At 67.5% G+C, this 55,280-nt stretch carries 53 protein-coding genes and 4 pseudogenes (2 of these 57 running past the window's edge); 28 read left to right on the forward strand and 29 right to left on the reverse strand.

The window, feature by feature from the left end:
* The 9 genes and pseudogenes from ROV95_RS08150 to rnfB all read left to right on the forward strand — a co-directional run.
* Window positions 1-282 carry the final stretch of a DUF502 domain-containing protein gene (locus ROV95_RS08150; protein WP_197651462.1) on the forward strand. The gene continues 426 nt to the left of window position 1, outside the view, so the window shows 282 of its 708 coding nt (coding positions 427-708); its start codon lies off the left edge, out of view; its stop codon occupies window positions 280-282.
* Window positions 279-1,063: pseudogene (locus tag ROV95_RS08155) on the forward strand (queuosine precursor transporter). The gene ROV95_RS08150 and the pseudogene ROV95_RS08155 overlap by 4 nt, the downstream one beginning before the upstream one ends.
* A 94-nt stretch (window positions 1,064-1,157) precedes the next feature.
* Window positions 1,158-3,059 (forward strand): annotated as a pseudogene (locus tag ROV95_RS08160) (DUF885 family protein); the annotation flags it as partial.
* 51 nt (window positions 3,060-3,110) lie between these two features.
* Entirely contained in the window at window positions 3,111-4,181 is a 1,071-nt protein-coding gene (locus ROV95_RS08165; protein ID WP_312544140.1) for a serine hydrolase domain-containing protein, read from the forward strand.
* Window positions 4,178-4,583: pseudogene (locus ROV95_RS08170) on the forward strand (VOC family protein). The gene ROV95_RS08165 and the pseudogene ROV95_RS08170 overlap by 4 nt, the downstream one beginning before the upstream one ends.
* 378 nt (window positions 4,584-4,961) lie before the next feature.
* On the forward strand, window positions 4,962-5,405 hold the full coding sequence (locus ROV95_RS08175) for a DUF2147 domain-containing protein (protein ID WP_262212106.1): 444 nt from the start codon (window positions 4,962-4,964) through the stop codon (window positions 5,403-5,405).
* Between the two features lie 102 nt (window positions 5,406-5,507).
* On the forward strand, window positions 5,508-7,583 hold the full coding sequence (gene metG, locus ROV95_RS08180) for a methionine--tRNA ligase (RefSeq protein ID WP_312543922.1): 2,076 nt from the start codon (window positions 5,508-5,510) through the stop codon (window positions 7,581-7,583).
* Window positions 7,584-7,658: 75 nt separating this feature from the next.
* On the forward strand, window positions 7,659-8,249 hold the full coding sequence (locus ROV95_RS08185; protein WP_005418147.1) for an HAD family hydrolase: 591 nt from the start codon (window positions 7,659-7,661) through the stop codon (window positions 8,247-8,249).
* A gap of 25 nt (window positions 8,250-8,274) precedes the next feature.
* Entirely contained in the window at window positions 8,275-8,688 is a 414-nt protein-coding gene (rnfB, locus tag ROV95_RS08190; RefSeq protein ID WP_134732212.1) for an Rnf electron transport complex subunit RnfB, read from the forward strand.
* Window positions 8,689-8,840: 152 nt separating this feature from the next.
* On the opposite strand, the gene ROV95_RS08195 is transcribed toward rnfB, so the two are convergent.
* A complete protein-coding gene (locus ROV95_RS08195; protein WP_019662128.1) occupies window positions 8,841-9,188 on the reverse strand; it encodes a RidA family protein in 348 nt (115 codons plus the stop codon).
* Between the two features lie 192 nt (window positions 9,189-9,380).
* Between ROV95_RS08195 and mprF the strand changes: the two genes are divergently transcribed.
* The gene (gene mprF, locus ROV95_RS08200) at window positions 9,381-11,945 is read left to right on the forward strand and encodes a bifunctional lysylphosphatidylglycerol flippase/synthetase MprF (RefSeq protein WP_312543925.1); all 2,565 of its coding nucleotides are present in this window, start codon (window positions 9,381-9,383) and stop codon (window positions 11,943-11,945) included.
* 106 nt (window positions 11,946-12,051) lie between these two features.
* On the opposite strand, the gene ROV95_RS08205 is transcribed toward mprF, so the two are convergent.
* The 4 genes from ROV95_RS08205 to ROV95_RS08220 all read right to left on the reverse strand — a co-directional run bounded on the left by ROV95_RS08205 (window position 12,052) and on the right by ROV95_RS08220 (window position 14,916).
* On the reverse strand, window positions 12,052-13,398 hold the full coding sequence (locus ROV95_RS08205) for an AcvB/VirJ family lysyl-phosphatidylglycerol hydrolase (protein ID WP_031270849.1): 1,347 nt from the start codon (window positions 13,396-13,398) through the stop codon (window positions 12,052-12,054).
* 78 nt (window positions 13,399-13,476) lie between these two features.
* On the reverse strand, window positions 13,477-14,094 hold the full coding sequence (locus ROV95_RS08210) for a DUF998 domain-containing protein (RefSeq protein WP_134734783.1): 618 nt from the start codon (window positions 14,092-14,094) through the stop codon (window positions 13,477-13,479).
* On the reverse strand, window positions 14,091-14,264 hold the full coding sequence (locus tag ROV95_RS08215) for an oxidoreductase-like domain-containing protein (RefSeq protein ID WP_080241960.1): 174 nt from the start codon (window positions 14,262-14,264) through the stop codon (window positions 14,091-14,093). Before ROV95_RS08215 ends, ROV95_RS08210 begins: the two co-directional genes overlap by 4 nt.
* A 49-nt stretch (window positions 14,265-14,313) precedes the next feature.
* Window positions 14,314-14,916, reverse strand: coding sequence for a hypothetical protein (locus ROV95_RS08220; protein WP_021204685.1), 603 nt, complete (start codon window positions 14,914-14,916; stop codon window positions 14,314-14,316).
* Between the two features lie 228 nt (window positions 14,917-15,144).
* Here ROV95_RS08220 and ROV95_RS08225 point away from each other — a divergent pair, with 228 nt between their 5' ends.
* On the forward strand, window positions 15,145-16,299 hold the full coding sequence (locus ROV95_RS08225; protein WP_058982130.1) for a transglutaminase-like domain-containing protein: 1,155 nt from the start codon (window positions 15,145-15,147) through the stop codon (window positions 16,297-16,299).
* 6 nt (window positions 16,300-16,305) lie between these two features.
* Here ROV95_RS08225 and ROV95_RS08230 read toward each other — a convergent pair whose 3' ends face one another.
* Window positions 16,306-16,641, reverse strand: coding sequence for a zinc ribbon domain-containing protein YjdM (locus ROV95_RS08230; protein ID WP_021204683.1), 336 nt, complete (start codon window positions 16,639-16,641; stop codon window positions 16,306-16,308).
* A gap of 181 nt (window positions 16,642-16,822) precedes the next feature.
* Here ROV95_RS08230 and ROV95_RS08235 point away from each other — a divergent pair, with 181 nt between their 5' ends.
* The 3 genes from ROV95_RS08235 to ROV95_RS08245 all read left to right on the forward strand — a co-directional run bounded on the left by ROV95_RS08235 (window position 16,823) and on the right by ROV95_RS08245 (window position 18,900).
* Window positions 16,823-18,184: an Hsp70 family protein gene (locus tag ROV95_RS08235; RefSeq protein WP_312543931.1), complete on the forward strand. Its 1,362-nt coding sequence runs from the start codon at window positions 16,823-16,825 to the stop codon at window positions 18,182-18,184.
* Window positions 18,185-18,412: 228 nt separating this feature from the next.
* The gene (locus tag ROV95_RS08240; protein ID WP_080112561.1) at window positions 18,413-18,706 is read left to right on the forward strand and encodes a YkgJ family cysteine cluster protein; all 294 of its coding nucleotides are present in this window, start codon (window positions 18,413-18,415) and stop codon (window positions 18,704-18,706) included.
* Window positions 18,707-18,717: 11 nt separating this feature from the next.
* Entirely contained in the window at window positions 18,718-18,900 is a 183-nt protein-coding gene (locus ROV95_RS08245) for a hypothetical protein (RefSeq protein WP_005410566.1), read from the forward strand.
* A 49-nt stretch (window positions 18,901-18,949) separates the two neighbouring features.
* Here ROV95_RS08245 and ROV95_RS08250 read toward each other — a convergent pair whose 3' ends face one another.
* The 3 genes from ROV95_RS08250 to ROV95_RS08260 are packed head-to-tail and all read right to left on the reverse strand — an operon-like array spanning window position 18,950 to window position 20,950.
* Window positions 18,950-19,831, reverse strand: a complete 882-nt coding sequence (locus tag ROV95_RS08250; protein ID WP_312543933.1) for a DUF4097 family beta strand repeat-containing protein — start codon at window positions 19,829-19,831, stop codon at window positions 18,950-18,952.
* A 10-nt stretch (window positions 19,832-19,841) separates the two neighbouring features.
* Window positions 19,842-20,375, reverse strand: a complete 534-nt coding sequence (locus tag ROV95_RS08255; protein ID WP_312543934.1) for a hypothetical protein — start codon at window positions 20,373-20,375, stop codon at window positions 19,842-19,844.
* Window positions 20,372-20,950, reverse strand: a complete 579-nt coding sequence (locus ROV95_RS08260; RefSeq protein ID WP_019662138.1) for a sigma-70 family RNA polymerase sigma factor — start codon at window positions 20,948-20,950, stop codon at window positions 20,372-20,374. The genes ROV95_RS08255 and ROV95_RS08260 overlap by 4 nt, the downstream gene beginning before the upstream one ends.
* Window positions 20,951-21,074: 124 nt before the next feature.
* Here ROV95_RS08260 and ROV95_RS08265 point away from each other — a divergent pair, with 124 nt between their 5' ends.
* Window positions 21,075-21,254, forward strand: coding sequence for a hypothetical protein (locus tag ROV95_RS08265; protein WP_019662139.1), 180 nt, complete (start codon window positions 21,075-21,077; stop codon window positions 21,252-21,254).
* Between the two features lie 35 nt (window positions 21,255-21,289).
* Window positions 21,290-21,883 (forward strand): mechanosensitive ion channel family protein, encoded by a 594-nt coding sequence (locus ROV95_RS08270; RefSeq protein WP_019662140.1) that lies wholly within the window; start codon window positions 21,290-21,292, stop codon window positions 21,881-21,883.
* Between the two features lie 537 nt (window positions 21,884-22,420).
* On the opposite strand, the gene ROV95_RS08275 is transcribed toward ROV95_RS08270, so the two are convergent.
* Together ROV95_RS08275 and ROV95_RS08280 are read right to left on the reverse strand one after the other, a co-directional pair.
* A complete protein-coding gene (locus ROV95_RS08275) occupies window positions 22,421-22,687 on the reverse strand; it encodes a DksA/TraR family C4-type zinc finger protein (RefSeq protein ID WP_010482865.1) in 267 nt (88 codons plus the stop codon).
* A gap of 168 nt (window positions 22,688-22,855) precedes the next feature.
* On the reverse strand, window positions 22,856-23,413 hold the full coding sequence (locus ROV95_RS08280; RefSeq protein WP_312543935.1) for a DUF2058 domain-containing protein: 558 nt from the start codon (window positions 23,411-23,413) through the stop codon (window positions 22,856-22,858).
* A 63-nt stretch (window positions 23,414-23,476) separates the two neighbouring features.
* Here ROV95_RS08280 and ROV95_RS08285 point away from each other — a divergent pair, with 63 nt between their 5' ends.
* The 3 genes from ROV95_RS08285 to ROV95_RS08295 all read left to right on the forward strand — a co-directional run bounded on the left by ROV95_RS08285 (window position 23,477) and on the right by ROV95_RS08295 (window position 26,385).
* Window positions 23,477-23,977, forward strand: a complete 501-nt coding sequence (locus ROV95_RS08285; RefSeq protein WP_021203991.1) for a M48 family metallopeptidase — start codon at window positions 23,477-23,479, stop codon at window positions 23,975-23,977.
* 47 nt (window positions 23,978-24,024) lie between these two features.
* Window positions 24,025-24,723 carry an RNA pseudouridine synthase gene (locus ROV95_RS08290; RefSeq protein WP_019662144.1) on the forward strand — a complete coding sequence of 233 codons (699 nt, stop codon included), beginning with the start codon at window positions 24,025-24,027 and terminating at the stop codon, window positions 24,721-24,723.
* Window positions 24,724-24,792: 69 nt separating this feature from the next.
* A complete protein-coding gene (locus ROV95_RS08295) occupies window positions 24,793-26,385 on the forward strand; it encodes a phospholipase D family protein (RefSeq protein ID WP_312543937.1) in 1,593 nt (530 codons plus the stop codon).
* A 3-nt stretch (window positions 26,386-26,388) separates the two neighbouring features.
* Here the strand turns inward: ROV95_RS08295 and ROV95_RS08300 are convergent, their stop codons facing one another.
* Window positions 26,389-27,465, reverse strand: a complete 1,077-nt coding sequence (locus ROV95_RS08300) for an HDOD domain-containing protein (RefSeq protein ID WP_019662146.1) — start codon at window positions 27,463-27,465, stop codon at window positions 26,389-26,391.
* 277 nt (window positions 27,466-27,742) lie between these two features.
* On the opposite strand from ROV95_RS08300, the gene ROV95_RS08305 reads away from it, so the two are divergent.
* The gene (locus tag ROV95_RS08305; RefSeq protein ID WP_019662147.1) at window positions 27,743-28,840 is read left to right on the forward strand and encodes a Glu/Leu/Phe/Val dehydrogenase dimerization domain-containing protein; all 1,098 of its coding nucleotides are present in this window, start codon (window positions 27,743-27,745) and stop codon (window positions 28,838-28,840) included.
* A 46-nt stretch (window positions 28,841-28,886) separates the two neighbouring features.
* Here ROV95_RS08305 and ROV95_RS08310 read toward each other — a convergent pair whose 3' ends face one another.
* On the reverse strand, window positions 28,887-31,727 hold the full coding sequence (locus ROV95_RS08310) for an autotransporter serine protease (protein WP_111098036.1): 2,841 nt from the start codon (window positions 31,725-31,727) through the stop codon (window positions 28,887-28,889).
* A 183-nt stretch (window positions 31,728-31,910) separates the two neighbouring features.
* Here ROV95_RS08310 and ROV95_RS08315 point away from each other — a divergent pair, with 183 nt between their 5' ends.
* The 3 genes from ROV95_RS08315 (at window position 31,911) to ROV95_RS08325 (ending at window position 34,119) form a co-directional block, all read left to right on the forward strand.
* A complete protein-coding gene (locus ROV95_RS08315) occupies window positions 31,911-33,086 on the forward strand; it encodes a thiolase family protein (protein ID WP_019662149.1) in 1,176 nt (391 codons plus the stop codon).
* Window positions 33,087-33,210: 124 nt separating this feature from the next.
* Window positions 33,211-33,552 (forward strand): hypothetical protein, encoded by a 342-nt coding sequence (locus ROV95_RS08320; protein ID WP_019662150.1) that lies wholly within the window; start codon window positions 33,211-33,213, stop codon window positions 33,550-33,552.
* A 156-nt stretch (window positions 33,553-33,708) separates the two neighbouring features.
* Window positions 33,709-34,119, forward strand: coding sequence for a hypothetical protein (locus tag ROV95_RS08325; RefSeq protein WP_019662151.1), 411 nt, complete (start codon window positions 33,709-33,711; stop codon window positions 34,117-34,119).
* 448 nt (window positions 34,120-34,567) lie between these two features.
* On the opposite strand, the gene ROV95_RS08330 is transcribed toward ROV95_RS08325, so the two are convergent.
* Window positions 34,568-36,205, reverse strand: a complete 1,638-nt coding sequence (locus tag ROV95_RS08330; protein ID WP_312543941.1) for an acyl-CoA dehydrogenase family protein — start codon at window positions 36,203-36,205, stop codon at window positions 34,568-34,570.
* Window positions 36,206-36,318: 113 nt separating this feature from the next.
* Here ROV95_RS08330 and ROV95_RS08335 point away from each other — a divergent pair, with 113 nt between their 5' ends.
* The 4 genes from ROV95_RS08335 to pdeM are packed head-to-tail and all read left to right on the forward strand — an operon-like array spanning window position 36,319 to window position 42,008.
* On the forward strand, window positions 36,319-37,317 hold the full coding sequence (locus tag ROV95_RS08335) for a ligase-associated DNA damage response exonuclease (RefSeq protein ID WP_019662153.1): 999 nt from the start codon (window positions 36,319-36,321) through the stop codon (window positions 37,315-37,317).
* Window positions 37,314-38,921, forward strand: a complete 1,608-nt coding sequence (locus ROV95_RS08340; RefSeq protein ID WP_312543943.1) for an ATP-dependent DNA ligase — start codon at window positions 37,314-37,316, stop codon at window positions 38,919-38,921. Before ROV95_RS08335 ends, ROV95_RS08340 begins: the two co-directional genes overlap by 4 nt.
* Entirely contained in the window at window positions 38,918-41,377 is a 2,460-nt protein-coding gene (locus ROV95_RS08345; RefSeq protein WP_180877989.1) for a ligase-associated DNA damage response DEXH box helicase, read from the forward strand. The genes ROV95_RS08340 and ROV95_RS08345 overlap by 4 nt, the downstream gene beginning before the upstream one ends.
* Entirely contained in the window at window positions 41,367-42,008 is a 642-nt protein-coding gene (gene pdeM, locus ROV95_RS08350; protein WP_021203999.1) for a ligase-associated DNA damage response endonuclease PdeM, read from the forward strand. Before ROV95_RS08345 ends, pdeM begins: the two co-directional genes overlap by 11 nt.
* A gap of 1 nt (window position 42,009) precedes the next feature.
* On the opposite strand, the gene ROV95_RS08355 is transcribed toward pdeM, so the two are convergent.
* From ROV95_RS08355 to rlmD, 9 genes are all read right to left on the reverse strand, one after another.
* Window positions 42,010-42,279 carry a hypothetical protein gene (locus ROV95_RS08355; protein ID WP_058982096.1) on the reverse strand — a complete coding sequence of 90 codons (270 nt, stop codon included), beginning with the start codon at window positions 42,277-42,279 and terminating at the stop codon, window positions 42,010-42,012.
* A gap of 180 nt (window positions 42,280-42,459) precedes the next feature.
* A complete protein-coding gene (locus ROV95_RS08360; protein WP_312543946.1) occupies window positions 42,460-43,728 on the reverse strand; it encodes an NAD(P)/FAD-dependent oxidoreductase in 1,269 nt (422 codons plus the stop codon).
* A 102-nt stretch (window positions 43,729-43,830) separates the two neighbouring features.
* On the reverse strand, window positions 43,831-44,037 hold the full coding sequence (locus ROV95_RS08365) for a cold-shock protein (RefSeq protein WP_005410590.1): 207 nt from the start codon (window positions 44,035-44,037) through the stop codon (window positions 43,831-43,833).
* Window positions 44,038-44,125: 88 nt separating this feature from the next.
* On the reverse strand, window positions 44,126-44,872 hold the full coding sequence (locus tag ROV95_RS08370) for an S-methyl-5'-thioinosine phosphorylase (protein ID WP_312543948.1): 747 nt from the start codon (window positions 44,870-44,872) through the stop codon (window positions 44,126-44,128).
* 82 nt (window positions 44,873-44,954) lie between these two features.
* Window positions 44,955-45,509 carry a hypoxanthine-guanine phosphoribosyltransferase gene (locus tag ROV95_RS08375; RefSeq protein ID WP_005410592.1) on the reverse strand — a complete coding sequence of 185 codons (555 nt, stop codon included), beginning with the start codon at window positions 45,507-45,509 and terminating at the stop codon, window positions 44,955-44,957.
* Entirely contained in the window at window positions 45,509-46,516 is a 1,008-nt protein-coding gene (gene nagZ / locus ROV95_RS08380) for a beta-N-acetylhexosaminidase (protein ID WP_312543949.1), read from the reverse strand. The genes ROV95_RS08375 and nagZ overlap by 1 nt, the downstream gene beginning before the upstream one ends.
* Before the next feature lie 114 nt (window positions 46,517-46,630).
* On the reverse strand, window positions 46,631-47,326 hold the full coding sequence (locus ROV95_RS08385; RefSeq protein WP_312543950.1) for a DsbA family oxidoreductase: 696 nt from the start codon (window positions 47,324-47,326) through the stop codon (window positions 46,631-46,633).
* A gap of 113 nt (window positions 47,327-47,439) precedes the next feature.
* A complete protein-coding gene (locus tag ROV95_RS08390) occupies window positions 47,440-47,925 on the reverse strand; it encodes a CYTH domain-containing protein (RefSeq protein WP_053500339.1) in 486 nt (161 codons plus the stop codon).
* A 34-nt stretch (window positions 47,926-47,959) separates the two neighbouring features.
* The gene (rlmD, locus tag ROV95_RS08395; protein WP_188239851.1) at window positions 47,960-49,294 is read right to left on the reverse strand and encodes a 23S rRNA (uracil(1939)-C(5))-methyltransferase RlmD; all 1,335 of its coding nucleotides are present in this window, start codon (window positions 49,292-49,294) and stop codon (window positions 47,960-47,962) included.
* 127 nt (window positions 49,295-49,421) lie between these two features.
* Between rlmD and ROV95_RS08400 the strand changes: the two are divergent.
* Window positions 49,422-50,151: pseudogene (locus tag ROV95_RS08400) on the forward strand (response regulator).
* A 517-nt stretch (window positions 50,152-50,668) separates the two neighbouring features.
* Here the strand turns inward: ROV95_RS08400 and recO are convergent.
* The 6 genes in view from recO to lepA are tightly spaced (at most 54 nt apart) and all read right to left on the reverse strand, a layout consistent with a single transcriptional unit that may run on beyond the window.
* Window positions 50,669-51,388 (reverse strand): DNA repair protein RecO, encoded by a 720-nt coding sequence (recO, locus tag ROV95_RS08405; protein WP_019662165.1) that lies wholly within the window; start codon window positions 51,386-51,388, stop codon window positions 50,669-50,671.
* An 18-nt stretch (window positions 51,389-51,406) separates the two neighbouring features.
* Window positions 51,407-52,303: a GTPase Era gene (gene era, locus ROV95_RS08410; RefSeq protein WP_019662166.1), complete on the reverse strand. Its 897-nt coding sequence runs from the start codon at window positions 52,301-52,303 to the stop codon at window positions 51,407-51,409.
* Complete coding sequence (gene rnc / locus ROV95_RS08415; RefSeq protein WP_019662167.1) at window positions 52,300-52,980, reverse strand: ribonuclease III; 681 nt, start codon at window positions 52,978-52,980, stop codon at window positions 52,300-52,302. The genes era and rnc overlap by 4 nt, the downstream gene beginning before the upstream one ends.
* The gene (locus ROV95_RS08420) at window positions 52,970-53,353 is read right to left on the reverse strand and encodes a DUF4845 domain-containing protein (RefSeq protein WP_010482821.1); all 384 of its coding nucleotides are present in this window, start codon (window positions 53,351-53,353) and stop codon (window positions 52,970-52,972) included. Before ROV95_RS08420 ends, rnc begins: the two co-directional genes overlap by 11 nt.
* 37 nt (window positions 53,354-53,390) lie before the next feature.
* Window positions 53,391-54,185 carry a signal peptidase I gene (lepB, locus tag ROV95_RS08425; RefSeq protein WP_019662168.1) on the reverse strand — a complete coding sequence of 265 codons (795 nt, stop codon included), beginning with the start codon at window positions 54,183-54,185 and terminating at the stop codon, window positions 53,391-53,393.
* Between the two features lie 54 nt (window positions 54,186-54,239).
* Window positions 54,240-55,280, reverse strand: partial view of a translation elongation factor 4 gene (gene lepA / locus ROV95_RS08430; RefSeq protein WP_019662169.1) — the 3' portion only. 753 nt of this gene lie beyond the right edge of the window; only the last 1,041 of its 1,794 coding nucleotides appear in the window; the start codon falls outside the window, past its right edge; its stop codon occupies window positions 54,240-54,242.

Consider the following 55,280-nt stretch of genomic DNA (forward strand, 5'->3'; position numbering starts at 1 on the left):
GACTTCCCGCACCGCGACATGAAATCGGTCGGCCTGGTCACCCGCGTGATCAAGGAACACGGCACCGACCGTGAGCTGGCCGCGGTGTACGTGCCCACCACGCCGAACCCGACCTCGGGCTACCTGGAAATCGTGCCGGTGGAACTGCTGACCCCGACCGACTGGACCGTCGACCAGGCCATGAGCTTCATCATTTCCGGCGGAGCCGTGGCGCCGTCCAGCGTGCCGTTCACCCGCGCCGGCGAACGCACCGGCGAACGCACCGGCGAACGCACCGAATGACCCCGGCGCCGATCGAGCGCCCGCTGCAGGACCGCGCGGTCCTGTTGTTCATCGTGCTGGCCGCGTTCTTCTGCGGCAATGCGGTGCTGGCCGAGCTGATCGGGGTGAAGATCTTCGCGCTGGAAGACACCCTCGGCATCGCTCCACTGAACTGGAACCTGTTCGGCCAGACCGGCTCGCTCAGCTTCACCGCCGGCACCCTGCTGTGGCCGGTGGTGTTCATCATGACCGACACCATCAACGAGTTCTTCGGCAAGCGCGGCGTGCGCTTCATCTCGTGGCTGGCGGTGGTGCTGATCGGCTACGGCTTCCTGTTCGCCTTCGCCGCCATTTCACTGGCGCCGGCCAGTTGGTGGGTCACGTCGATGGATGGCCACGGCGTGCCCGATTACCAGGCCGCGTTCGCAGCGGTGTTCGGCCAGGGCATGTGGACCATCGCCGGTTCGCTGGTGGCCTTCCTGCTGGGCCAGCTGATCGACGTGGCCGTGTTCCATCGCATCCGCCAGGCGACCGGTGAGCGCCACGTGTGGCTGCGTGCGACTGGATCGACCGCGATCTCGCAGGTGGTGGACAGCTTCGTGGTGATCTGGATCGCCTTCGTGCTGGGCCCGCAACACTGGCCGACCTCGCTGTTCCTGGCGGTCAGCAGCGTCAACTACATCTACAAGATGGGTTTTGCGATCGCACTGATTCCGTTGCTGTACCTGATGCGGCGTGCCATCACCGCTATCTGGGGGCCGAGCGGGCCGCATCGTTGCGGGCTGCCGCTGCGGCTGACTGAAGCCCCAGCAGCGGAAAGCTGACTGCGCCCTCACGCTGGCCGTACGCGGCCGGATCGTGCAAGCTCCACGGTCTGTGTTCCACGGAAGCTCCTGATGCCGCATCCCACCCGCGTCCTGGCCGTCGCCATCGCCGCGTTGTTCCTGTTCAGCGCCGTGCCGTCGGCCGAAGCAGCGAAGAAGAAGGCCAGCCGCCCTGCCGCCGCGCAGACCCGCCAGGCTGCCAAGCCCAAGGCCAGGCCCGCCCGCGCCACCGCGCCGGCGCGTGGCAGCTCGGCGCGCCGCGCCGCGCCCCGCCCGGTCGCCCCGGCCCGGGCCGTACCCAAGCAGGTGCAGCTGGAGCGCCTGTACGATGAATACTGGGATGCCTCGATGCGGTTGAACCCGCTGCAGGCCACGTTCCAGGGGGAATCGCGCTACAACGACCAGCTGCCCAACATCCTGTCTGTCCGCCGCCTGGCGCCAGCAGTCGCACGACTTCACCACGCAGTGGCTGGGCAAGGTCGAAAAACTCGGCAGTGACGGCCTGCAGGGCCAGGACCTGCTCAGCTACGAGATCTTCGTGCGCGACGCGCGCCTCACTGGTCGCCGAACGCTACCCGAGCTGGATGATGCCGATCAGCCAGTACTACAACATCGGCAGCATCATGGCGATCCTCGGCTCCGGTGCGGGCGCGCAGCCATTCAACACCGTGCAGGACTACGACACCTGGTCACGCCGTTCGCTGGGCATTCCCGAGCTGTTCGACCAGGCCATCGACAACATGCGCCAGGGCATGAAGGCCGGCGTGGTGCAACCACGCGACCTGATGGAAAAAGTGCTGCCGCAGCTGGATGCGGTGATCAAGCCGACCGCCGAGGAGAGCATTTTCTGGTCGCCGATCCGCACCATGCCCAACACCATCGGGGCGGAGGACAAGGCGCGCATCAGCGCCGAGTACAAGCGCATGATCGAGCTGCGCATCATGCCGGCCTACCGCGCCCTGCGCGGCTTCATCGCCACCGAATACCTGCCGGCCACGCGCACCAGCAGCGGCCTGGGCGCGCTGCCCGATGGCCAGGCCTGGTACGCCAGCCTGATCGTGCAGACCACCGCCAGCGACCAGAACGCCGCGCAACTGCACGCGCTGGGCGAGCAACGCGTGCAGGAGCTGCAGGCGCAGATTGCCACCGTGATGAAGGATGCCAAGCTGCGCGGCACGCCGACCAAGCTGCTGCGCAGCATGCGCAACGACCGCCAGTTCCAGTACGGTGACGCCAACGCATTGATCAACCGCTACCGCCAGGTGCAGCAGCAGGTCAACGCACGCCTGCCGCAGGTGCTCGATACGCTGCCGAAGTCCGCACTGGACGTCCGTGCGGTGGAACCGGAGCGTGCGCTCACCGCCGCGGCAGCGGCCTATCAGCCGTCCGCAGCCGGACAACCGGCCGTGTTGTACGTGAACACCCGCGACCTGCCCAGCCGCAAGCGCTGGAACCCGGTGCAGTACCTGCATGAAGCGATTCCCGGCCCACGTGCAGCTGGGCCTGCAGCAGGAACTGGCCAAGCTGCCACGCTTCCGCCGCCTCGGTGGCGATCTCGCCTTCGTCGAAGGCTGGGGCCTGTATGCCGAAACGCTGGGTGAGAACCTGGGCATCTACACCGATCCCTACGACCGCATCGGCTACCTGTATTCGCGCCTGCTGCGCGCCGCCCGCGTAGTGGCCGACACCGGCGTGAACGCACAGGGTTGGAGCAAGCAGCAGGCCGTCACCTACCTGCAGAAGACCGTGGACATGAGCAGCGACGACGCCAACGCCGAAGTCGAGCGGATCATGGCCCAGCCCGGCCAGGCGCTGTCCAACGTGGCGGGCCTGACCACCATCGTCGCTCTGCGCGACAAGGCCAAGGAACGCCAGGGCGCCGCCTTTGACCTGCGCCGTTTCCACGCCGAACTGCTGAAGGACGGCTCCATGCCGCTGGACGTGCTGGGCCGCAAGATGGAACGCTGGATGGCGCAGCCCGCCAGCGCCACACCAGCCCTTCACCCTGACCCCTCCGGAGCCGCCATGCGCCCTGCCGTCGCCCTGTTCGCCGTCGTGCTGGGCCTGCTGCCAGTGGCGGGCTCCGCCGCGCCGGTGCTGACCCCACCGGATGCGGGCATCGACGGCCTGATGCAGGCCTACGATGGCCGGGTGCCCGGCGCCGCCGTGCTGGTGCTGCATGACGGGCAGCCGGTGTTCCGCCGTGGCTACGGCCTGGCAGTGGTGGAGGACGGTACTGCGGTCACTGCCGCCAGCAACTTCCGGCTGGCCTCGGTCAGCAAGCAGTTCACCGCTGCGGCGGTGCTGCTGCTGGTGGAGGATGGACGGCTGCGGTTGAATCAGCCTGCACGACAGTGGCTGCCCGAACTGCCGCCGGCTGCAGCGGCCATCACGATCCGCCAACTGCTCTCGCACACCAGCGGCCTGCTCGATTACGAAGACCTGATGGACCCGGCTGACACGCGGCAGGTGCATGACGCCGACGTGCTGACCCTGCTGTCGCGCGAGGACCGCCTGAATTTCGCACCCGGCACGCAGTACCGCTACAGCAACAGCGGCTACGCGCTGCTGGCCCTGATCGTCGGCCGCGCGTCCGGCCAGGATTTCGCCGCCTTCCTGCAGCAGCGCATCTTCCGCCCACTGGGCATGGCGCATACCGTGGCCCACCAGGACGGCGTGGACACGGTCGCCGCGCGCGCCTATGGCTACAGCCGGATCGACGGCCGCTGGCAGCGCACCGACCAGAGCACCACCAGCGCCGTGCTCGGCGATGGCGGCATCTATTCCTCGCTGGACGATCTCGCCCGCTGGGACGCCGCGCTGCATGACGACCGGCTGCTGTCGAAGGCTTCGCGCCGCGCGATGTTCAGCCCGGCCACGGCCACATCGGAACCGGACGTGCCGCATTACGGTTTCGGCTGGCGCCTGAACGGCCCGGTGCAATGGCACAGCGGCGAGAGCATCGGCTTCCGCAACGTGATCGTGCGCCACCCGGAAAAGCACCTGACCGTGATCGTGCTGACCAACCGCAACGATCCCGAACCGTACCCGCTGGCGCAGAAGATCGCCCAGCGCTGGCTGGACACTCTGCAATGAACACCGGTTCCGACGCCCTGCTGGGCATCCACCACGCCGCACTGATCTGCAGCGACTACGCACGCTCGAAGGACTTCTACGTGCGCATCCTCGGCCTGCGCGTGCTGGCCGAGAACCACCGCCGCGCGCGCGCTCTCCTGGAAGCTGGACCTGGCCCTGCCCGACGGCGGCCAGCTGGAGCTGTTCTCCTTCCCCTCACCACCACCGCGCCCCAGCCGCCCCGAAGCCCAGGGCCTGCGCCACCTCGCGTTCCGGGTGGCTGCACTGGAACCCTTCATCCAGCGCCTGGCCGCGCATGGCGTCGCCTGCGAACCGATCCGCATGGACGAATACACCGGCCGCCGCTTCACCTTCTTCGCCGATCCGGATGGCCTGCCGCTGGAGCTGTACGAAGTCGGTTGAGCGTTTTTCAATCGTGATTCATCCATGCATGGCATGGATCTACGTGTCGACCAAGGTCGACGCCCACCAAGAGCAGGTCGTTCCATTCCGGCAGATCGCAGGAATCTGTCAGAGGTGGGGCGGTGTGGATGGGCAGGACCGTTGGCGCCATGGATGGCGCCATCGAGCCCCCATGGATGGGTTTACGGCGTGTCCTGCCCACCCACACCGCCCCGCCATCCCACGGATAGCTCGCTGTTGCGCTTGCTTCGGCTGTTGCCGTTGCCTCTGCGGGTGCAGGGCGCAGCCCTGCAAAGCCCCCCTTCCCCATACCCCGCCGAATGGGTATACAGTCGACCCATGCCGGCACCGTGCCGGAATGAACCCTGGGAGGGGACCATGCGCAACACCTTCAAGACCCTGCTGCTGGCATTGCCGCTGTGCCTGGCCGCGCTCTCGGCGCAGGCCGCCGATGGCGCCGCCGGCCGCTGGAAGACCATCGACGACAAGACCGGCAAGGTGAAGTCGATCGTCGAGATCACCCAGGCCCCCAACGGCACGCTGACCGGCAAGGTGGTCGACATCCTGCACTCGGACAAGGGCCCGAACCCGGTCTGTGACGGCTGTGAAGGCGCCAACAGGAACAAGCCGGTGAAGGGCATGACCATCCTCTGGAACCTGAAGGCCGACGGCGCCAACAAGTGGTCCGGCGGCACCATCCTCGATCCGGCCAATGGCAAGACCTACAAGTCGAAGATGGAATTGCAGCCCGGCGGCACCCGGCTGGACGTGTCCGGCTGCATCGCCTTCATCTGCCGCGCGCAGACCTGGCAGCGCGAATAAGCGCCTTGGCCCCCGCTTAAACCCCGTGACCCGGCCCCGGCCGGGTCACCTCGTTGCGGGCATGCGATACTCTGCGGTTCCCCTCGGCTTCACCCCGCGACCATGACCCGTACCGCGCTCGTCACCACCGCCCTGCCCTACGCCAACGGCCCGCTGCACCTGGGCCACCTGGTCGGCTACATCCAGGCCGACATCTGGGTGCGTGCGCGGCGAATGAGCGGCGGCAAGGCCTGGTTCGTCTGCGCCGACGACACCCACGGCACGCCGATCATGCTGGCCGCGGAAAAGGCCGGGGTCACCCCGGAAACTTTCATCGCCAACATCCAGGCCAGCCACGAACGTGACTTCGCCGCCTTCGGCGTGGCCTTCGACCACTACGACTCAACCAATTCGGCGGCCAACAAGGCGCTGACCGAGCAGTTCTACCTGAAGCTGGAAGCGGCCGGTCACATCAGCCGCCGTTCGGTGGCGCAGTTCTACGACCCGGCCAAAGGCATGTTCCTGCCCGACCGCTACGTCAAGGGCATCTGCCCGAACTGCGGCAGCCCCGACCAGTACGGCGACAACTGCGAAGTGTGCGGCGCCACCTATGCGCCGACCGACCTGAAGGAACCGCGTTCGGTGATCTCCGGTGCCACGCCGGAAATGCGCGATTCGGAGCACTTCTTCTTCGAGGTGGGCCACTTCGACGCGTTCCTGCGCGAATGGTTGGCCGGCGACGTCGCCCTGCCAGGCGTGAAGGCCAAGCTCGGTGAGTGGCTCAATGCCGAAGGTGGCCTGCGCGCGTGGGACATCTCGCGCGATGCACCGTACTTCGGTTTCCAGATTCCCGGCCAGCCGGGCAAGTACTTCTACGTCTGGCTGGACGCGCCGATCGGCTACCTGTCCAGCTTCCAGACCCTGTGCGGCAGGATCGGCGAGGACTTCGAAGCGCATCTGCGCGCCGGTACCGCCACCGAGCTGCACCACTTCATCGGCAAGGACATCGTCAACTTCCACGGCCTGTTCTGGCCGGCGGTGCTGCACGGTACCGGCCACCGCGCGCCGACCCGCCTGCACGTCAACGGCTACCTGACCGTGGACGGCGCCAAGATGAGCAAGTCGCGCGGCACCTTCGTGATGGCCCGTACCTTCCTCGATGCCGGCCTGGAGCCGGAAGCGCTGCGCTACTACTACGCCGCCAAGTCCGGCGGTGGCGTCGACGATCTCGACCTGAACCTGGGCGACTTCATCGCCCGCGTCAACGCCGACCTGGTCGGCAAGTTCGTCAACCTGGCCAGCCGCTGCGCCGGCTTCATCAGCAAGCGCTTCGACGGCCAGCTGGCCGCGCAGCTGCCCGACGCGGCGCAGTACCAGCGCTTCGTCGATGGGCTGGCGCCGATCCGTGAAGCCTACGAGCGCAACGACCCGGCTGCGGCGATCCGCTTGACCATGACCCTGGCCGACGAAGCCAACCGCTACATCGACGACGTCAAGCCATGGGTCATCGCCAAGCAGGAAGGCGCCGACGCGCAGCTGCAGGCCGTGTGCAGCCAGGGCCTGAACCTGTTCCGCGTGCTCGTCACCGCACTGAAGCCGGTGCTGCCGGCCACCGCCGCGCAGGCCGAGGCCTTCCTGGCCGCGCCGGTGAACGACTGGACCGAGCTGGCGCAGCCGCTGCTGGATCACCGCATCGCCGACTACACCCCGCTGTTCACCCGTATCGACCCGAAGAAGATTGACGCCATGATCGACGCCTCCAAGGACACCCTGCAGCCGGCCGCTGCCGCCGCCCCCGCCGCCAGGACCGAAGCGGTCAAGCCGGCCGCCCCGGCCAAGGACGAAGCAAAGAGCGCCGATGCTCCGGCCTACATCGGCATCGACGATTTCGCCAAGCTCGACCTGCGCATCGGCAAGGTGCTGGTGTGCGAGTTCGTGGAAGGCTCGGACAAGCTGCTGCGCTTCGAACTGGACGCAGGTGAACTGGGCAAGCGCCAGATCTTCTCCGGCATTCGTGGCAGCTACGGCGAGCCGGAGCAGCTGGTGGGCCGCAACGTGGTGTTCATCGCCAACCTGGCCCCGCGCAAGATGCGCTTCGGCCTGAGCGAAGGCATGATCCTGTCGGCCGGTTTCGACGGTGGCGCGCTGGCGCTGCTGGACGCCGACAGCGGCGCGCAGCCGGGCATGCCGGTGCGCTGATGCCTGCAGCGGGCGCGGCCACCGCCGCGCCCGCCGGCAGCACCGGCCACGGGGCACGCGATGGGAGGCAACGGAATGGAACTGGCGCTGTTCGACTTCGACCACACCGTGACCACCTGCGATACCTATGGCCGCTTCCTGCGCCGCGTGGCCACCGCCGAACAGCTGGCGCAGGCGTGGTGGAAGGTCGGCCCGTGGCTGGCCGCGTACAGGCTGAAACTGATCTCGGCCGAACGCATCCGCGCACGCGTCACCCGTTTGACCTTCAGTGACCGCCACAGCGATGACATCGCCACGCTGGCGGCCGGCTTCTCGCGTGAGTTCCTGCCCGACGTGGTACGCCCGGAAATGCTGGAGCAGATCCGCTGGCACAAGGAACAGCAGCACACCGTGGTGATCGTGTCCGGTTCGCTGGACCTGTACCTGCGGCCATGGTGCGAGCAGCTGGGCCTGCAGTTGATCTGCAACCGGCTGGAGAGCCAGGACGGCCGCCTCACAGGCCGTTATGCCGGTGGCGACTGTGGCCCGCGCAAGGTTGAGCACATCCGTCGCCAGTTCGACCTGTCGCGCTACGTGCGCATCCATGCCTACGGTGACAGTTCCGAAGACAAGCCGATGCTGGCCCTGGCCCACGAGCGCTGGTTCCGTGGCAAACCCCTGAAATGACCCCAACGCGCAGCCTTCGCCACGCATGAGCCTGATCCCGCCCCTGACCGAACGCCTCGACCGCCTGCTGCCGCAGACCCAATGCGGGCAATGCGGCTACGACGGTTGCCGCCCGTATGCGCAGGCGATGGCGCGCGGCGAGGCAGGCGTGGACCGCTGCCCGCCGGGCGGAGATACCGGCGCGCGCGCACTGGCGCAGGTGCTCGGAGTACCTGCCATTCCCTTCGATCGATCGCGCGGCGAGCACAAGGCGCCGCAGGTGGCGCTGATCGTGGAAGCCGACTGCATCGGCTGCACCAAGTGCATCCAGGCCTGCCCGGTGGACGCCATCGTCGGCGGCGCCAAGTACATGCACACGGTCATCGCCGACCTGTGCACCGGCTGCGAGCTGTGCATCCCGCCATGCCCGGTGGACTGCATCGAGCTGGTGCCAGCGTAGCCAACGGACCAACCGGCAGTGAAGCGGCGGGGTAGAGTCGACTGTTAGTCGACTGCTCTTCGTTCCGGCGGCGCAAAACCGCGCGCTGCGCGCGATAGTCGGCCAACAGTCGACTCTACCCCCTCCCTGGTGGGAGGTGACCTTGCCTGCCGTTACGGTACTGCCGCCGTCACCACGATCTCGACCTTCCAGTCGGCGTGGGCCAGCTTGGCCTCGACCGTGGCACGTGCCGGGGTCGCGCCTTCAACCACCCATTCGTCCCATGCCTTGTTCATGCCGTCGAAGTCGGCCATGTCGGCCAGGAAGATCTCCGCACGCAGCACGTGCTGGCGGTCACTGGCGACCAGCGCCAGCAGCTTGTCGATCTCCGCCAGCACCTGCCGGGTCTGGCCGGTGATGTCCTGGCTGGTGTCCTCCGGAATCTGGCCGGAGAGGTAGGCGACCTTGTTGTATACGGTCATTTCGGACATGCGCGGTCCGACGTCGTAACGCTCCATCATGGGCATGGCTCCTGCGGTTGATCAGGCCTGCATTGTCCTCCAAACCGGTCGACGGTGGGTGCACGGGTGCCCTCCGCGATACGTCATTACCGGGCTCCGACGGTCCCACTGGTCAAATGACGATGACAGGCGCACGATGCGCCACGCCCGCGTTGACACCGCCCTCGCCCCTACTGCCGCACCCTTGCGCCGATGACCGCCCCCGTCGATTCCACCACTGCCCCTTCCACGCCAACCTGGAAGCGGGTTGCCACCATCGTCATCCCGCTGCTGATCCTCGCCCTGGCCCTGCACGGCCTGGCCAATGAGTTCGACGAGCACGGCTATCGTGCGATCCGCCAGGCGTTCCGGCAGCTCAGCGGCACGCAGATCGCGCTCACCGTGGTACTCGGCCTGGCCAGTTACGCCTGCCTGATCGGCTTCGATGCCATCGGCCTGCGTCGCAGCGGCATCCGCGTGCACCCCGCGCGCGTCGGCATCACCGCGTTCCTTGCGCACACGTTGGGCCAGACCGTGGGCTTTGCCGCGTTGACCGGTGGCGCGGTGCGCCTGCGCGGCTACCGCGGCGCCGGCCTGGATCTGGCGCAGATCGGCCAGGTGGTGCTGATGAGCACGCTCGGTTTCGTATTCGGTGCATGGCTGTTGATCAGCGTGGCCCTATGCATGGAACCCGCCGCGGCAGCGTTGGCATTGCCATTGAATCCCGATGCCGTGCGCATCGTCGGCATCATTGCCCTGCTCGCCTATCTCGGCACCGTGCTGCTGGTCGGCCGCGACGGACGGCAGTTCAGTGTGCTCGGTCACGCCTTGTGGCTGCCCGATCGCCGCACCATGATCGGTGTCACCGTACTCAGCGTCATCGAGCTGGTGCTGGCCAGTGCCGCGTTCTACGTGCTGCTGCCGGACTCCACGCCAACCGGCCTGCCGGGCTTCGTCGGCCTCTACCTGGTGGCAGTGCTGGCCGGCCTGGTCTCCACCGTGCCCGCAGGCCTGGGTGTGTTCGAGTGGAGCCTGCTGAAGCTGTTGCCGCAGGTGGCACCGGCAGCGGTGCTGGCGGCAGCACTGATCTACCGCGTCACCTACTACGTGCTGCCGCTGGTGCTGGCCACCCTGCTCGCCCTTGCGCCGGCCCTGCGTCAGCCGCTGCAGGCCAGCGCAGGGGCAACCCGTGCCGGCTGGAACGCGCTGCGCCCGTGGCTGCCGCAGATCATCGCACTGGCGGTGTTCAGCATCGGCGCCGCGCTGGTCATCGACGGCACGCTGCCGACGCCACGCCGTCACCTGGTGAACGCCTCGCTGCCGATCCTGGAAACCTCACACCTGATCGGCAGCCTCAGTGGCGTCGCGCTGCTGCTGATCGGCCAGGGCCTGGCCCGGCGCAGCCACGCCGCGTGGGTGCTGGCGATGGCGGTGTGCGTTGTCACCCCGTTGCCGCTGTGGCTGCGCGGCGGGCAACCATTGATCGCCGTCTCGGCGGTGCTGGTGGCGATGGCCTTGTGGGCTGCACGCCGCGAGTTCTACCGCCAGGGCGCGCTGCTGGATGAAGCCTGGTCGTGGCCGTGGCTGCGCAATCTGGGTCTGGTGCTGGTCGCGGTCACCTGGCTGCTGTTCTTCACCTACAGCCATGTCGAATACCAGAACGAGCTGTGGTGGCAGTTCGCGTTGTCCGGCAACGCACCGCGCGCACTGCGTGCGTTGCTGGTGGTGGCGATCGCGCTGGTGATGTTCGGCCTGGCCCGCCTGCTGCACAGTACGCGCAGCCCGCTGCCGGCCGCTGACGAGGCCACGTTGCAGTCGCTGGCACCGGTGCTGGCCGGGGCCACCGATACCCAGGCCTGCCTGGTACTGACCGCCGACAAGGCGGTGCTGCGCGATGATGCGAAACAGGGCTTCGTGATGATGCAGCGCTATGGCGGTTCGCTGATCGCGATGGGTGATCCGGTCGGCCCGCCGGACGTGGCCCGTGCACTCATCTGGCGCTTCCGCGAAGAAGCCGACCGGCTCGGCCTGCGCCCGGTGTTCTACCAGGTGGGCGAGACCTACTGGCAGACCTATCTCGACCTCGGCCTGGGCCTGGTCAAGTTGGGCGAGGAAGCGATCGTGCCGCTGCACGATTTTGGGCTGGAAGGCCGCGAACGCGCCGATCTGCGCCAGGCCTGGAACCGCGGCAGGCGCGGCGGCCTGTCGTTCCGCGTGGCACCGGAGGAGGAGGTTCCCGGCCTGCTGCCACGTCTGCATGCGATCTCCAACGCATGGCTGGAGGACAAGGCCGGCGATGAGAAGGGCTTTTCGCTGGGCAGCTACGACCCGGATTACCTGGTGCGCTTCCCGGTGGCACTGGTCGAAGCCGAGGGCCAGATCGTGGCATTCGCCAACCTGTGGCAGGCACCGGCCGGTGCCGAGCTGTCGGTGGACCTGATGCGCCACGTCAACGAAGCGCCGAAGGGGACGATGGACTTTCTCTTCATCGAATTGTTCCTGTGGGGCCGCGCGCAGGGCTATGCGCGGTTCTCGCTGGGCATGGCGCCGTTGTCCGGGCTGGCCCAGCATCGGCTGGCCGGTCGCTGGAACCGCCTGGCCGGCCTGCTGGCGCGGCATGGCGAACGCTTCTATGGCTTCAGTGGCCTGCGCCGCTTCAAGTCGAAGTTCGATCCGCAGTGGCGGCCACGCTATCTCGCGGCGCCCGGCGGCATGCATCTGCCGGCCGCGCTGCTGGATGCCACGCGCCTGATCTCGCTGGATCCGCGGCGGAACTGAAGCCGCGATGCGTCGGGCATGGCTCGACGCTACCCGCTGCTCGGTAGGTGTCGACCTTGGTCGACATGCAACCCCAGCGCCGACCAAGGTCGGCGCCTGCCAAGCGCTACATACCGCCCTTGAGGATCACTTCGGCCAAGCGATCGTAGTCCCCCCCGAAATGGTGATCACCCGGCAGCTTCACCTTCCTCACCCCGTCATTGGCCGGCAGGTCCGGGCACAATGCGTCCTCATCCTTGTCGCCGAACACGCACAGCGTTTTTTCTGCCGGCAGCCTGGCCACTTCCGGGGCGATCGGCAAGCCATCGCCGCCACCGCCCAGCCAGTTGCTGACATGGAATTCGAAGTCGGCCTTCCTGCCCACGGATAGCAGCACGATGCGCTCCAGCCCCTCACGGGTACCGGCATCGAGCTGGTTGATGGTGGCAGGCAACACATCGGCACCCTGCGAGAAACCAATCAGCATCACCTTGTCTCGGTGCCACTGCTGGCGGTAGTGGTCGATGATCTTCTGCAGGTCGCCGGCAAAGCCCTTCGGTGTGCGCTGGCTCCAGAAGTAGCGCAGCGAGTCGATGCCCACCACCGCCACGCCATGCGCGTTGAGTGACGACGCCACGTTCTTGTCCAGGCCCGCCCAGCCACCGTCACCGGAGACGAACACCGCCAGCGTATCGCCGCTGGTGGCCGCCGGCATTTCCACCACCGGCAGGCCCTTCAGTGCAGCAGGCGGCGGTGCCAGGCTGACGCCAGCCTGCGCGCCAATCACCCGCGCCGCCGCCACCAGGCCCGGTGATGCATCACCGCGCGCAGTGCGCTTGAACTCACGCGCCATGGCCACCTGCTGTACGAACCGGCTGGCCTGGCCCGCCCTGCAGCCGTTGTCACCTGCCGCACTCAACCACGGAAAATTCAGTTCGGCCGGCTGCAGCCTGTCGCGCTTCACGCCATCGCCGCAGACCATGCGCTGGTGGCTGTGGTCCGGGCAGAAGCCGGTGGTCAGCACACCGGCGAAAACCTGGGTGTCGGCCTGCGCTGCCAGCGCGTAGGCCATTTCGGCACCTTCGCCATCACCGCCGACGAGCGGCAGGTGGTAGCCGGGCAGATGCAGCGAGGCCTGCAGCCAGCGCGAGAAATTCTCGACGTCACCGGAACCGAACGAACAGGTCGGGTCACCCTCGCGCTTGAGCACACCGCGCAGATGCGCAATGTCCACTGCCGCCACCAGCGCGCCGTCGGCACGCAGGGCCTCGATCGGCAGGCGGCTGGTGTCACCGCCGGCAGTGGGTTCGTGGAACCAGATCACCACCCGTTGCGGCGTGCCGGCCGGCATGTGCACCGGAATCTGCTCGAACCGCCCATGGCTGAACTGCTGCGGGGTCACCGCCGCCGTTGCCGGCAGCGTGGCCAGCGCCAATACCACACCCATTGCCCTGCCCAGCCCTGCACGCTTCATGTCGCATCCCCGATGGAATGCGCACACGATACGCCGCCGCCGCGTGCACGGCACGTACCGGCGCAGGCCGTTGGGGATTCAGTCGGCCGCGGCCTGGCGGCTGCGACGATACAGGGCCGTCGCCAGGTACAGAAGCCAGCCGACGATCACTGCGATCACCACTTTCTGTCCGAGCCCGCGCGGTGGCCCAGCGCGCCAGAGCACGTGCAGCCACAGCAGCACGAAGGCCAGCCATGCCCAGCCCCAGAGCAGGTCAGCGGCGGGCTGCCAACCCGGTTCCCGGCGCAGGTACCACGCCTGCAGCAGCATGCCGACGCTGGCACACAGGAACGCCGTGTTGGCTGCCAGCCCGTGGATGAACGGCGCCAGCAACGGGGTCGCTTCAGGCAGCCAACTGTCGCCGATCGCCACCGTCGCCAGGCCCAGGGCGGAAACCGTGAACAACAGCGGGGCGGCCGCACTGCGCCGTGGGCCGATGCTGCCGCGATACAGCGCAACGCCGAGTGCCGCAATGGCCAGCGCCAGCACGCAGTAGGCAGCGCGCAACGCCAGCCCCCACGGCCCGTGCAGATACAGGCTCAACGTCGCCCGCACCCAGTCCAGATCACTGCGCGCAACCTGGGTCCACAGCGCGGTTGCCACGAACAGCAGCAGCGCCACCAGTGCCAGCACCGCCACCGGACGCGCACGGCTCATGCTGCGTCCTCAGGATGCCGCGTCTTCCATTCGGCCAACGCCTTGCGGTAACGCTGCAGCTCCTCGGAGTACAGGTCCAGCACGCACAGCGGGCAGCCGCTGCCGCAGCATTCGTTGGGACCGGGTTCTTCCGGTGGTAGCGGGCGTGGATCGGGATCAGGGACGGACACGGTCGGAAGCGACGATCAGTGGAAGCAGGCCCCAGTGTACCGGGCTGGCTCAGCGGGCCAGCTGTCGGCGCAGGTTCTCCCGAGCGGCCGCATCCAGCCGTTGGTGGAAGAAGTCACTGAGGAAAATCCGCGGCGCCCGCAGCAGGCCCTGCAGGAACCGACGGCGGCCGGCGCGGTACAGGAAGCCCGGCACCACGCCCTTGTATTCGTCGGCCACGCCACGGTCATAGGCGGCAAACACCGGCTCCGGCGCGGCCAGGATCGCCATGTCGCAGTCCAGGAACAGCGCCGCCTCGGCATCCACATCCTGCGGACCCAGCTCACCATGGCGGGCGGTCAGCAGGATCAACTGCCCGACGCGTGCGGCATCCACTGCGGCCAGCTCCGGTGCCTGTGCGATCGCCTGCAGGGCCAGCTGCGCCGAACGGGCCTCGTTGTCCTTGCGCCCCGCGTGGTAGATCGCATCGTGGTAGAGCACGGCCAGATAGATCTCGGCCGGCTGGGTCCAGCCAGGGCCGTCGGCCACCTCCTGGCAGTGCTGCAGCACGGCGCGTACATGGCCGAAGTGGTGGTAGGCCCGTGGCGGCGTTGCATAGCTGTCCTGCAGCGCCTGCCACTGCGCCGGGGCAAGCGTCAGCGGTGAGAAGTCCATGCCCGGATCATCCCGCCTGTGCCGGCGCCGGGCAAGCTGGCGGTTTTTTCACCACGCACTCACAACGCTTGCCGGGCGGGGCCCGGAGCCAGTTGTCCACAGCTTTGTCGAGCGCTGGTCCACATCGGTTGTGGATGACCGCGGCGCCGACCAACGGTCGCTGCAGCCTGACATCCATGGGAATACACTCGCCACAGGCGGGAGCGCCCGCCGCTGCCGGGAACCGTCATGTACCGTTCTGCCGCCCATTGCCTCACCCTTTCGCTGCTGGCCTTCTGTGCTCCTGCCTTCGGCGCAGGCCAGGCACCGCCCGCCGATGTGGTGACGACCCCGACCATCACCGTGTCAGCCGTACGCGTGCCGACCCCGGAAGAAGTGTTCGCCATTCCCGCAGACCTGCGTGCGATGCTCCAGAAGCAGGTGATCCAGCGCAGCTACTCCCGCGACCAGCGGTTGCAGGCGCTCGTGGAGATGATCTTCGGCCAGCACGGGCTGGACCTGCAGTACGACGCCAATGCGACCTACACCGTCAGCGATATCTGGCAGCACCGCCGCGCCAACTGCCTGGCCTTCACCCTGTTGTTCGTGACGCTTGCGCGGGAGGCGGGCATCCAGGCGCGCGTGCAGGAAGTGGGGCAGGTAGTGTCCTGGTACCAGGACCAGGACGCGGGCGTGGTCTACAGCGTCGGCCACGTCAACGCCGGTGTCGACGTCGGCGGGCGTTTCGGTACCGTCGATCTGGATCGCAACGTGCTCTATGACCGCCGTGGGCCGGTTCCGGTCAGCCGTGCGCGGGCATTGGCGCATTTCTACAACAACCGGGGTGCGGAGCGCCTCGCCGACGGTGACTTCGGCGGCGCGCGTGCGTTCTTCGACGCTTCCCTGGGCCAGGACAGCGGCTTCGCTCCGGTGTGGAACAACCTCGGCGTACTCGCCCACCGCGAAGGCAACACCGAGGCGGCGCGGCAGGCGCTGGACCGATCGCTGCAGCTGGATGGCCGCCAGGATGCCGCACTGACCAATGCCTCTGCGCTGTTCCGCAGCCTGGGCTTGACCGCACAGGCGCAGTCACTTGAGCGCCGGCTGAAGTCGGTGCAGCGCGAAGACCCGTTCGCGCAGTACATGTTCGGCGCCAAGGCCGAACGCGCCGGCCAACTGGACGAGGCGATCCGCCATTACCGGCAGGCCGTGCGCCTGTACGACACCGCGCATCAGTTCCACTTCGGGCTGGCACGCGCCTATTTCCTGGCTGGCCAGCTCAAGCGCGCCGATCATGAACTGCTGCGTGCACGGGAACTGGGGGGCGCGCCGGAGCAGGCGCGCTACCAGGCCAAGCTGGACAGCCTGGCCCGCTGGCGCGCGCAGCAGCAGGCCAGGCGCTGAAGGCGATCAGGCCTTCTTGAGGAAGCAGGTCTTCAGGACCAGGCCCTTGATCTTGTCCGAGTTGCCTTCGATGTGCTCGGCATCATCTTCGACCAGGCGGATGTTGCGGATCACGGTGCCCTGCTTGAGCGGGATCGAGGAGCCCTTCACTTTCAGGTCCTTGATTACGGTGACGGTGTCGCCGGCCTGCAGGGTATTGCCGTTGCTGTCACGCACGACCAGGGTGGAGCCCGCGCTTTCTTCGGGGGTCCATTCGAAGCCGCAGTCGGCGCAGATCCAGAGCGCACCATCGGCGTAGGTGTTTTCCAGGGTGCACTGCGGGCAGGCGGGGGCAGAAGACATCAGCAAGTACCTCAAAGTGAATCAACAGCCGCCATTGTAACCGCCTGGCTTCCCTGCCCCTTTTCCAGGCAGGCCCCGGGCTGCGCACCTGGCCCGACACACAACGGCACGCCCCCGGAACTTGCAGTCGGCGGCGAACTGCAGCAGAGTGCGCGGCCCCTGATCGACCCCGGAACCTCCCATGCGCCTCGGCATCGACTTCGGTACCAGCAACTCCGCCGCCGCCATCGTGCATGAGGGAAAGCTGCTGCCGATCCGCTTCGGCGACGCCGAACAGTTCCGCACCAGCGTGTACTTCCCCGGCGTGGTGCCCGACCCGGATGACTTCCAGCTCGATGATGGGCAGGAACACCAGCTGCAGCAGATGATCGACAGCGCTGCGCGCGCGGCCCGCGCCGCCGGCCAGGAACGCACGCCACAGGCACTGCGCCGCGAAGCCCTGCGCGCACTGCGACGGGAGTGGATGGAAGCGCGCGCCGGCAAGGAACGCAGCGCCAGCGACCTGCTGCAGAACGCGGTCTATGGCGATGACGCGCTGGAAGCCTATTTCGAGGAACACGAAGGCAACCTGGTGCAGAGCCCGAAGTCGATGCTCGGCTACAACCTGCACCCGCGCGCCAAGCAGACCATCACCGGCATCGCCGCGCACATCCTCGAGCACATCCGCCTGACTGCCAGCGCCCAGCTCGGCCAGCCGCTGCGTGCCGCCCTGCTCGGCCGCCCGGTGCAGTTCCGCAGCTCGATCGGCGCGGCCGGCAACGACCAGGCGCTGGACATCCTGCGCGAGGCCGCCACCCAGGCCGGCTTCGACCAGATCGATTTCCTCGAGGAACCGGCCGCGGCGGCCATGCATTACCACGCCGAAAGCCGCGAGCGGCACCGGGCGGTGATCGTCGACATCGGTGGCGGTACCACTGACATCGCGCATGCCGAAGTCGGCGGCGATGCTGCGCCACGCATCCACCGCGCGTGGGGTATTGCCCGCGGCGGTACCGACATCGACCTGGCGCTGAGCCTGTCCAGCTACATGCCGCTGTTCGGCCGCGGCATCACCCGCGTGCCCGCCCACCACTACGTGGAAGCGGCCACGGTGCAGGACATGACCCGCCAGCGTGACTTCCGCCAGCACAAATACGATCACGTCGACGATCCGTGGCGCGCGCGCCTGCAGGCCCTGCAGGACACCGGCAATACCGCCCGCCTGTACCGCGATGTGGAACGCGCGAAGATCACCCTCAGTGCCGCCAGCGAGCACCGCAGCACGCTTGACTACATTGCCCGCGACCTGCATGCCGACAGCAGCGCCGCCGGCCTGGCCGCTGCCGCTCACGGCTACCTGGAACAGATCCGGGAACTGCTGGCCCAGGTCCGCAGCGACATTGGCGGCGACCCGGATGCGGTGTTCCTGACCGGCGGCATGTCCCGCGCCGGCTACCTGCGCCAGGCCGTGGCCGAGGCCTTCCCGGGCGCCCGCATGGTCCACGGCGAGCCCTCGCTGGGCGTGGTCCAGGGCCTGGCACTGGCGGCAGCCAGCCCGGATTAACAAAACGTTACGCGGTCTAAGTTACTCTTGGTCGGCTAGAACCCCGCTGCACCTTCCACTGGCCACGCCGGTGTGTGTCCACGGTGCAGCCTGGCCCGCCTGCGGGCCTAGCGGCCATGCCTTCCTGGCTCGTTCATGGTCCGCGCAGCACCTGAGCCGCCATCGAGACCCGCTTTGGGCACCCGCCAGGCCCCTGTGGCCTTACAACCTGACGCAGCACCTGCACCCATCGACTGCCGCCGTTGTGACGCGGTCTGTTGTCGGCTGCCCGTGCTGCTGCAGCCCGGCGACCACGTGCCTGGCCAGTTCCTGTCACGCGACTCCCACGGCCGTGCCGTGATGGCGCGCAACGAGGAAGGCTGGTGCGCGGCGATCGATCCCTATCACCTGCGCTGCACGATCTATTCGCAGCGCCCGGCGATCTGCCGCCAGTTTTCGATGGGCGGCGATGACTGCCGCCGCGAGCGGCAGGACTACCTGCGCCAGGCTGATGCCTGGTCGCTTTCCTCCCCTTCCACCTGACAGGAGCAACCATGCCCCGCAAGGCAAAGACCCCCGCGAAGGCCAGCAACAGCATCCGCAGCGAACGCAAGGGCGCGGCCGCCAGCACCGTGGTCAGCAGCGATTCGATCGCTTCGGACCTGGCAGCGTTCCGCAAGGCCGGTGGCAAGATCGAAGTCCTCGGCACCACCTGGGCGCTGAAGAAAGCCAGCTGACCCAGCACCGACCGCGGCGGCGCTGCCGCCGCGGCCTGCCGGACCGCGCTCAGCGATCCAGGCGTACCCTCACACTGCCCGAGTGCGACTGGATGCGGATGTCTCCATCACCGCCGCCCAGACGCGTGTCGAGATGGCTGCCCGGCCCATAGCGCGGCCGCTCCACCTGCCCGGCATCGCTGTTGATCGAGCCGCTGAAGCTGTTCACCGACAGCTGTGCCGACACCGTGCGCGGCAGGCTCAGCGTGACCGGGGCACTGACCGATTCGACGTTGATGCGGCCACCGGGCGTCAACCCGGCTGCTGCCAGATCGATGCTGCCCGAGACGGTCTCCACCGCCAACCGCTGCACGCGTCCGGCCTCCACCGCAACCCGGCCGGATACTGTCTGCGCACCTATATCACCTGACACGCCGCCGCCGGCCTCGATCCGGCCACTGACCGTATTTACGTCCAGCTTCGCCGTCTGCAGGCGTGCACTGACGCTGCCACTGACCGTGTTGAGTTTGCTGTCGCCGCTGCGGCCAGCCGCGCTGAGGCTGCCGCTGACGGTGTCGGCCTGCAGCCGTCGCACATCGATGCCACTGATGTCCTGGCTGGCGCTGACCGTGCTCAACAGCAGTTCCACCGAGCGCGGCACGTTCAGCACCAGCGTCGCGCCACCATTGTTGCTGCGGCGCGGGTATTCAATCTCCCAGCGCACCCGGTTGGCGCTCTTTTCCTGGCGCAGCTGCAGGCCATCGCTGAGCGTGCCGGTGAGTTGCACATCATTGCGGTCCCAGCCACGCACGGTCACCTTGCCGGCCACGTTGCTCAGTTCGATGCGACCGCCCGCAGCCAAGGTGTGGCGCTCGTCGATGCGGGTGTCGGCCAGCGCCACGGCAGGGGACAGCAGCAGTGCGACACAGCAGGAAATCAGGGTTCGGGTCATGGGGGTCTCCTCAGGTCGTCAGGCCGGACTCGGCGGCATAGGCCGCCTGCCGGGTCAGTTCCAGCCGCAGCGCATAGGTGCGCTTGAGCTGGCCAAGCAGGTGCGGCGCGCGCGGGTCCTGCGCCAGTGCGGCACGGATCTGCGCCGCGCTTTCATCCAGTTCGTGCAGGGCCGGCTGCCATTCCGGCGCGCGCCCATCGGGCAGCGAGGCCACGGCCTGCTGGTACTGCTCGGTCATCGCAGCCGCCTGCAACTGCAGCGTGGACGGCACCGGTGTATCCGGCTGCGCATGCCACCAAGGGGCCACCGCGTAGATCGCCAGGCTGGCAGCCAGGGCAGCGCCGGCCGGCCACCACCAGCGGCGCCGCGAACGCGTTGCCAAGGCCACCACGTTGCCCGTTGGCGCAGGTGCTGCCTGTGGTTCACGCGGCGGCAGCCGGGCAGACAGGCGTGCCCAACCATCAGTGGGCACTTCGCGCTCATTCGGCAGCGCACGCAGCCGGGCCAGCAGGTCGTGATCGAAATCGTGTTCGTGCGTACTCATGTCATGTCTCCCAGCCGTGCGCGCAACAGGCCGCGCGCACGATGCAGCTGTGCCTTGGAACTGCCGACGGCCATCTGCAGCTGCTCGGCGATTTCCTGGTGTTTCCAGCCTTCGATGTCGTGCAGCACCAGTACCGCACGCGCCCGTGGTGGCAGTGTCGACAGCGCGCGCTCCAGGTCGCGCTCGGTGCCGGCGCAGCGGTCACGCACCGCCAGTTCCTGCAGGCCCCCGTCGACGTCGTCCAGACTGTCGTGATCCTGCCCGCCCGCCCGGCCACGCAGCTCCATGAGCGCGGCGTTGACGCCCAGCCGATGCAGCCAGGTCGACAGGCTGCTCTCGAAGCGGAACCCCGGCAGCGCTTTCCAGGCCTGCAGGAAGGCCTCCTGCAGCGCATCCTCGGCACGTGCCTGCTGGCCGCCACACAACCGCCACAGCACAGCGAATACACGCGGCGCGTGACGCCGGTACAGCAGTTCGTAGGCAGCAGTGTCTCCCGCAGCGGCCGCCCGCACCAGGGCGGGTTCGTCGACGGGGTCGTTGGCGGCAGGCAGCGCTGGCATGGTGGTGTCGAGCATATCGCTTGGATGCGGCGGCCCGGAAAAAGGTTTAGAGGTGATCGGCGATCACGGACATGCAACCTTTTCGACGATGGCTGCATCCATGAAAGGTCTTCGAGAAAACACCTCCGGGAGTCCAGTCATGTCCAGCCCCGCCTGCGCCGCCGTGCTGGTGATCGCCGCCTGCGTCGTGCTGCAGGCATTGGGCCTGTCCCTGCAGCTGCGCACGGACAGTGGCCGCGCCTGCCTGCAGCAGCATCGCCAGGAACTGGTGTGCCTGGCCTGGGCACCGGCAGTCGAATCCACGGCAGGCGCCGGGTAACATCAAGGGCCGTTATTGCCACCTGTTGTCGCGCCATGATGTTGTCGCTGAAGGATCATCTCCCCGCCTGGACCCACCCCTGGCTGCATGACGTGGGTATCGCCGTGAAGATCCTGCTGACCCTGCTGGCCGCGTGGCTGCTAAGGGTCCTTGCACGGCGCCTCATCCGGCGTTTCGCCGAGCACTACACACTGCCACCGGAGATGGCGATGGGCGCCCGGCGGATCACCAGTTTCGTGGTCTATTTCAGCGCCCTGCTGTACATCCTCAGCCTGCTGGGCGCGTCGCCTTCGGTACTGTGGACGGCGTTCACCGGCTTTGCCGCCGTGGGTGCGGTGGCCTTTTTCGCGGCGTGGAGCGTGCTCTCCAACATCTTCTGCACGCTGCTGATCTTCACCACGCGCCCGTTCCGCCTGCATGACTACATCGAGGTGCTGGAGAACGGCGAGAAGCCGGGCCTGAAGGGCCGGGTGATCGATGTGAACCTGATCTACACCACGCTGCAGGAAACCGGCGACGGCCACGAGGGCACGGTGCTGCAGTTGCCGAACAACCTGTTCTTCCAGCGCACCGTGCGCCGCTGGCGCGACCCGGCACAGGCGCCTGGCGGCATCCAGGGCGACGGCTGAGGCGCGGTGTTCGGCAGGGCTTGCAGCCCTGCACCTGCCGAATCAACGTCAACGTCAACGGCAGAAGCTGGCTATCCGTGGGTAGGCGGGGTGGGTCCGGTTGAGGGGGACGCTGCAAGTACGTCCATGTAAGCTCGGTCGCCGCATCCATGCGGCTCACGCCCCCTCAACCGGACCCACCCCGCCTTCGACAGTTTTCCGCGAGCTGTCGGAACGACGCATTGCTCTGGTGGGTGTCGACCTTGGTCGACACGGTGGATCCACGCCATCCGTGGATGACTCATTCGATATCTGACAGATGTGTCGACCAAGGTCGACACCTACCAACAGCCGCGGAAATCTGTCAGAGGTGGGGCGGTGTCGGAGTGCGGGGTGTCAGCCGCATGGATGCGGCTGCCAAGCCTACAAGGACGTACTTGCGGCGTCCCCGCACTCCGACACCGCCCCGCCACCCCACGGAATGCCAGCTTTTGCTGTTGCTGCTGCCTTGGCTTGAAGGCTTCGGCGGGTGCAGGGTGCAGCCCTGCCCAACAACCTTTACCTCAACTGGCTGTCCTTGCTGCCACGCCGGTTGTAGCCGGCATGCGCCTGTTCTTCGTCGTCATGCGCCTGCTGGCACGCCACGCACAGCCGCACACCAGGCACGGCCTGGCGCCGCGCCAACGGAATCGGCGCGTCGCATTCCTCACAGTGTTCCAGACCGGGTCCCTCGCGCAGCTGGCGCCGCGCGCGGGCGATCGCATCATCAACGGTGGCGTCGATCTGGTCCTGGACCGCGCCGTCTCCCGCCCAACCGGTGGCCATGGCCGTCCTCCGCAGGTGTGTCGCCTGATATGGGGACGATACACCCCGGTAAAAGGAATGCCTTCCTGTAGCGCCGAGCCATGCTCGGCGGGGCTTCAGCAAGCTGAGTGGAACGCGCACGGGTTCGATCAATCCGATTGCGACCTAATCCCCTCCGTCCCCTTTTTTTTACCAGACCAGGTCGTCCGGCACCTGGAACTGCGCATAGTAGGCGTCGTCCTCGGCGTTGCCGGTGGAGATCTCGGCGGTCGAGCCCGGCTGGCCGTGGTCGACGATGATCGCTTCGGGCGCGCGTTCACGCACCTTTTCGGTGGCAGCACGCGGCAACACGGCGTAACCGTCACCATGGGCAACGATGACCAGAACGCCCACCGACAGCGCCTTGCGCAGCTTGGGGTCGATCAGCAGGGTGCGGATCGCCGTGCCATCGCTGAAGCGGTACTCGTCATCGCCCTTGTGGGGCACGGCATGGGCCGCGATGATCTGCTTCGCCTGCGCCTTCTGTTCAGCTTGCCTGGCCTGGGCATTGCGCTCGGCGGCCAGCGCGCGGTCGCGCTCGACCTTCTCGGCGCGGGCACGCTCAGCCTCGCGCTGGACCTCGGCCGACGTCGATTCGGCCTTGCCTTGCCGCGCCTTGGCCTGCTCGCGCGCGGCGGCGCTGGCCTGCGACTTCTTGGCCAGGCCGGCCTTGAGCAATTGTTCCTGCAGCGCGTTGGGCTTTGCCATGGTCGATGCGTACCGCGTGTAATCTTGGATGTCCCCATTCTACCGACGCCCCGCCACCCCTGCATGGCAGTCCTGAAGTACCTCACCGGCTATCCCGAACCCCTGGTCGCCCAGGTCAGCGACCTGCTGGCACAGGGCAAGCTCGGCCCATGGCTGCAGCAGCGCTACCCCGACCCGCACACCGTGCGCAGCGACCGCCAGCTGTACGACTACACGCAGGAGCTGAAGGACCGCTACCTGCGCAAGTCGGTGCCGCTCAACAAGGTCTGCTACGACAACACGCTGGAAGTGATCAAGCACGCGCTGGGTACCCATACCGCCATCTCGCGCGTTCACGGCGGCCGCCTCAAGGCCAGCCGCGAAATCCGCATCGCCACCGTGTTCCGCCAGGCACCGGCAGCGTTCCTGCGCATGATCGTGGTGCATGAGCTGGCCCACCTGAAGGAAGCCGACCACAACAAGGCCTTCTATCAGCTGTGCCAGCACATGGAGCCGGATTACCTGCAGCTGGAATTCGATACCCGCCTGTACCTGACCGAGCTGGCCAACCGCGGCCAGCGCTGACCGGCCGCAGCAGCTACACTGCGCGCCCACTGCCCGACCTGCCTGCCATGGAACCGATCCGTCTCGACAAACGCCTGTCCGCCCTGCTCGGCATCCCGCGCGGCGAAGCGCGGCGCTACATCGAAGGCGGCTGGGTCACGGTCAATGGCGAGGTGGTGGAACAGCCGCAGCGTCCGGTCGATGACAGCGCGGTGATCGTGGTGGCCGAGCAGGCCAGCGATGAAAAGGCCGAGCGGGTCAGCATGCTGCTGCACAAACCGGCTGGCGTTGCCGCCGAAACCCTGTGCGCGCTGGTCAGCAGTGACAGCCGCAGCGAGCTGGACGCCAGCGACATCCGTCCGCTGCAGCGCCACTTCCACGGACTGCAGCTGGCGGCCGCCCTTCCGGCCAGCGACAGCGGCCTGGTGGTGGTCAGCCAGGACCCGGCCACGCTGGCCCATCTTCAGCGCAACCTGGGACGCACCGAGCAGGAATACCTGATCGAGGTCGCCGAAGGCGGCCCCGAGCGTGGCCCATGGCTGCTGGCGCGCCTGCAGCAGGAATCCGGCGGTGCCAAGGTCAGCTGGCAGAGCGAGCAGCGCCTGCGCTTCGCGGGCAAGGGCCTGACCGCCAAGGGCCTGCGCGTGGCGGTCACCGCGGCCGGCCTGCAGGTGACGGCCGTGCGTCGGCTGCGTATTGGCCGCGTGGCACTGGGACCGCTGCCTGCGGGGCAGTGGCGTTACCTGGGCAGCGACGAGCGGTTCTGACAGGGAAGTCCCTGTCATCCACGCATGGCGTGGATCTTCTGCGATGCACCGTCTGCCTTTGATCCACGCGTGGCGTGGATCTACCATCGGCGCATGAGCCTGCCCAAGCCCCTGTGGCGACGTCTGCTTCGCGTTGCTGCAATCATCCTCGCCACATTGGTGCTGCTGGTCCTGTCCGGGCTGCTGCTGGCCGACCATCTCACCCCGCAGGCACGGGGCACGCCCTCGCACGTGCTGCCGCTGCAGCCGGTACAGACGCGGATCGACCGGCAGATCGTTCCGTTGCAGGAGGCCCATCCCGGCCAGTCCGGCGTGGCCTTCCTCAGCGATGGCATGGATGCCTTCGCCGCGCGCGCGATGATCACCACCCACGCCGGGCGCAGCCTGGACCTGCAGTACTACATCTGGCACGACGACCTGATCGGCCACCTGATGGCCAAGGCGTTGTACGACGCCGCCGAACGCGGCGTGCGCGTGCGCATCCTGCTCGACGACATGAACGCCAAGGACAAGGACGCCCTGATGATGGCGCTGGACCGGCACCCCAACATTGAAATCCGCCTCTACAACCCGTTCCGCAACCGGACCGGCCTGCTGCGCATGGTGGAGATGGTGCAACGGTTCTTCAGCGTGAACCACCGCATGCACAACAAGAGCTGGATTGCCGACGGCCGCGTCGCGATCGTCGGCGGCCGCAACATCGGCGAGGAATACTTCAGCGCGCGCACCGATGTGAACTTCCAGGACCTGGACCTGCTGGTCGCCGGCCCTGCCGTGGAGCAGGCCAGCCGGATCTTCGACGACTACTGGAACAGCGAGGCCGCCATTCCGGTATCGGCGCTTGCCTTCCATACCGATGCCCAGCTGCGCCTGCTGATACGCGAATCGGACCATGAGGCCCAGCGTGACGTGGCCCAGCCCTACCTTGCGCGCGTGGCCGAATCGCGCAGGCGGCAGCGCCCGAGTCCCGAGCCATTGCGCTGGAGCCGTGCAGTGCGCATCGTCTCGGACCCGCCGATGAAGCACCGCGACGATGATCGCGGCGCGTGGCTGGTTTCGACGCTGACCAGCGAGCTGCAGGCCGCCCGGCACAAGGCCCTGTTGATCTCGCCCTACTTCGTGCCCGGCAACGAGGGCCTGGATGGCTTTTCGGCCATGGCCCGGCGGGGCGTGCAGGTCGGCGTGGTCACCAACTCACTGGCTGCCAATGACGTCGCCGCGGTGCACGGCGGCTACATGGGCTACCGCGTGCCGTTGCTCGAAGCCGGCGTCCACCTGTATGAGCTGAAGGCACAAGGGCAGTCCGGCGATGCGGGCGTGTTCGGCAGCAGCGGCGCCAGCCTGCACACCAAGGCGTTCCTGGTCGATGACCGCCGCGGCTTCGTCGGCTCATTCAACCTCGATCCGCGCTCGGCCTACCTGAACACTGAAATGGGTGTGCTGTTCGACGATCCGTTGCTGGGTGCACAGCTGCGCGGCGAGTACCTGCGCCTGGCGGATCCCAGGCACAGCTGGTGGCTGGCGCTGGACGACCGTCGCCGGTTGCGCTGGCTGGAGCGCGAACCACCACCGCACTGGGCGGAGGAAGAGCCAGGGGCAACGGCGCGCAAACGCTGGTTGTCGCGGGTGATCAGCTGGCTACCGCTGGAATCGCAGCTGTAACGCTCAGCGCCCCGGATCGGTGGCTTCCTGCCCGGCATCATCCAGCGTTTCCACGCTGCGCCCATGCAGTCGCCGCCAGATCCAGCGCAATGCATGCGGCGGTGCCGAAGGCAGCTGTTCCAGCAGGGCCAGCATGCGGCTCTGGCTGGCATGCCCATGGCGGCACAGCAGGCTGGCCGCCGCAGCGGCGCTGGCCAGGCGCAGGCTGTCGGCCAGCGGGCCCTCGGCCTCCGGCAACAGCGCCTGATGCACCGGCTCGGGCAGCTCCCAGGCAGCCGCCACCCGTTGTGCCAGCGGTAACGACCACTGCTGAAGCAGCTGCAGTGCCAGCGCCGGCTCCACGGTTTCACCACGTGCCTGGGCTTCCTGCAGCAGCTGGCGCATCACCAGCGCCGCGCCCAGGCCCTGCACCAGGCCCAGCCACTGCGCGGCGAAAGCATCACCGAAGGTAACCGTGCGTGCGTGGTCTGCAGCCGCGCGCGAGGCCAGCAGTGCGTGCTCCCAGATGATCGTGCTGAACTGCGGGAACGCATCGCACTGCATCTGCATCACCGGCTGTACCAGTACCGCGCTGATGATCTGCCGAACGCCTTCGGTACCGACCAGGGTCACTGCCCGCTGCAGGCTTTCCACGGGTCGCTCGTGCACCTTGTAGGCGGGGCTGTTGGCGATGCGCAGCAGGTTGCCGGTCAGCACCGGGTCCTGGCCGATGATCGCGGCCATCACCCGCGCGGAGGCGGCATCGTCGTTGACGGTCTGGATCAGCTGCGGCAGCAGCTGCGGACGGCGCGGCAACTGCCGGGTAGCCCAGTCGCGGTCCTGCAGCGCGCGTGCCACCGCTTCCCCCAACGCCGGATCCTGTACAGGCGCCGGCTCACCGGCCAGTCGTGGGTACAACGCCAACGCGTGCAGGCCGCGCTGCAGATGTGCGGCGATCTCCGCAGACGGCAGGGCCTCACCCTGCAGGCTCGCAGCCGCTGCCGCCACTGCCTGTCGCGATACCGCCGCCAAGCGGGACGGCGCAGCCCCGGTCGAGCGCGCCAGCCAACCGCGCAGTGATCGCCACCAGGCCGCTGTCATCGCCGCCTGCCCTGTCGTTGTGGTGCCCTTGCCGTCACTGACCGCCTGCCTCTTCACGCGAATCCGGCCACCCGCCGTCGTCGCAGCATCGGCCGCACTTTCATCTTCTTTAACCGGAAGGCATGCGATGTCGACGGCACCGGCCGGGGGAATGGACTAGAATGGCGCCGCGCGACCCGTCCCCCTGCACCGACGACGTCGCTTTTTTTGTTTTGGGACCCTACCGTTCACTGGCCGTTCGCTGCAGTTCGCCGCTGATCGCGCCATCGGAGACGCCATGCTATTCGAAACCCTCGCCACCACCGGCCACGAACAGGTGGTGTTCTGCCACAACCACGACGCCGGCCTGAAGGCGATCATCGCCATCCACAACACCACCCTTGGCCCGGCCCTGGGCGGCGTGCGCATGCGTCCTTACGCCAGCACCGACGAGGCGCTGGCCGATGCGCTGCGCCTGAGCCGGACGATGACCTACAAGAATGCACTGGCCGGCCTCAACGTCGGTGGCGGCAAGGCGGTGATCATCGGCGACCCCAAAGCGGACAAGACCGAAGTGCTGTTCCGTGCCTTCGGCCGCTATGTCGATTCGCTGGGCGGACGCTACATCACCGCCGAGGACGTCGGCACCGATGTCAACGACATGGAGAACATCTACCTGGAGAGCCAGTTCGTGACCGGCGTGCACCAGGTCCATGGCGGCTCCGGCGATCCGGCCCCGTTCACCGCCTACGGCGCGCTTCAGGCGTTGATGGCGTCGATGCGCTTCAAGTTCGGCCATGAGGAAGTGGGCAAGACCAGCATCGCGGTGCAGGGCCTGGGTCACATCGGGATGGAACTGGTGAAGCTGCTGCGTGACCGCGGTGCCAAGCTGTATGTCACCGACCTGGACAGCGCGCTGGTTGACCGCGCGGTCAGCGACTTCGGCGCTGAAGCGGTCAAGCCGGACGAGATCCATGAAGTGAATGCCGATGTGTTCGCACCGTGTGCGCTGGAAGGCGCGATCAACGCCGACACGCTGCCGCGGATCAAGGCAAAGATCATCTGCGGCACCGCCAACAACCAGTTGTCGAGCCTGGAAATCGGCGACGAACTGCATGCGCGCGGCATCCTGTATGCGCCGGACTATGCGGTCAATGCTGGTGGCGTGATGAACGTGTCGCTGGAGATCGACGGCTACAACCGCGAACGCGCGATGCGCCTGATCCGCAGCATCTATCACAACCTCACCCGCATCTTCGAACTGTCGCAGCGCGAGAACATCGCGCCGCAGCGAGCGGCCGACCGCATCGCCGAAAGCCGCATCCTGTCGATCGGCAAATTGAAGATGCCGCTGGGCCGCAGCACCCCGCGCCTGGGCAACCTGCGCGGCGGCTGAGCGCGTCGATGTCGCGCCGGGGCTGGCGTCCCGGCGCGACCGTCACTCAGAACCCGGTGCTGTAGCGCAACGCCGCCTGGCGCGCGCCCTCGCCCCCGACGCGCTGGTCGAAGCCCAGGCTCAGGCGGCCACTGCGACCCCACCATGATTCCAGCGCCATGCCGATCAGCGCACTGCCGCGCGGCGCATTCCAGCCCGCCAGTGGTGCCCAGGCATCGACGCCGACGAAACTGGCCTGCCACGCCGCATCGGCACCCTCGAGCCGCTGCTGCCACTCGGCATGCCCGCGCAGGGTCCAGCGCCCCCAGCCATGCTCGCCGCGGATGCCGGCCAGCATCTGGCTGCGCTGCACGCGGTTGGCATCGCCACGCAGGCCGAAGCCGAACCCGCCCAGTTCGTTGAACGCATCGGTATCCACGCGCGTAGTGCTGGCGCCCAGATACGGTGTCAACGAGGCACCCGCGCGGCCGAAGCGATAGCCGCCTTCGACACTGGCACTGCTGAAGCGCCCGCCATAGCGGGCCGAAACACCGTAACTACCCGCGCCCAGCAGCAGTTGGCGATCCAGCGCCCGGGTGAACTGCCCGCTGCCGATCTGGGCCAGCGCATAGCCCCGGCCCAGATTCCAGCCCGCGTAAAGCTGTGCCTGCGCCTGGCGATCACGCCCGCGATCGCCGCCGAAGCTGCTGCCACCGTTGCTGCGGGTCTCGCCGAAGGCCACACCCATCAGCCCGGTGCTGCCCAGCGGCAGGTCCTGGCCGGCCATCCAACCGCGGCTGTCGGCGGCGTTGCCGGCAAAGCTGCCCTGCCCGGCCTGGCCGAGCGCACTCTGCCAGGCCCCGCGCAGGCGCGGCGCCGCCTGCACGCGATCAAAGCGCTCTGCGATGGCACGGCGTGACATGTCGATGCTGTCGAAGGTGACCGCTTCGGCCCGCGCGTGCGCCTGCCCGGACAGGCTCTGCAGACTAGCCTCGAGGCCGTTGCTGCCACCGCCGGTCCACTGCAGCGCCCCGGCGGCCGTACCGAAGGCCGATCCCTGCAGTCCTGCATTCTTGTCGAGCGCGGCAAATGCACCCTCCAGCCGCTGTGCTGCCGCCTGGGCGGAAGCCCCCAGGCCGCTGGCTGCCCCGGTGACACTGACCTGGGTCAGGTTCAACCAGGCGTTGTTGCTGTCGTAGCCATAGCTGCTCTGCAACAGCGACAGTCCCTGCAGGCCGCTGGAGGTGGCCGGCGTACTGAAGGCACCACTGAGTCCGCCGTCCGCATGGATCAGGTCCTGCCGGGTGCCGCTCTGTGGCACGTAGCCGGAGACGAAGCCATGCACGCGCACGCCACCGTCGAGGGTGGCCTTGCCGGTGACCTGCAGCGCATTGGCGCCGAGTGCGATCATCAACTGTGCGCCCGCCTGCTGGGCGTAGTCGCCCTCGATGGTGCCGGTGGTGTTGCCGGTGGTGAGGAATACGCTGCTGCCGTTGACCACGTTGCCGATCACGCGCGGCGCGCCGCCATTGAACTGCAGGCCGGTCGAATCCGGATCGGACTGGCCGAGGATGGTCACGTTGGAACGGATCACGCCACCGTCCTGCAGTGCCAGGATGCCGCGTTCGATGCGGGTGGAACCGGTATAGCTGTTGTTGCCGGCCAGCACCAGAGTGCCCCCGCCCTGCTTGACCAGGCCGCCGCTGCCGACGATGTTGTTGCGCCACGCCGAACCGCTGGAGGCCACATCCACGTTGGCAACCACATCCCCCCAGTCGAAGCGACCCGGACCGTTGATCGCACGACCGATGTCGAGCAGGCCGTAGCCGAACACCGGATCCACGCCCGGGGCGCCGATGTCCTTGGCAGTGCCCAGCAGGGTCTGCCGCACCAGGTCGTTGCTGAAATACGGATAGCGCTGCCAGACCAGCGCAGCGGCGCCGGACACCAGCGGCGCCGCGAATGACGTGCCGTAGTTCCAGTAGTAGCTGCCCCCGTTTGCATCGGGATAGACCGCGCTGCCCGGCGCTGCCAGGCAGTAGCGCGCGGCCTGGCCGCAGCCATTGGCGTAGCTGGCCAACGTGCCCGGTGCATAGGGATCCACCGCGGTCGCCACCAGCCAGCCGCGCTCCAGATCTGCCGCCGGCAGCGAGCCGGCAACGCCCAGCTGGCTGGGCAGCGCGGCCAGGCTGCTCGGTTCACTGCGGCCGTCATTGCCCGCTGCGAACACCACCAGCCCGCCGTGGTTGACCACGAAGGGGCGATACTCGGCGGCCACCTGCGCGGTGGTCGGCAGGTCGGTCCAGTACAGGCCGCCCCACGAGTTGTTCATCACCTTTACGTTGTAGCTGATCAGGTCCTGGTGCACCTGGGCCACGCCCAGCGGTCCGCTGAAGGAATTGCCCTTGCCGCTGCCATCGTCGGCGGGCGGCTTGTCGGCGATGATCCGCGCCGAAACGATCTGCGCACCAGGAGCGATGCCGCCTGGCCAGGACCCAACCGGCGCGCCGGCAGCCAGGCTGGCTACCGCCGTGCCGTGGCCCACCACGTCGTCCACCTGCAGGTTGTTGCGCGACGGATCGATGTAGTTGAGGTTGGCCACCACCCGCCCGTTCAGTGCCACCGCGTCGCGCTGCACGCCCGAATCGACGATACCGATGCGCACGTTCTGGCCGCTCAGGCCGGCGGCCTGTGCGGCACGCGCATTGGTGACCGACAGATGCGCGTCGAAGGCCGGCTCCTGCGGTTTTGCCGGCGGCGGCGGCGTCGGTGGCGGGGTCGTGGGTGGCGGCGGTGGTGGCGGTGTGTCAATGCGCACGTTGCCGCCCCCGCCACCTCCGCCACAGGCTGTCAGCGCCAGTGCCAGCGCGGTTGCCAGGGCAGATTTCACCGTCGTCGTGCGTTCCATCGATTCCTTCCCATGAACATTGGCCCGTCGTTGTCCCGGCAGGCATGCGGCGCCGTCCAGCGGCGGCCCTCCCCGACCCTCTATACTTGGGCCGACCCCCACGCAGTCTGCCGGGAAACCGGGGCGCTTCCAACGGCCCACGGTCTCCTTTCCGAACATTGCTTACGCATCAACGAGATTGCCATGTCCAACATCGTCATCGCCGCCGCCAAGCGCACCGCCATCGGCTCCTTCCTCGGCCAGTTCAACGGCGTGCCAACCCCGACCCTGGGCGCGGCCGCCATCGCCGCCGCACTGGAGCAGTCGGGCATCCCGGCCAGCGACGTTTCCGAAGTCCTCATGGGCTGCGTGCTGCCGGCCAACCTCGGCCAGGCGCCCGCCCGCCAGGCGGCGATCGCTGCCGGCATTCCGCTGTCGACCGGTGCCACCACGCTGAACAAGGTCTGCGGCTCCGGCATGAAGACCATCATGCTCGGTCATGACCTGATCAAGGCCGGTTCGGCCAGCATCGTTGTCGCCGGCGGCATGGAATCGATGTCCAACGCGCCGCACATGCTGCCCAACTCGCGCACCGGCAACCGCTTCGGCAACTTCCAGGCGGTCGATCACATGGCCCACGACGGCCTGGTCAACGCTTATGACGGCAAGGCGATGGGTGAATTCGCCGAATGCGCCGTGGACAAGTACCAGTTCAGCCGCGAAGAGCAGGACGCCTACGCCATCGAATCGGTCAAGCGCGCGCAGGCAGCCCAGGCCAACGGCGCGTTCGCCGATGAAATCGTCGCGGTGAAGGTCGCCACCCGCAAGGGCGAGGTCGAGATCACCACCGACGAGCAGCCCGGCCGTTCGGACATCGCCAAGATCCCGACCCTGCGCCCGGCCTTCAAGAAGGACGGCAGTGTGACCGCCGCCAGCTCTTCCAGCATTTCCGACGGCGCTGCCGCAGTGGTCCTGCTGACCGAGGAAGATGCGGCTGCGCGCGGCATCAAGCCGTTGGCCCGAATCGTCGGCCACGCCACCCATTCGCAGGAACCGGAGTGGTTCACCACTGCTCCGATCGGCGCGCTGCGCAAGCTGCTGGACAAGACCGGCTGGTCGCTGGACCAGGTCGATCTGTTCGAAATCAATGAAGCCTTCGCTGTGGTGGCGATGGCGCCGATGCGCGAACTGGGCATTCCGCACGACAAGCTCAACGTGAATGGCGGCGCCTGTGCACTGGGCCATCCGATCGGTGCCTCCGGCGCACGCCTGGTGGTGACCCTGGTCAATGCCCTGCGCACGCGCGGTGGCAAGCGCGGCATTGCCACCCTGTGCATCGGCGGTGGCGAAGCGACCGCGATCGCCATCGAATTGATTTAAATGGATTTAACGATGATTTCGCAAAAATGAATGCGGGATCGCTTGACACCCAATCTTGGCTTGTCATCATGTTGTCGGCGCGCAGCATGCGCGTTGCCTAATTCTAACGACGAGGATTTACACAATGAGCATCAACAAGCTGCTGGTCGCGATGTCCCTGGCTCTGGCCCTGGCCGCCTGCTCGAAGCAGGAAGCTGCCCAGGACGCCGCTGCTTCGGCCAACGAAGCCGCCACCGAAGCCCAGGCTGCTGCCGACCAGGCCGCCGCTGCTGGCGCCCAGACCGCCGACGCTGCCCAGCAGGCCGCTGACACCGCCGCCACCGCTGCCGACGCTGCGACCGACGCTGCTGCCAACACCGCCGCTGCTGCCACCGACGCCGCTGCTGGCGAAGCCAAGGACGCCGCCAAGGCTGCCGAAGCTACCGCTGAGCAGGCCAAGGACGCTGCTGAAGAAGCCAAGAAGTAATCACTTCTTTCTTCACGCTGTTCCGGAAAAGCCGCTGGTTCGCCAGCGGCTTTTTCTTTGCGCCCGTGGATCGCGACTGAGCGCGCTCCGCGACCCCGTCTTCACAACGGCATGAATAGGCTGGCGTCCCCATCCATTGCAGTACCGGAGACCGCCATGAAGATTCGTCCGATCACCACCACCCTGCTGGCCGGCTCCCTGCTGCTGGCCCTGGCCGCCTGCAAGGGCCCGGAGGCCGAACAGGCCAAGCAGGACGCGCAGCAGGCCGCCGACAGCGCTGGCGTCGCTGCCCGCGATGCCGTCGACCGGGCCGCTGCCGCAACCCGCGACGCCGCCGACAAGACCGCTGCTGCTTCCGAGCAGGCCGCCGCCGATACCCAGCAGGCGCTGGACAAGGCCGCCGACGCCACCGCCAATGCCGCTGACCAGGCCAAGGTCGCCGCCACCGACGCGGCCGCGCACGCCAGCGACGCCACTGCCGACGCCGCGCAGAAGGTCGCCGACAAGGCGCGCGATGTCGCCAATGACGCCAAGGCCAACGCCGCCAAGGAAGAAGCCAAGCACTGAGCCTTGCCAGCAGCCGAGCACCGGCTCGGCGCTACAGGAAAAGCCGCGGCATGGCCGCGGCTTTACTGTTTTTCGCTCCCTGCCTTTGCTGTTGATTCCGTAGTGTGCGGCCACGGAAATTGTCCGCGGCCGCGCGGGTGGGTTGCGCAGGGGCGTGAGCCGCATGGGCCCGAGGCATGCCTCGGGCGGGTTGGGCAGGACGCCCAACCCCGGTCTTGCCGTGTGCGCAGGACTGCGCACACGAGAAAGCGGCGACCAAGCTTACATGGGTAAGGGCGCCTTGCTTGCGAAACACTGCTTCGCAAGCGACCGAACGCCCAGCCGCCTGCGGCTGGGCCAGGCCCCGGAGGAGGACTTGCAGCGCCCGCTGCGCAACCCACCCGCGCGGCCCGCTCACGATGCAGGCTCCGCGCCGCCCACCACGAGGGGCACCGCCGTTGGCCATTGCCTACGGCAGCGCGCGCGCCAGCATCGCGGTCAGCTCCAGGCCCGCCGGCAGCGTCCCGAATGCCAGCCCGTGCTCTCCTTCCAGCCGGCTGCGCACGAACGCCTCGGCGATCGGGCTGCGCGCACGCAGCAGCAGCGCTGCCTGCAACAACAGCGCAGTGCGCTCGCAGAACAGTCGCGCCTGTGATTCCTCCGGTGCCGGTGCCGCTGCCCAGCGCGGCAATGCCGCTGCGTAGCGCGCATCACGGTCGGCCACCGCCGCCAGCTCGCCGCGCAATGCCGCCATCGCCTCCGGTTCACGGGCCAATGCACGCAGCACATCCAGACACTGGATGTTGCCGCTGCCTTCCCAGATCGAATTCAACGGTGCCTGCCGGTACAGGCGCGGCAGCATCGACTCCTCCACATAGCCCGCGCCGCCCAGGCATTCCTGCGCTTCATTGACGAAGGCCGGCGCACGCTTGCACAGCCAGTACTTGCCCAGTGCCGTCCCCAACCGAGCCATCGCGGCTTCATTGGCATCCACACCGGCACGATCCACCGCGCGTGCGATGCGGATCGCCAACACCGTGGCCGCTTCCGACTCCATCGCCAGATCAGCCAGCACGTTGGTCATCAACGGGTGCTCGACCAGCAGCTTGCCAAAGGTGCGGCGATGCCGTGCGTGATGCAGCGCCTGCGCCAGCGCCATGCGCATCTCCGCTGCGGCGCCAAGCATGCAGTCCAGGCGGGTCATCATCACCATGCCGATGATGGTGGCGACGCCGCGGCCCTCTTCACCCACCCGCCACGCCTGCGCGCCGCAGAACTCGACTTCGCTGGAGGCATTGGCCCAATCCCCAAGCTTGTCCTTCAACCGCATCAGGCGGAACGCATTGCGGTCACCGTCTGCCAGGCGGCGCGGCAACAGCAGGCAGGTCAGTCCTCCCGGCGCCTGCGCCAGCACCAGGAAGCCGTCGCACATCGGCGCGGAAAAGAACCACTTGTGGCCGACCAGGCGATAGCGCTCGCCATCGATCGGTTCGGCGCGGGTACTGTTGGCACGTACATCCGAGCCGCCCTGCTTCTCGGTCATGCCCATGCCCAGGGTGATGCCGGCCTTGTCCGCCACCGGCACGTCGCGCGGGTCATAGACCGGCGCTGCGGCCTTGCGTGCCCACTCGGCCAGGTGCGGCTGCGTGCGCAGCACCGCTACTGCTGCATGGGTCATCGTCAATGGGCAACTGGTGCCCGCCTCGGCCTGGTGATGCAGGTAGCTCAACACCGCACGTGCCACGTGCGCGCCGGGCTGCGGCTCATGCCAGGACAAGCCTGCGACCCCGTGCGATTTGGCCGTGTCCATCAACTGGTGATAGGCCGGATGGAACTCCACCGTGTCGATGCGATGGCCCTGCGCATCATGCGTGCGCAGGCGTGGCCGATCGCGGTTGGCATCGAAGCCGACCCGGTACAGCTCATCACCCGCCAGCGCGCCATACACCGCCAATCGTGGCGCGAAGCTGCCAGCGCCTTCGCGCTGAACGGCTTCCATCAGCGCCGCGTCGTCGGTCCACAACTGCCGCCCCGCGAACGGCGGCGGCTGGTTCAGTACCACATGGGTTTCGTAGGGCGCGTTGCTGCTGAAGCTCGGTCCACTCATCCGGTCCATCCTGGCGGCAAGAAGTGTGCGGCCCGATTGTGCCGCATGACCTGCCAAGCCCGTGTTCAGGCCGGTTCTCACCCCGTGCACGAGCCGCAGGCCACAGTGATGGCATGGCAGGCAATGACGATCTGGTGGTGTTGCGCCCCGAGGGGCTGTACTGCGCTGCGGGCGACTTCCACATCGATCCCTGGCGGCCGGTGCCGCGCGCGGTCATCACCCATGGCCACGGTGACCATGCTCGCCCGGGCATGGGCGAATACCACTGCAGCGACGGCAGCCTGCCGATCCTGCGTTGGCGCCTGGGCGACGTGCCGGTGCAGGCGCATGCCGAGGGCACCCCGTTCCGCCTGGGCCGGGTGCAGGTATCACTGCATCCAGCCGGCCACGTGCTGGGGTCCTCGCAGGTGCGCATCGACGACGGGCGGCAGGTCTGGGTGGCCTCCGGCGACTACAAGCGCCAGCCAGACCCGACCTGCGCGCCGTTCGAAGTGGTGCCCTGCGATACGTTCATCACCGAGGCAACCTTCGCCCTGCCGATCTACCGCTGGCCGGACACGCCGGCAGTCGCTGCGGAGATCGTGGCGTGGCGCCGCGAATGCGAACAGCGCGGCGAGGCGGCGATCCTGCTGTGCTATGCACTGGGCAAGGCACAACGGGTGCTGGCCGAGCTGCGGCCGCTGGATGATCGCCCGGCCTGGCTGCATGGCGCCATCGCCAATGGCGTAGCGGTGTACCGGCAGGCCGGCGTACCGATGCTGGAGACGCTCACCGTGGCCGAACAGGGCCGTCAACCCGATGCCGCCGGCCAGTTGATCCTCGCCCCGCCCTCGGCTGCGGGCACGCCCTGGATGCGCCGCTTCGGGCGCCACCAGCTGGGCTTCGCCTCGGGCTGGATGCAATTGCGCGGCAACCGGCGCCGACGCAACGTCGATCGTGGCTTCGTCATTTCCGATCACGCCGATTGGCCAGCACTGCTGACGACGATCGAACAGACCGGCGCGCAGCGGGTGATCGCCACCCATGGCAATACCGATGCGCTGATTCCCTACCTGCGTGAGCGCGGCGTGGCTGCCGAAGCCTTCCGTACCGATTTCGGGAGCGAGGAATGAAAGCCTTCGCAGCGCTCTACCAACGCCTGGACCGCAGCACTGCCACGCTGGACAAGCGAGCGGCACTGGTCGATTACTTCGGCCAGGCAGGCGCGCACGATGCGGCGTGGGCGCTGTACCTCCTCAGTGGTGGCAAGGTGGGCGGCGCACGCCGGAAGATCGCCACCAGTGGCGAACTGCGCGCCTGGATCGCCGAGGAATCAGGGTTGCCACCGTGGCTGGTGGACGACAGCTATGCGCAGGTCGGTGACCTGGCCGAAACGCTGACCCTGCTGCTGGACGACCCACCAAACCCCTCGCCTGACCGTCCCCTGGCCGAATGGATCGAACAGCACCTGCTGGCGGTGGCCAACCAACCCGAGGCGGTGCGCCGTGCGGCGGTCGTCGCCGGCTGGCGGCAGCTGTGCAGCAGCGAACGCCTGGTGTTCAACAAGCTGCTGACCGGAGCCCTGCGCGTTGGCGTCTCGCAACGGCTGGTGCAGCAGGCGCTGGCCGAGTGGTCCGGCCTGGATATTGCCCGCATCGCCCAGCGCATGCTGGGCGAGTGGGTGCCCTCGCCCGGGCTGCTGGCCCAGCTGCTGTCGCCGGATGAGCTGCCGCTGGACCGGCAGCAGCCCTACCCCTTTTTCCTCGCCTCGCCACTGGAGGGCAGCCCTGCCGAACGACTCGGTGCGATCGACGACTGGCTGCTGGAATGGAAGTGGGATGGCATCCGCGTGCAGCTGCTGCGCCGGCGCGGCGAGGTCGCCTTGTGGTCACGTGGCGAAGAGCGGCTGGATGGTCGCTTCCCCGAAATCGAACAGGCGGCGATGGCGCTTCCCGATGGCTGCGTGCTGGATGGCGAGCTGCTGGCCTGGGACGAAGCCGCGGACCTGCCACGTGCCTTCACCGCGCTGCAGACCCGCATCCAGCGCCGCAAACCCGGCGCGGCCACCCTGCGCAACACGCCGGTGCGCGTGCTCGCCTACGACCTGCTGGAACTCGATGGCGCGGACCTGCGCGAAGTTCCATTGCAGCAACGGCGCGCGCGGCTCACCGAGGTCGTCGGTGCACTGGGCGATGCGCGCATCCAGCTGTCGCCCGACGTTGCCGCCGGCGACTGGCCGCAGGCCGCGGCGATGCGCGATGTGGCGCGCGAACGCGGTGTGGAGGGGTTGATGCTGAAGCGGCGCACGTCCTCCTACCAGGCGGGGCGACGACGCGGCGACTGGTGGAAATGGAAGGTCGATCCACTCACGATAGACGCGGTGCTGCTGTACGCACAGGCCGGGCACGGCCGACGCAGCACGCTGTACACCGACTACACCTTTGGCGTGTGGGACGGCGACACGCTGGTGCCGGTGGCCAAGGCGTATTCCGGCCTGGACGACAAGGAGATCCTCGCGCTCGACCGCTGGATCCGCGCCAACACCCGCGAGCGCTTCGGGCCGGTGCGCAGCGTACGCGCCGAACAGGTGTTCGAGCTGGGCTTTGAAGCAGTCAACCGCAGCAGCCGGCACAAGTCCGGCATCGCCGTGCGCTTCCCGCGCATCCTGCGCTGGCGCCACGACAAGCCCGCCAGCGAGGCCGATCAGCTGGCCAGCCTGAAGGCGCTGGCGCGATGACCCGCAGCCAGGCGCTGCGCCGGCTGGAAGACTGGTTTGCGTCCAGAGGCTGGCGCTCACTGCCGTTCCAGCGCGCAATGTGGCGCCACTACCTGGCGGGCGAATCCGGGTTGCTGCATACGCCCACGGGCAGCGGCAAGACACTGGCGATGTTCGGCGGGCCCCTGCTGCAGGCCATGATCGATCCGCCGCCCTTGCCCCGTCGGGCCAGCGCGGTGCGCCCACTGCAGGTGCTATGGGTGACGCCCTTGCGCGCGTTGGCCAGTGATACCGCACGCGCACTGCAGGACGTGGTCGATGGGCTGGGGCTGGGATGGCGTGTCGGCCTGCGTAGTGGCGACGCCAGCAACCGCGAACGACGACAGGCGCGCGAGGGCCGCGTCGACGTACTGGTGACCACGCCCGAATCGCTGGCGCTGTTGTTGAGCTATCCCGACACGCTGCCGCGCATGCGCCAGCTGCGCTGCGTGGTGGTGGATGAATGGCACGAACTGCTGGGCAACAAGCGCGGCGTCCTGCTGCAGTTGAACCTGGCGGTGTTGCGCGATGCCAGGCCGGCATTGCAGCTGTGGGGTCTGTCGGCCACGCTGGGCAATCTGCAGGAGGCGCGCGACGTGCTGCTGCCCGGTCAACCGGAAGCACCGATCGTGCAGGGCGTACGGCCGCGCACACTCAGCGTGCGCAGCCTGCTGCCAGACCCCGGCGAACGCTTCCCATGGGCGGGGCATCTGGGCCTGGCACAGCTGCCACGCGTGCTGGAGGCGCTGATGCAGGCACGCAGCAGCCTGCTGTTCACCAACACCCGTGCACAGGCAGAACTGTGGCATCAGGCGCTGGCCGCGGTGTGGCCGGAGGAACTGGACACGCTTGCGCTGCACCACGGCTCGCTGGATCCGGCCCTGCGCCAGCAGGTGGAAGACGGACTGCGCGCGGGCGCGCTGCGCTGCGTGGTTGCCACTTCCAGCCTTGACCTCGGCGTGGACTTCCCCGAAGTAGAACAGGTCCTGCAGCTGGGCAGCCCGAAGGGCGTGGCGCGCCTGCGCCAGCGCGCCGGACGCGCACGCCACCGCCCGGGTGCCAGCGGCGCCATCCTGTGCGTGCCCAGCCATGCGCTGGAACTGGCCGAGTACGCTGCGGTGCGCCGTGCATTGGCTGAAGGCGTGGTCGAAGCGCGCAGGCCGCCGACGCTGTCGCTGGATGTGCTGGCCCAGCACGCGGTCAGCCGTGCGCTGGCGGGCGGCTTCGACAGCACTGCGCTGCTGGAACAGGTCCGGCGTACCCATGCCTTCGCGTCGCTCGGCAACGACCAATGGCAGGCCGTGCTCACGTTCATCGTGCAGGGCGGGCAGGCCTTGGCCCAGTACCCCGATTTCCACAAGGTCGTGCGTGATGCCGATGGGTGGTACCGCATGCATGACCGCCGCCAGGCGCTGCGTCATCGGCTTTCGATCGGCACCATCAGCAGCGATGGCAGCGTGCGCGTGCAGTTCCTGCGCGGCGGCAGCCTGGGCGCCGTGGAGGAGCAGTTCGCCAGCCGGCTGCGACGTGGCGATCGTTTCCAGTTCGCCGGGCGCCTGCTGGAGCTGGTGCAGCTGCGCGACATGACCGCCTTCGTGCGGTTGGCACGAGGGCGCGGAGACGGCGTCGTGCCACGCTGGCAGGGAGGCCAGTTGCCGCTGTCGATGCCACTCGGTCGCGAGCTGGAGTGGGTACTGTCCGGCGCCGACAACAGTGCCGAATCACGCTGGCTGTCGCCCTTGCTGGCACTGCAGCAACAGTTGTCGGCGCTTCCCGGCGCGGACCACCTGCTGGTGGAACAGGTGCGGCGTCGCGAAGGCCAGTTCCTGTTCGTCTATCCCTTTGCCGGCCGCCACGTGCATGAGGCGCTGGCCGCCCTGCTGGCCTTGCGCTGTACCCGCCTGCAGCGCAACAGCATCGGCTACGCGGTGAACGACCATGGCCTGGTGCTGGCACCGGCCCAGGCGATCGATCTGGACGCAGCGCAATGGCGAGCATTGTTCACCCCCGATCAGCTGCTGGATGATCTGCGTGCCGCAGTGAACCTGGGCGAGCTGGCGCGGCGCCAGTTCCGCGGCATCGCACGTGTGGCCGGCCTGCTGGTGCCCAGCCTGCCCGGTGGCATGCCGCGATCGCTGCGGCAGTTGCAGGCGTCGGCGGGCCTGCTCTTCGATGTACTGCGCGAGCACGATCCGGGCCATCTGCTGCTGGCGTTGGCCGAACGCGAAGTGCTGCACGACAGCCTTGACCTGCCGGGCTTGCGGCAGGTACTGGCAAGGATCGGCACGCAGGCGCTGTCGGTGCAATGCCCGGCGTCGCTGACGCCCTTGGGCTTCCCGCTGTGGGCCGAACGCCTGCGTGGGCAGTTCAGCAACGAGGACTGGCGTACCCGCGTGCAACGCGCGGCCAAGCAGCTGGAGCGCCGCCATGGCCGATGAACTGCTGCTGCTGCGCGCGGGCGAATCGCTTGTGCTGCTTGGCGAGCGCGCGCTGTACTGGCCCACACGGCAGGCGCTGTTGATCGCCGACCTGCACTTGGGCAAGGCCGACGTATTCCGCCGTGCCGGCATCGCGCTCCCCAGTGGTGGCACCGGGGAAGACCTCAATCGCCTGCAGGCGCTGCTGGACAGGTATGCATGCCGCGAGCTGTGGATCCTGGGCGACATCCTGCATGGACCGGCGCATCGCGCCGCGTGGTACCAGCAATGGTTGGCATGGCGCGAACGCAACGCGGCGCTGGACGTGCATGTCCTGCGCGGAAATCACGACCGCCACCTGCCGCACGCCCAGCTGCTGGTACAGATCCACGATGAAGCACACCTGCATCCGTTCATGCTTCGCCATGAGCCAGTGGCCGATGCAGGACGGCATGTGATCGCTGGGCATCTGCATCCGCAGGTCGCCCTGCCGCCGTTGCGTCGGCGCTTCCCCGTATTCTGGCTGCGTGACGGGATGACGGTCCTGCCGGCCTTCTCTGCGTTCACCGCGGGAATCGTGCCTGTTCCCGCTCCCGGCGAGCAGAGGGTCGCCTGCGTCGAGGGCAGCCTGGTCGAACTGCCCGTGACGTGAATCAGGCGGGGCGGATCTCCAGCTGCGGCATCAACTGGAACTCGGGCGTGTCCCCTTCACGCCGCCGCGGCAAGGCCTGGATGCTCGCCAGCATTTCCTGCGCGCAGGCGCGGATGCGTGCATGGTGTTCCGGCGACGCGTGGCTGATCAGGCTGCCCACATGGAATTCAAACACGTCCTCCAGTACGTCGGGCTGGTCCTCGTGCAGCATCTGCAGCAGACCACGCAGCTTGCAGATTTCCGATTCCAGCTCCTCGACCGCGAACAACATGGCGTCCTCCTCTTCAACAACAGGCGGCGCGTCCGGGCCGCAACAGGCCGCGACGGCAGCGCCGCCCGGGCCACGCGCGATGTCGATCACGGAAAGGAAAACGGGCGACGCGCAATCGCGTGCAACCCACTTCTCGCATATCTGTAGTGACGCAGCCGTTAATTCACGTGACGACGCGCCTCACGCACTGGCCGTGATCGCGTTGCTGGGAGGCATTGCCATCGACGTGCCCAGTTCGTTGACGAATGCCGGGTCCAGTTGGAGCGAGCCAAGCCAGCCATGCTGCGTGCCACTGAGTATGCGCAGCATATGCCCACGGCCACCGGGCAGGCGCCCCATCGGGCCAAGCAGCACATCACGCGCTTTCGCCCAAGCGTCGCGGTCGGACTGGAACAGTGGCGTCAGCCAGCGGCTCCAGCGCTGGTACACGGCCACATGCGCGCGCCGCTGCGCTTGGTAGGCCTGCAATGCCGCCGCACTGCCGCCATGGCTGCGCACGGCATCGCGCAGTGCCAGCGCATCGAGCAACGCCATGTTCACACCCTGCCCCAGCTGGGGGCTCATCGCATGCGCCGCATCACCGGCCAGCACCATGCGGCCTTGGTGCCAACGTGTCATCACCGCATCACGGTAAACGGCGCGCGCCATCTGGCCGGCATCGCGCAGATGGGCGAAGCGCGCACTGGCCTGCGGCCACAGCGCATGCAGTTCATCCAGCCAGGGCGCCATACCTTCGGCCTGCCACCGATCGAAATCGGCGCGTGGCAGGCTCCAGAAGAAGCTCAGGCGCGGCGTGTCATCACCGGGGCGGGTACCGACCGGCAGCAGCCCGATCATCTTGCGCGCGGCCACGTAGCGCTGGCGCAGCTCGCTCATGTGCGGCCAGTCCTCGGCCGGCAGCAGGCACCACAGCGCGCCCCACGGGTAAACCCTGTCCAGCGCGATGCCCCGCTCGACGCCGCCGCGCAGCGTTGAAGCTGCACCATCGGCAGCCACCACAAGGTCGAACGGTCCGTGCTGGCGCCCCTCGCTGTCGCGCAAACGCCCGTGTGCGGCGTCGACGGAAACGATGGTGGTGCCGACATGCAGCTGGCCGGCGCCATCGCGGGCCTGGTCCAGCAGCGAAAACAGCGCCCCGCGCTGCATGCCCAGCCCATGCAGGCGTGCATCCAGCCCGGCGTAGGCCATGTCCATCACCGCGCGCTCGCACGGCGTGTCGCCATACAGGCGGTGCACCGGCGCGGCATGTGCACGCACGGAATCAAGCAGGCCCATCTGCCACAGTACCTGCAGGCCGCTGGGCTGCAGCAGGAAGCCGGCGCCAACCGGTCCCGGCGTGGGCACGCGTTCGAAGATCTCCACCTCGTGGCCGTCACGGGTGAGCAGGATGGACACTGCCTGTCCAGCGGTGCCGTAGCCGATCACGGCGATGCGCAGTCGTTCCTTCATGGGCGCATTGTGCCCGAGGTGGGTGGATCGCGAACGGGCCGCGAGCATGCCGCGCAAAAAAAACCCCGCCGGAGCGGGGTTTTCAACGCACTGTCGAGTGGATCACTCGGCCGGCGTGATGTTCGAAGCCTGGGCACCCTTCGGGCCCTGGGTCACGTCATAGGTGACACGCTGGCCTTCCTGCAGGCTGCGGAAGCCCTTGGAGTTGATGGCGGAGAAGTGCGCGAACACGTCGGCGCTGCCATCCTCCGGCGAGATGAAGCCAAATCCCTTGGCGTCGTTGAACCACTTGACGGTACCGTTCGGCATGGTGATGCGAGACCTTATGCAATGAATGGGTGGTGTACGCTGAACCCGCGCACAAGCTGAGTATGCAAAGCTTGCTCGGCGAAGACAATCACCCCCGTGCCAATTCACCTACCAGTTCCGGAAGTCCGTTGCTGGCGACCTGCACGTTGGCAAGTACTTCAGCCATCGTGATCTCTTCACCATCGCCACAGCCGGCAGCCCAGTTGGCGATGATCGCCAGGCAGGCGTAATCCAGCCCCAGCTCCCGTGCCAGTGCGGCTTCCGGCATCCCGGTCATGCCCACCAGATCGCAGCCGTCGCGGCGCATGCGGGCGATCTCGGCGATGGTTTCCAGGCGCGGGCCCTGCGTTGCGCCGTAGCAGCCGCCGTCATGGACCGTGACACCGGTCACTTTCGCAGCGGCCAGGATCTTGCTGCGCAGCATCGGCGTATAGGGGTGGCCGAAATCGACGTGGACCACGTCGGTGCCTTCTTCTTCACAGATCGTGCTGATGCGGCCCCAGGTGTAGTCGATGATCTGATCCGGGCAGGCCAGCACGCGCGGACCAAAGTGTTCGGTGATGCCTCCCACCGTGTTCAACGCCAGCACGCGCTGCGCGCCCAGTTGCTGCAGTGCGGCCAGGTTGGCGCGGTAGTTGATCTTGTGCGGCGGCAGCGAATGGCCCTCGCCATGCCGCGCCAGGAACGCCACGCGGTGTCCAAGCAGCGTACCGACGCGTACCGGGCCGGACGGGCGGCCGAAGCGGGTGTCGACCTCGTGGGTCTGCACGTCGTCAAGCTTGGCCAGGTTGTAGACACCGGTACCGCCGATCACGGCCAGGGCGATCTGTTGCATTCAAAGCACTCCATGAAAAGACCAACGCCGGCACCCGAGGATGCCGGCGGCAGAAGAAGACGCGCCGCGGGCGGCTGCGCCGTTATTCCTTCATCGCGTAGATGGCCGGCACGCAGCGCAGGGTTTCATTGACGTCCATGCCGAAGCCGAACACGTAGCGGTCCGGCAGTTCGATGCCGGCGTAGTCGGCGGTCACGTCCGGCAGCGCGCGGTCGTGCTTCTTCACCGTCATCGCGGCGATGCGCACGTCGGTCGCGCCCTGTTCCAGGCACCAGGTGCGCACGCCCTGCAGGGTGTAGCCCTCGTCCAGGATATCGTCGACCAGCAACACGCGGCGGCCGAACAGCGAGGTCGCCGGCTTGTGCTTCCAGACCAGGTCGCCGCCGGTGGTTTCGCCGCGGTAACGGGTGGCGTGCAGGTAATCGAACTGCACGTCCTGGCCGCGCGCGCCCAGCTCCAGCGCCAGCTGGCCGGCGAACGGCAGCGCGCCGTGCATGATGGACAGGAACAGCGGCACCTCGCCCTTGTAATCGCGCGCGATGGCGTCGGCGATACCAGCGATGGCCTTGTCGATGGTGGGGCGGTCGACCAGCAGGTCAGCCTGGGCCAGGGCCTGGGAAATGGTGAGGTTGGGCATCAGACGATTCTTCCAAGGGTTTCAATCAGACGGGATTGGGTGTGGCCATGGCGGGCATCGGCCAGCAGGCCATCCCAGCCAAGCGCGCCGCGGCCGAGCAGGCCCAGCAGCGCAGCAGTATTGAGGGAGCGCCCCTGCACCGCGTGCAGGGCTTCATCAACCAGCTCCGGGTGGCAGACCAGCACCACGTCGCAGCCGGCGTCCAGGTGTGCGTGCACGCGCGCGGGCACGCCACCGGCACTGTGCGAGGCGGCCATGCCGATGTCATCGGAGAACACCACGCCGCGGAAGCCGAGCTCGCCACGCAGGATGTCCTGGATCCAGCGCGGCGAATAGCCAGCCGGTTCAGGCGCAATCTGCGGGTAGATCACGTGCGCCATCATCACCGCGTCGGCACCGGCGGCGATGCCGGCCTGGAATGGCACCAGGTCCTGCGCGCGCAGCTCGTCCAGCGCGCGCGGATCGATCGCGGTATCCACGTGGGTGTCTTCCAGCACGGTGCCGTGGCCGGGGAAATGCTTGAGCGTGGCGGCCATGCCGACCGCATGCATGCCACGCACATAGGCTGCGGTGAACGCCGCAACCACCTGCGGGTCTTCGCTGAAGGCGCGGTTGCCGATGGCGCGGTTGCCGCGGCCAAGATCGACCACCGGCGCGAAGCTGAGGTCCAGCCCGCTGGCGCGGACTTCACTGGCCATCAGCCAGGCGTGCTGCTCGGCCAGCGACAGGGCCTGCTGCGGGTCGGTGGCGTACAGGGCACCGATGTCCTGCAGTGGCGGCAGATCACTGTAACCTTCGCGGAAGCGCTGTACGCGGCCGCCTTCCTGGTCCACGCAGATCAGCTGCGGGCGCGGCGCAGCGGCGCGGATCGCCGCGCTCAGATCGGTTACCTGCTGGCGCGAGGCGAAGTTGCGCTTGAACAGCACCACCCCGGCCACGGCATCGTGCTGCAGCCAGTCACGTTCCTGGGTGGTCAGTTCGGTGCCGGCAACGCCGATCAGCAGCATGGTTGATCTCCACAACGCGCGCCCGCATGGCGCAGTGCCGCATTGTCGCAGAACCGGCCGACAGGCGCAGTGGTCAAGGGGAAAAGGGAAACGCGGGGCTCTGCCCCGGTCTGCTCAGACCCTGCAGCCGTCCGGGCCGCAGGCCTCGTCGTCGCCAGCCGGGGCGGCCGGGGGCCCCTGTTCGGCCGCGATCTGGCGCAGCGCGTTGGCAAAGCCTTCTGGCGGCTGCGCCCCGGAGATCGCCCACTTCCCGTCGATGACAAAGGTCGGCACGGAGGAAATGCCCAGCGCATGGGCCTGGCCGAGCTTGGCCTCGACCTCGGCCAAGCCACGGTCCGAGGCCAGCATCTGCGCGATTTCGCCACCGTCCAGGCCGCCAGCCACGCCGGCCTTCACCAGTACAGCGTTGTCGGCCAGGTTCTGGCCATGTTCGAAGTGGGCGCGGAACAGCGCCTCGCTGACCGCATCCTGCACGCCGTGCTCGCCGGCCAGCCACAGCACTCGGTGCGCCGGCAGCGTGGTCACCCGCACCTGGCGCTGGTTGAAATCCATCGGCAGCCCCTCCGCGCGTGCGGTGGTCTGGGTCTGGCCGAGGATCTGCTCGGTGCGCTCGACGCCCCCGAACTTGCGCGCATAGGCATCGCGCAGCGGCACCGGGGTGTCGTCCGCATCCGGGTCCAGCTGGAACGGCTGCCAGTGGATATCGAGGTCAGGCGCGTGCTCGCCCAGCAACTGCACACCCTGCTGGAAACGATGCTTGCCGATCCAGCACCAGGGGCAGACCACGTCGGAATAGATGTCGATTCTCATCCCCACCACATGGGGACCGCCTTCCTCGATAAAAGGGGACGGAGGGGATCAAGTCGCTTTCCGCACAGGCGGGGTAAAGACGACTTAATCCCCTCCGTCCCCTTTTTGGGGGTTCACCACTGTGAATACGGGCGGCTGGCCAGGGCAACGTTGTAGTAGCGGGCGTCATCGGTCACTTCGGCACCGACCCAGTCCGGCAGGTCGATGGCTTGGTCGGCGCTTTCCAGCTCGACTTCAGCCACCACCAGGCCGGCGTTGTCACCGAGGAACTCATCCACTTCCCAGGTCAGGCCGGCGTGTTCGACCAGATGGCGGCGCTTGTCGATCAGGCCGCCGACACACAGCGCCAGCAATGCGCGCGCGTCCTCCACCGGGATCGGGTAGTCGAACTCCTGGCGGGTATGGCCGAGGGTGCGCGACTTCAGGTTCAGCGCGGCGTGGTCGCCTTCGATGCGCACGCGCACCGAGGCGTTCTGGGTGCCGCGGTCGAGCGCGCCCATGTCGTTGATGTAGCCCTGCGCCATCGGGATCACCCGATGCGCGGCGGTGCGCCAGCCATCGCTGCTGACCAAGAATTTGCGTTCGATTTCGATGCCCATGGCGCAATTATGCGCCACGGGTGATGACCGCTGCTCAGCGCTTTTCGAATACCGCGATGCTTTCCACGTGCGCGGTGTGCGGGAACATGTCCATGGCGCCGGCGCTGACCAGGGTGAAGCCCTGTTCGTTGACCAGATAGCCGGCATCGCGTGCCAGCGAGCCCGGGTGGCAGCTCACGTAGACAATGCGCTTGAACTGCTTCAGCGGCAGCTGCTGCAGCACTTCGATCGCGCCCGAGCGCGGCGGATCCAACAGCAGCTTGTCGAAGCCCTGGCGCATCCACGCCGTGCTGCGCTGGTCCTGGGTCAGGTCGGCGCTGAAGAACTGGGCGTTGGCCAGGCCATTGCGCTCAGCATTCTCACGGGCGCGCGCGACGAGGCCGGCATCGCCTTCCACGCCAACGACCTCGCGCACGCGGCGGGCCAGCGGCAGAGTGAAATTGCCCAGGCCGCAGAACAGGTCCAGCACGCGCTCGTCCTCACCCGGCTCCAGCAGATCCAGGGCATGGGCGATCATCTTTTCGTTGAGCTTGGCGTTGACCTGGATGAAGTCCAGCGGGCGGAATGCCAGTTCCACATCCCAGGGCGCCAGCCGGAACGACAGGGGCACACCCTGCCCGTCCAGCGGCTGCACGGTGTCCACGCCACCGGACTGCAGGTAGATCACGAAGCCATGCTGCTGGCCGAAGGCAGCCCAGGCCGCACGGTCCGCATCGCTGAGTGGCTGCAGGTGGCGCACGGTCAGGACCACGGCCTGGTCGCCGGCGATGAACTCAATCTGCGGGATATCGCGCTTGCCATCGAGCGATTCGATGAAGGTGGACAGCGCCTCGACCTTGGTGCCGATCTCCGGGATCACGGTCAGGCACTGGCTGAGGTCGGCGACGAAACGCGGATCCTGTTCACGGAAGCCGACCAGGGTCTTGTCCTTCTTCTCGACCCGGCGCACGGAGAAGCGGCCCTTGCGACGGTAACCCCAGCTGTCGCCGACCAGCGGCGCAAGCACGGTGCCCGGCTTCACATGGCCGATCCGCTCCAGGTTGTCCATCAGCACGCGCTGCTTGGCGACGATCTGCTGGTCTTCGTCCAGGTGCTGCAGCACGCAGCCGGCGCAGGTGCCGAAATGCGGGCACTTCGGGGTCACGCGCTGCGGCGAGGCCTGCAGAACTTCCAGAGTGCGCGCTTCGTCGAAATGGCGGCTGCGGGCCGTCTGTTCGGCCGTCACCACCTCACCCGGCAGGGCACCGCAGACGAAGGTGACCTTGCCGCCCTCGCCTTCACGGCGGGCGACGCCGCGACCATCATGGCTGAGGTCGAGGATTTCGGTCTGGAACGGGGTACGGTCGATGCGGGAGCGGGATCGGGCCACGTGGCAACAGGCTGCGGGCAAAAATGGGGGCGTATTGTCGCAGATCCTGACCGGCAGGGTCCGGACCCGCTTGCGCCCGCCGCCGCCGTGCTTGATGATTGCAGCAGCTGACATGGAGGCAGCCCTGATGCAGATGACCCCGCGGGCCAGCCGGCCCCGCTTCCTGCTTGTCGAGGACGACATCATCAGCCGCGGTTTTTTCAAGGCGGCGTTGGAAACGTTACCGGCGTGATGTGGACACCGCAGATTCGCTGGCCAGCGCTTTGGCCAGCGCCGAACCCGGCGCGCACGACCTGTGGCTGATCGACGTCAACCTGCCTGACGGCAATGGCGCGCAGCTGCTGCGCGAACTGCGCCGTTCACATCCCGACACCCCGGCGTTGGCACATACCGCTGACGGTGACACGTCCATCCATGCCCGCCTGCGCGAAGCTGGCTTCAGCGACACCCTGGTCAAGCCGCTGGGCCGCGACCAGTTGCTGAAGGCGGTGCGCCGCGCACTGGTGAACAGCCCGGCGGGGATCTCCGTTGCCCCGGCCCCGGCAGCGGTCGAGCTGCAGGTGCAGGACTGGGACGAGACAGCGGCACTGGCCGCGCTCAATGGCCAGCGCAACCACTTGATCGCCCTGCGCGAACTGTTCCTGGCCGAGCTGCCGGGGGTGCGTGACGCGGTCGAGCAGGCGGTGGACCAGCATGATGAGCGTCAGCTGCGCAGCCAGTTGCACCGGTTGCAGGCGAGCTGTGGGTTCGTGGGCGCGGCACGCTTGGCCCGGGCGGTGCGCCAGCTGCATCATGCGCCGGAGTCCGGGCAGGCCCAGGATGGGTTCCGCGCGGCGGTGGCGGCCCTGCTGCATTGAGGGTTGTTCGGCAGGGCTGCGCCCTGCACCTGCAGAGGCTTCAAGCCAAGGCAACAGCAACAGCAACAGCTGGCATTCCGTGGGGTGGCGGGGCGGTGTCGGAGCGCGGGGACGCCGTGAACCCGTCCATGGGGGCTTGGCAGCCGCATCCATGCGGCTGACACCCCGCACTCCGACACCGTCCCGCCTCTGACAGATTTCTGCGATCTGGTAGATCCACGCCATGCGTGGATGAATCTCTGTCAGATATCGAAATTCAAACTGGAGGTCAGATCCGTTTTCCGAAGGAAAACGGATCTGACCCCATTGCCATTCCGACAGCTCGCGGAAAACTGTCGAAGGCGGGGTGGGTCCGGTTGCGGGAGTGTCCGCGGCATGGATGCCGCGGCCAAGCCCCCATGGATGGGTTTACGGCGTCTCCCGCAACCGGACCCACCCCGCCTACCCACGAGTAGCCAGCTTTTGCCGTTGCCGTTGATTCGGCAGGTGCAGGGCTGCAAGCCCTGCCGAACACCCCCTACCTGCGGGGTGCGAGCTGCTCGAGCATTTCCCAGGACTTCAGGCCGCGCGGCCCGAGGTGATGGGCCAGCACCCGCCGCATCGGCAGGCGCAGGCTGGCCAGGTCGGCGGCAGCGGGCTCTTCGTCGGCCGCCAACGCCAGCAGCGCCGAGCCAGTGGCCGCCGCCCGGCGCTCCCCGCCGCGCTCGCTCAGCAGTCGCTGCGCGCCTTCCTGAGGATCCAGTTCGTAGCGCGCCGCCGGGTCGATCGGCTGGCCATCGCTGGCGCTGTCCAGATCGAAACCCAGGCCCAGCGCGGACAGCAGCTCGCGTTCGAAGCGACGCAGGGTCCAGGCCAGGCCGGCGCCCACGGCCAGCCGCGCACGTGCCTCGCCGTAGGCCAGGTACAACCCGGGCAGCGGGTCCTGGCGCGGGGCCAGGCGCAGGGTCAGTTCACTCAGGTAGAAGCCGGCCAACATCGCCTGGCCGACCAGGCGTGGCGCGGCATCCAGCGCCTCGGCACCGCGCAGCTGGGCCAGTTCACCGCGCTGCTGGGCACTGAAGCGGATCCATTGCAATGGCTGCAGGGCAGCGCGCAGCACCTGGCCCTTGGCGGTTGACACACCACGCGCGAGCAGGCCGATACGGCCATGCTGCGCGCTCAGCACTTCGACCAGCAGGCTGGTCTCGCGGTAGGCCCGTGCATGCAGCACGAAGCCGGTGTCGTCCTCGATCAGCATCGAAGCGACCGCAACGACTTACTCGTAACCGAAGGCCTTCAGTGCGGCCTCGTCGTCGGACCAGCCTTCACGCACGCGCACCCAGGTCTCCAGGAACACCTTGGCCCCGAACAGACGTTCCATCTGCAGGCGGGACTTGGCGCCGATCTCCTTCAGCCGGGTGCCACCCTTGCCGATCACGATCGCCTTCTGGCCTTCACGTTCGACCCAGATAACCGCACCGATGCGCAGCAGGTTGCCATCTTCGGTGAAACGCTCGATTTCCACCGTGGTGGCATACGGCAGTTCCTCGCCGAGCTGGCGCATCAGCTGCTCGCGCACCAGTTCACCGGCCAGGAAACGCTGGCTGCGGTCGGTGATCTCGTCCTCGCCGAACATTGGCGGGGCTTCCGGCAGCAGCTTCAGCACATCGCGCACCAGCGCTTCCAGGCCGTTGCGCTTCTGCGCGGAGATCGGATGCACGGCGGCGAAGTCGCGACCTTCGGTCACCTGCTGCAGGAACGGCAGCAGCGCGCCCTTCTCCTTCAGGCGATCGATCTTGTTGACCACCAGCACCACCGGAATGCCAGCGTCGCGCAGCACATTGAAAGCCAGGCTGTCCTCTTCATCCCAGCGGCCGGCTTCGATCACCAGCAGGCCGGCGTCGACGCCTTCCAGCGAGCCGCGCGCAGCGCGGTTCATCACCCGGTTCATCGCCCGCTTCTGCACCTTGTGCAGGCCGGGGGTGTCGACCAGCACCAGCTGTCCTTCCGGATAGGTGGCGATGCCCAGCAGGCGATGGCGCGTGGTCTGCGGGCGGTTGGAAACGATGCTGACCTTGGCGCCGACCAGGGCATTGGTCAGGGTCGATTTGCCCACGTTCGGGCGGCCGATGACGGCCACGCTGCCGCAATGATGGGAAGTTTGTTCGCTCACTTGGAATCCAGTTGTTCTAGGACGGCCGCAGCCGCCTGTTGTTCGGCAAGCCGCCGCGAGGCGCCTTCGCCCTCGGTGCTGGCGGCCGGGTCGGCTACGTTGCAGCGTACCCGGAAGTGCTTGGCGTGGTCGTCACCGGATTCTGACACCAGCTCGTACTGCGGCAACGCCTTCTGTCGGGCCTGCAGCCATTCCTGCAGGCGGGTCTTGGGATCCTTCTCAGGCCGGCCCGAGGCCGGCAGCGCCTCGATCGAAGCACTGAACCAGGGCAGCACCACTGCCCGGCAGGCCTCGAAGCCGGCATCCAGGTAGATCGCAGCCACCACGGCTTCCACCGCATCGGCCAGGATCGAGTCGCGGCGATGACCACCGGACTTCATTTCGCCCGGGCCCAAGGTCAGCCGCTCGCCCAGTTCCAGGCTGCGCCCGATCACCGCAAGCGCGCCTTCACGCACCAGCTCTGCGCGGGCACGGGTCATCGCCCCTTCGTCGGCCTTGGGCCAGCGCCGGTACAACGCCTCGGCCGCCATCATGTTGACGATGCTGTCGCCAAGGAACTCCAGCCGCTCATTGTGCGGCGCACCGGCACTGCGATGCGTCAGCGCCTGCTTGAGCAGCGCCGGGTCGCTGAAGGCATGACCGATCAGGTCGCCACGTTGGATGAATTTACTGGGCACCGCTTCGTGTCAGGTCCTGGGAAGAATCGAATTTGCCAACCACATCGAGGTTGCCGATCAGCTGACGGCGCACTTCGTAGTTGACCTTGAGGGTCCAGCCATTGTCGCGACGGTCGAACTTCACGTTGGCCGGCTTCACGTTGTCCGAGTAGTTGATGTACAGGCGCTTGAAGAACAGGTCCTGGATGCGCGCCGGCTCCATGCTGCCCACGCCCGGCTCGTTGGCCAGGCTCTTCATCGCCGAGCGCACAGCGTAGTACTCCTGATACATCGGGAACAGCTTCATGCCGATGTAGAGGAAGAAGCCCACCACGATCAGGACCGTCAGGAACGAGGTCAAGGTCATGCCACGCTGCGTGTTCATCGTCTTCATTGCGTTCTCCCCAGATACGCGTTGGATGTGAAGGTACTCAGTTGATGCTCGAGCCGATCCGCGACGGCTCGAAGCCATCCTTGCACAACCAGCCCTGGCAGTTCAGCCAGATCAGGAACGCCTTGCCGCGCAGGTTTTCTTCCGGCAGCAGGCCCCAGAACCGGCCATCATCGCTGTTGTCGCGGTTGTCGCCCATCACCAGGTACTTGCCGGCCGGCACCGTCCACTGGCCCTGGCCGCGCGGATAGTCGGTCTCCAGCACCGTGTGGGTGCGGCCCGGCAGGTGCTCGAGCAGCAGGTTGGCGCCCTCGCCCTGGCCCTTGTGGCCGGCGTAGATACCCTTGTTGTCATACTTCAGCGGCTCGCCGTTGAGGATCACGCCGTCGCCTTCAAAGACCACGGTGTCACCCGGCACGCCGATCACGCGCTTGATGAAGTTCTCGCCCTTGGCCGGATCGTTCTCGCCATGGCCGGGGAAGTGGAACACCACCACGTCACCACGCGACGGCTCGCCAAACGGCACGATCTTGGTGTTGCTGATCGGCAGGCGCAGGCCATAGGAGAACTTGTTGACCAGGATGAAATCGCCAATCAGCAGGTTCGGCATCATCGAACTGGATGGAATCTTGTACGGCTCCGCAATGAAGCTGCGCACGACCAGCACGATCGCCAGCACCGGGAAGAACGCACGCGAGTAATCCACCAGCACCGGCTCGGAATCGAGCAGGCCCGCGCGCTGGGCGCGACGCTTGGCGAGGTACAGCTTGTCCGCAAGCAGGATCAGGCCCGAGGCCAGGGTCAGCACGACCAGGAGGATCTCAAACAGTTTCATTCAGGGTCCTTTGCAACGTCACCAGACGACCGGCCCCGCAGGGCCGGTGCGGGCTTACTTGTTGTCCATCTGCAGCACGGCCAGGAACGCTTCCTGCGGGATCTCCACGCGGCCGACCTGCTTCATGCGCTTCTTGCCTTCCTTCTGCTTTTCCAGAAGCTTCTTCTTGCGCGAAACGTCGCCACCATAGCACTTGGCCAGCACGTTCTTGCGCATGGCCTTGACCGTGGTGCGGGCGATGATCTGCGAGCCAACGGCGGCCTGGATGGCCACGTCGAACATCTGGCGCGGGATCAGGTCCTTCATCTTTTCGCACAGCTCGCGGCCGCGGCGGTCGGCATGGCTGCGGTGCACGATCAGCGACAGGGCATCGACCTTGTCGCCGTTGATCAGCACGTCCACGCGCACGAACGGGCCGGCGTCGAAGCGCACGAAGTGGTAGTCCAGCGAGGCATAGCCACGGCTGACCGACTTCAGCTTGTCGAAAAAGTCCAGCACCACCTCGGCCATCGGCAATTCATAGCTGATCTGCACCTGGCTGCCCAGGTAATTGATGCCGATCTGGCTGCCGCGCTTTTCTTCGCACAGCTTGATGATGTTGCCGATGTACTCCTCGGGAGTGAGCACGTTGGCACGGATGATCGGCTCGCGGATCTCCTCGACCTGGTTCACCGGCGGCAGCTTGGCCGGATTGTCCATGTTGATGATCGAGCCATCGGTCTTCAGGACCTCGTACACCACCGTCGGCGCGGTGCTGATCAGGTCCAGGTTGTATTCGCGCTCCAGGCGCTCCTGCACGATCTCCATGTGCAGCATGCCCAGGAAGCCGCAGCGGAAGCCGAAGCCCATCGCCTCGGAGCTTTCCGGCTCGAAACGCAGCGCGGCGTCGTTCAGGCGCAGCTTGTCCAGCGCTTCGCGCAGGTCCGGGTAGTCCTCGGCGTCGACCGGGAACAGGCCGGCGAACACGCGCGGCTGCATTTCCTGGAAGCCCGGCAGCGGCTTCGGGGCCGGGTCGCCGGCCAGGGTCAGCGTGTCGCCGACCGGCGCACCGTGCACGTCCTTGATGCTGGCGGTGACCCAACCCACTTCACCGGC

The organism is Stenotrophomonas maltophilia group sp. msm1 (assembly GCF_032025805.1).
Taxonomy (GTDB): Bacteria; Pseudomonadota; Gammaproteobacteria; order Xanthomonadales; family Xanthomonadaceae; genus Stenotrophomonas; species Stenotrophomonas hibiscicola.

What these genes read in the sequence shown, in the direction of transcription:
- ROV95_RS08290 (WP_019662144.1), top strand. Translation starts at nt 24,025, where the DNA reads ATGGAACCGATCCGTCTCGACAAACGCCTGTCCGCCCTGCTCGGCATC.
- ROV95_RS08235 (WP_312543931.1), top strand. Translation starts at nt 16,823, where the DNA reads ATGCGCCTCGGCATCGACTTCGGTACCAGCAACTCCGCCGCCGCCATC.
- rnfB (WP_134732212.1), top strand. Translation starts at nt 8,275, where the DNA reads ATGAGCCTGATCCCGCCCCTGACCGAACGCCTCGACCGCCTGCTGCCG.
- recO (WP_019662165.1), bottom strand. Translation starts at nt 51,388, where the DNA reads ATGCTGATCGAGGACGACACCGGCTTCGTGCTGCATGCACGGGCCTAC.
- ROV95_RS08260 (WP_019662138.1), bottom strand. Translation starts at nt 20,950, where the DNA reads ATGCTCGACACCACCATGCCAGCGCTGCCTGCCGCCAACGACCCCGTC.
- ROV95_RS08185 (WP_005418147.1), top strand. Translation starts at nt 7,659, where the DNA reads ATGGAACTGGCGCTGTTCGACTTCGACCACACCGTGACCACCTGCGAT.
- ROV95_RS08265 (WP_019662139.1), top strand. Translation starts at nt 21,075, where the DNA reads ATGTCCAGCCCCGCCTGCGCCGCCGTGCTGGTGATCGCCGCCTGCGTC.
- ROV95_RS08320 (WP_019662150.1), top strand. Translation starts at nt 33,211, where the DNA reads ATGAGCATCAACAAGCTGCTGGTCGCGATGTCCCTGGCTCTGGCCCTG.
- ROV95_RS08360 (WP_312543946.1), bottom strand. Translation starts at nt 43,728, where the DNA reads ATGAAGGAACGACTGCGCATCGCCGTGATCGGCTACGGCACCGCTGGA.
- ROV95_RS08225 (WP_058982130.1), top strand. Translation starts at nt 15,145, where the DNA reads ATGTACCGTTCTGCCGCCCATTGCCTCACCCTTTCGCTGCTGGCCTTC.
- ROV95_RS08285 (WP_021203991.1), top strand. Translation starts at nt 23,477, where the DNA reads ATGGCAGTCCTGAAGTACCTCACCGGCTATCCCGAACCCCTGGTCGCC.
- ROV95_RS08340 (WP_312543943.1), top strand. Translation starts at nt 37,314, where the DNA reads ATGAAAGCCTTCGCAGCGCTCTACCAACGCCTGGACCGCAGCACTGCC.
- ROV95_RS08420 (WP_010482821.1), bottom strand. Translation starts at nt 53,353, where the DNA reads ATGAAGACGATGAACACGCAGCGTGGCATGACCTTGACCTCGTTCCTG.
- ROV95_RS08345 (WP_180877989.1), top strand. Translation starts at nt 38,918, where the DNA reads ATGACCCGCAGCCAGGCGCTGCGCCGGCTGGAAGACTGGTTTGCGTCC.
- ROV95_RS08355 (WP_058982096.1), bottom strand. Translation starts at nt 42,279, where the DNA reads ATGTTGTTCGCGGTCGAGGAGCTGGAATCGGAAATCTGCAAGCTGCGT.
- ROV95_RS08335 (WP_019662153.1), top strand. Translation starts at nt 36,319, where the DNA reads ATGGCAGGCAATGACGATCTGGTGGTGTTGCGCCCCGAGGGGCTGTAC.
- ROV95_RS08390 (WP_053500339.1), bottom strand. Translation starts at nt 47,925, where the DNA reads ATGGGCATCGAAATCGAACGCAAATTCTTGGTCAGCAGCGATGGCTGG.
- ROV95_RS08280 (WP_312543935.1), bottom strand. Translation starts at nt 23,413, where the DNA reads ATGGCAAAGCCCAACGCGCTGCAGGAACAATTGCTCAAGGCCGGCCTG.
- ROV95_RS08375 (WP_005410592.1), bottom strand. Translation starts at nt 45,509, where the DNA reads ATGCCCAACCTCACCATTTCCCAGGCCCTGGCCCAGGCTGACCTGCTG.
- ROV95_RS08250 (WP_312543933.1), bottom strand. Translation starts at nt 19,831, where the DNA reads ATGACCCGAACCCTGATTTCCTGCTGTGTCGCACTGCTGCTGTCCCCT.
- ROV95_RS08315 (WP_019662149.1), top strand. Translation starts at nt 31,911, where the DNA reads ATGTCCAACATCGTCATCGCCGCCGCCAAGCGCACCGCCATCGGCTCC.
- pdeM (WP_021203999.1), top strand. Translation starts at nt 41,367, where the DNA reads ATGGCCGATGAACTGCTGCTGCTGCGCGCGGGCGAATCGCTTGTGCTG.
- ROV95_RS08255 (WP_312543934.1), bottom strand. Translation starts at nt 20,375, where the DNA reads ATGAGTACGCACGAACACGATTTCGATCACGACCTGCTGGCCCGGCTG.
- mprF (WP_312543925.1), top strand. Translation starts at nt 9,381, where the DNA reads ATGACCGCCCCCGTCGATTCCACCACTGCCCCTTCCACGCCAACCTGG.
- ROV95_RS08370 (WP_312543948.1), bottom strand. Translation starts at nt 44,872, where the DNA reads ATGCAACAGATCGCCCTGGCCGTGATCGGCGGTACCGGTGTCTACAAC.
- ROV95_RS08385 (WP_312543950.1), bottom strand. Translation starts at nt 47,326, where the DNA reads ATGAGAATCGACATCTATTCCGACGTGGTCTGCCCCTGGTGCTGGATC.
- ROV95_RS08175 (WP_262212106.1), top strand. Translation starts at nt 4,962, where the DNA reads ATGCGCAACACCTTCAAGACCCTGCTGCTGGCATTGCCGCTGTGCCTG.
- ROV95_RS08325 (WP_019662151.1), top strand. Translation starts at nt 33,709, where the DNA reads ATGAAGATTCGTCCGATCACCACCACCCTGCTGGCCGGCTCCCTGCTG.
- ROV95_RS08270 (WP_019662140.1), top strand. Translation starts at nt 21,290, where the DNA reads ATGATGTTGTCGCTGAAGGATCATCTCCCCGCCTGGACCCACCCCTGG.
- ROV95_RS08330 (WP_312543941.1), bottom strand. Translation starts at nt 36,205, where the DNA reads ATGAGTGGACCGAGCTTCAGCAGCAACGCGCCCTACGAAACCCATGTG.
- ROV95_RS08205 (WP_031270849.1), bottom strand. Translation starts at nt 13,398, where the DNA reads ATGAAGCGTGCAGGGCTGGGCAGGGCAATGGGTGTGGTATTGGCGCTG.
- nagZ (WP_312543949.1), bottom strand. Translation starts at nt 46,516, where the DNA reads ATGCTGCTGATCGGCGTTGCCGGCACCGAACTGACCACCCAGGAACGT.
- ROV95_RS08310 (WP_111098036.1), bottom strand. Translation starts at nt 31,727, where the DNA reads ATGGAACGCACGACGACGGTGAAATCTGCCCTGGCAACCGCGCTGGCA.
- ROV95_RS08210 (WP_134734783.1), bottom strand. Translation starts at nt 14,094, where the DNA reads ATGAGCCGTGCGCGTCCGGTGGCGGTGCTGGCACTGGTGGCGCTGCTG.
- ROV95_RS08305 (WP_019662147.1), top strand. Translation starts at nt 27,743, where the DNA reads ATGCTATTCGAAACCCTCGCCACCACCGGCCACGAACAGGTGGTGTTC.
- ROV95_RS08365 (WP_005410590.1), bottom strand. Translation starts at nt 44,037, where the DNA reads ATGCCGAACGGTACCGTCAAGTGGTTCAACGACGCCAAGGGATTTGGC.
- ROV95_RS08220 (WP_021204685.1), bottom strand. Translation starts at nt 14,916, where the DNA reads ATGGACTTCTCACCGCTGACGCTTGCCCCGGCGCAGTGGCAGGCGCTG.
- ROV95_RS08245 (WP_005410566.1), top strand. Translation starts at nt 18,718, where the DNA reads ATGCCCCGCAAGGCAAAGACCCCCGCGAAGGCCAGCAACAGCATCCGC.
- ROV95_RS08230 (WP_021204683.1), bottom strand. Translation starts at nt 16,641, where the DNA reads ATGTCTTCTGCCCCCGCCTGCCCGCAGTGCACCCTGGAAAACACCTAC.
- ROV95_RS08165 (WP_312544140.1), top strand. Translation starts at nt 3,111, where the DNA reads ATGCGCCCTGCCGTCGCCCTGTTCGCCGTCGTGCTGGGCCTGCTGCCA.
- ROV95_RS08300 (WP_019662146.1), bottom strand. Translation starts at nt 27,465, where the DNA reads ATGACAGCGGCCTGGTGGCGATCACTGCGCGGTTGGCTGGCGCGCTCG.
- lepB (WP_019662168.1), bottom strand. Translation starts at nt 54,185, where the DNA reads ATGAAACTGTTTGAGATCCTCCTGGTCGTGCTGACCCTGGCCTCGGGC.
- ROV95_RS08275 (WP_010482865.1), bottom strand. Translation starts at nt 22,687, where the DNA reads ATGGCCACCGGTTGGGCGGGAGACGGCGCGGTCCAGGACCAGATCGAC.
- metG (WP_312543922.1), top strand. Translation starts at nt 5,508, where the DNA reads ATGACCCGTACCGCGCTCGTCACCACCGCCCTGCCCTACGCCAACGGC.
- ROV95_RS08195 (WP_019662128.1), bottom strand. Translation starts at nt 9,188, where the DNA reads ATGATGGAGCGTTACGACGTCGGACCGCGCATGTCCGAAATGACCGTA.